This window comes from Xanthomonas cassavae CFBP 4642 (assembly GCF_000454545.1).
In the GTDB taxonomy this organism is placed as follows: Bacteria; Pseudomonadota; Gammaproteobacteria; order Xanthomonadales; family Xanthomonadaceae; genus Xanthomonas; species Xanthomonas cassavae.
This window is the reverse complement of record NZ_CM002139.1, coordinates 3505365-3563035: the sequence shown is the minus strand read 5'-3', so window position 1 is coordinate 3563035 and position 57671 is coordinate 3505365. Positions and strand designations below refer to the sequence as shown.

40 protein-coding genes, 1 other RNA gene and 3 pseudogenes (1 of these 44 only partly in view) are annotated in these 57671 nt (G+C 65.3%); 22 read left to right on the top strand and 22 right to left on the bottom strand.

All coding sequences use genetic code 11. The features are described from left to right. Nucleotides 1-227, top strand: the 3' portion of a protein-coding gene (rsfS, locus tag XCSCFBP4642_RS0115735) for a ribosome silencing factor (protein ID WP_029220642.1). It extends 184 nt beyond the left edge of the window; 227 of the gene's 411 nt are visible here — the last part of the coding sequence; its start codon lies beyond the left edge, outside the window; its stop codon occupies nucleotides 225-227. A 257-nt stretch (nucleotides 228-484) separates the two neighbouring features. Next, nucleotides 485-976: a J domain-containing protein gene (locus tag XCSCFBP4642_RS24995; protein WP_029220641.1), complete on the top strand. Its 492-nt coding sequence runs from the start codon at nucleotides 485-487 to the stop codon at nucleotides 974-976. A gap of 292 nt (nucleotides 977-1268) precedes the next feature. On the opposite strand, the gene XCSCFBP4642_RS0115725 is transcribed toward XCSCFBP4642_RS24995, so the two are convergent. Beyond that, nucleotides 1269-2804, bottom strand: a complete 1536-nt coding sequence (locus XCSCFBP4642_RS0115725) for an alkaline phosphatase PhoX (protein ID WP_029220640.1) — start codon at nucleotides 2802-2804, stop codon at nucleotides 1269-1271. A gap of 120 nt (nucleotides 2805-2924) precedes the next feature. Here XCSCFBP4642_RS0115725 and rlmH point away from each other — a divergent pair, with 120 nt between their 5' ends. After that, nucleotides 2925-3395, top strand: coding sequence for a 23S rRNA (pseudouridine(1915)-N(3))-methyltransferase RlmH (rlmH, locus tag XCSCFBP4642_RS0115720; protein WP_029220639.1), 471 nt, complete (start codon nucleotides 2925-2927; stop codon nucleotides 3393-3395). Between the two features lie 428 nt (nucleotides 3396-3823). Here the strand turns inward: rlmH and XCSCFBP4642_RS24990 are convergent, their stop codons facing one another. From XCSCFBP4642_RS24990 to XCSCFBP4642_RS0115705, 3 genes are all read right to left on the bottom strand, one after another. Next, a complete protein-coding gene (locus tag XCSCFBP4642_RS24990) occupies nucleotides 3824-4441 on the bottom strand; it encodes an energy transducer TonB (protein ID WP_053329579.1) in 618 nt (205 codons plus the stop codon). 447 nt (nucleotides 4442-4888) lie between these two features. Continuing rightward, nucleotides 4889-7996 (bottom strand): TonB-dependent receptor domain-containing protein, encoded by a 3108-nt coding sequence (locus tag XCSCFBP4642_RS0115710; RefSeq protein ID WP_029220638.1) that lies wholly within the window; start codon nucleotides 7994-7996, stop codon nucleotides 4889-4891. Between the two features lie 308 nt (nucleotides 7997-8304). Further along, on the bottom strand, nucleotides 8305-9039 hold the full coding sequence (locus XCSCFBP4642_RS0115705) for an SIMPL domain-containing protein (RefSeq protein ID WP_029220637.1): 735 nt from the start codon (nucleotides 9037-9039) through the stop codon (nucleotides 8305-8307). Nucleotides 9040-9168: 129 nt separating this feature from the next. On the opposite strand from XCSCFBP4642_RS0115705, the gene XCSCFBP4642_RS0115700 reads away from it, so the two are divergent. From XCSCFBP4642_RS0115700 to XCSCFBP4642_RS0115690, 3 genes are all read left to right on the top strand, one after another. After that, complete coding sequence (locus XCSCFBP4642_RS0115700; RefSeq protein ID WP_029220636.1) at nucleotides 9169-9741, top strand: Maf-like protein; 573 nt, start codon at nucleotides 9169-9171, stop codon at nucleotides 9739-9741. Further along, on the top strand, nucleotides 9741-11237 hold the full coding sequence (rng, locus tag XCSCFBP4642_RS0115695) for a ribonuclease G (RefSeq protein WP_029220635.1): 1497 nt from the start codon (nucleotides 9741-9743) through the stop codon (nucleotides 11235-11237). Before XCSCFBP4642_RS0115700 ends, rng begins: the two co-directional genes overlap by 1 nt. 168 nt (nucleotides 11238-11405) lie before the next feature. Further along, entirely contained in the window at nucleotides 11406-15305 is a 3900-nt protein-coding gene (locus XCSCFBP4642_RS0115690; RefSeq protein ID WP_029220634.1) for a YhdP family protein, read from the top strand. A gap of 158 nt (nucleotides 15306-15463) precedes the next feature. Here the strand turns inward: XCSCFBP4642_RS0115690 and XCSCFBP4642_RS0115685 are convergent, their stop codons facing one another. Then, entirely contained in the window at nucleotides 15464-16219 is a 756-nt protein-coding gene (locus XCSCFBP4642_RS0115685) for a DUF6065 family protein (protein WP_029220633.1), read from the bottom strand. 99 nt (nucleotides 16220-16318) lie between these two features. Here XCSCFBP4642_RS0115685 and tldD point away from each other — a divergent pair, with 99 nt between their 5' ends. Further along, complete coding sequence (gene tldD / locus XCSCFBP4642_RS0115680; RefSeq protein ID WP_029220632.1) at nucleotides 16319-17764, top strand: metalloprotease TldD; 1446 nt, start codon at nucleotides 16319-16321, stop codon at nucleotides 17762-17764. A gap of 169 nt (nucleotides 17765-17933) precedes the next feature. Here the strand turns inward: tldD and yjgA are convergent, their stop codons facing one another. Then, nucleotides 17934-18515 carry a ribosome biogenesis factor YjgA gene (gene yjgA, locus XCSCFBP4642_RS0115675; protein ID WP_029220631.1) on the bottom strand — a complete coding sequence of 194 codons (582 nt, stop codon included), beginning with the start codon at nucleotides 18513-18515 and terminating at the stop codon, nucleotides 17934-17936. A gap of 52 nt (nucleotides 18516-18567) precedes the next feature. Here yjgA and pmbA point away from each other — a divergent pair, with 52 nt between their 5' ends. Together pmbA and XCSCFBP4642_RS24985 are read left to right on the top strand one after the other, a co-directional pair. Then, the gene (pmbA, locus tag XCSCFBP4642_RS0115670; RefSeq protein ID WP_029220630.1) at nucleotides 18568-19935 is read left to right on the top strand and encodes a metalloprotease PmbA; all 1368 of its coding nucleotides are present in this window, start codon (nucleotides 18568-18570) and stop codon (nucleotides 19933-19935) included. Between the two features lie 310 nt (nucleotides 19936-20245). Beyond that, complete coding sequence (locus tag XCSCFBP4642_RS24985; protein WP_033898444.1) at nucleotides 20246-20632, top strand: DUF4870 domain-containing protein; 387 nt, start codon at nucleotides 20246-20248, stop codon at nucleotides 20630-20632. 69 nt (nucleotides 20633-20701) lie between these two features. Here XCSCFBP4642_RS24985 and XCSCFBP4642_RS0115660 read toward each other — a convergent pair whose 3' ends face one another. The 5 genes from XCSCFBP4642_RS0115660 to XCSCFBP4642_RS0115640 form a co-directional block, all read right to left on the bottom strand. Then, nucleotides 20702-21799, bottom strand: coding sequence for a M35 family metalloendopeptidase (locus tag XCSCFBP4642_RS0115660; RefSeq protein WP_029220629.1), 1098 nt, complete (start codon nucleotides 21797-21799; stop codon nucleotides 20702-20704). An 873-nt stretch (nucleotides 21800-22672) separates the two neighbouring features. After that, a complete protein-coding gene (locus XCSCFBP4642_RS0115655) occupies nucleotides 22673-23548 on the bottom strand; it encodes a polyprenyl synthetase family protein (protein WP_029220628.1) in 876 nt (291 codons plus the stop codon). A 1-nt stretch (nucleotide 23549) separates the two neighbouring features. Then, nucleotides 23550-23813, bottom strand: a complete 264-nt coding sequence (locus tag XCSCFBP4642_RS0115650; RefSeq protein ID WP_029220627.1) for an exodeoxyribonuclease VII small subunit — start codon at nucleotides 23811-23813, stop codon at nucleotides 23550-23552. Nucleotides 23814-23844: 31 nt separating this feature from the next. Then, on the bottom strand, nucleotides 23845-25146 hold the full coding sequence (gene tilS / locus XCSCFBP4642_RS0115645; protein ID WP_425480123.1) for a tRNA lysidine(34) synthetase TilS: 1302 nt from the start codon (nucleotides 25144-25146) through the stop codon (nucleotides 23845-23847). A 210-nt stretch (nucleotides 25147-25356) separates the two neighbouring features. Then, complete coding sequence (locus XCSCFBP4642_RS0115640) at nucleotides 25357-27090, bottom strand: alkaline phosphatase (RefSeq protein WP_053329577.1); 1734 nt, start codon at nucleotides 27088-27090, stop codon at nucleotides 25357-25359. A 114-nt stretch (nucleotides 27091-27204) separates the two neighbouring features. Here XCSCFBP4642_RS0115640 and XCSCFBP4642_RS0115635 point away from each other — a divergent pair, with 114 nt between their 5' ends. Both XCSCFBP4642_RS0115635 and XCSCFBP4642_RS0115630 read left to right on the top strand, forming a co-directional pair. Further along, nucleotides 27205-28545 carry a dicarboxylate/amino acid:cation symporter gene (locus XCSCFBP4642_RS0115635; protein ID WP_029220624.1) on the top strand — a complete coding sequence of 447 codons (1341 nt, stop codon included), beginning with the start codon at nucleotides 27205-27207 and terminating at the stop codon, nucleotides 28543-28545. 9 nt (nucleotides 28546-28554) lie between these two features. Then, complete coding sequence (locus XCSCFBP4642_RS0115630; protein WP_029220623.1) at nucleotides 28555-29382, top strand: class I SAM-dependent methyltransferase; 828 nt, start codon at nucleotides 28555-28557, stop codon at nucleotides 29380-29382. A gap of 130 nt (nucleotides 29383-29512) precedes the next feature. Here XCSCFBP4642_RS0115630 and XCSCFBP4642_RS0115625 read toward each other — a convergent pair whose 3' ends face one another. Together XCSCFBP4642_RS0115625 and XCSCFBP4642_RS0115620 are read right to left on the bottom strand one after the other, a co-directional pair. Next, complete coding sequence (locus XCSCFBP4642_RS0115625; protein WP_029220622.1) at nucleotides 29513-30262, bottom strand: C40 family peptidase; 750 nt, start codon at nucleotides 30260-30262, stop codon at nucleotides 29513-29515. Nucleotides 30263-30371: 109 nt separating this feature from the next. Next, nucleotides 30372-30914: a C40 family peptidase gene (locus tag XCSCFBP4642_RS0115620; RefSeq protein ID WP_029220621.1), complete on the bottom strand. Its 543-nt coding sequence runs from the start codon at nucleotides 30912-30914 to the stop codon at nucleotides 30372-30374. A 110-nt stretch (nucleotides 30915-31024) separates the two neighbouring features. On the opposite strand from XCSCFBP4642_RS0115620, the gene XCSCFBP4642_RS0115615 reads away from it, so the two are divergent. The 7 genes from XCSCFBP4642_RS0115615 to XCSCFBP4642_RS0115590 all read left to right on the top strand — a co-directional run bounded on the left by XCSCFBP4642_RS0115615 (nucleotide 31025) and on the right by XCSCFBP4642_RS0115590 (nucleotide 37021). Beyond that, entirely contained in the window at nucleotides 31025-31504 is a 480-nt protein-coding gene (locus XCSCFBP4642_RS0115615; protein ID WP_029220620.1) for an FKBP-type peptidyl-prolyl cis-trans isomerase, read from the top strand. A gap of 62 nt (nucleotides 31505-31566) precedes the next feature. Continuing rightward, a non-coding RNA gene (locus XCSCFBP4642_RS27265) (sX9 sRNA) lies at nucleotides 31567-31638 on the top strand. 234 nt (nucleotides 31639-31872) lie between these two features. Beyond that, nucleotides 31873-33117: a DUF418 domain-containing protein gene (locus tag XCSCFBP4642_RS0115610; protein ID WP_029220619.1), complete on the top strand. Its 1245-nt coding sequence runs from the start codon at nucleotides 31873-31875 to the stop codon at nucleotides 33115-33117. A gap of 6 nt (nucleotides 33118-33123) precedes the next feature. Further along, complete coding sequence (locus tag XCSCFBP4642_RS0115605) at nucleotides 33124-34374, top strand: NAD(P)/FAD-dependent oxidoreductase (RefSeq protein WP_029220618.1); 1251 nt, start codon at nucleotides 33124-33126, stop codon at nucleotides 34372-34374. Beyond that, nucleotides 34371-35741: a glutathione-disulfide reductase gene (gene gorA, locus XCSCFBP4642_RS0115600; RefSeq protein ID WP_029220617.1), complete on the top strand. Its 1371-nt coding sequence runs from the start codon at nucleotides 34371-34373 to the stop codon at nucleotides 35739-35741. The genes XCSCFBP4642_RS0115605 and gorA overlap by 4 nt, the downstream gene beginning before the upstream one ends. 142 nt (nucleotides 35742-35883) lie before the next feature. Next, complete coding sequence (locus XCSCFBP4642_RS0115595; protein ID WP_029220616.1) at nucleotides 35884-36291, top strand: MGMT family protein; 408 nt, start codon at nucleotides 35884-35886, stop codon at nucleotides 36289-36291. Nucleotides 36292-36331: 40 nt separating this feature from the next. After that, nucleotides 36332-37021, top strand: a complete 690-nt coding sequence (locus XCSCFBP4642_RS0115590) for a rhomboid family intramembrane serine protease (RefSeq protein ID WP_029220615.1) — start codon at nucleotides 36332-36334, stop codon at nucleotides 37019-37021. 285 nt (nucleotides 37022-37306) lie between these two features. On the opposite strand, the gene XCSCFBP4642_RS0115585 is transcribed toward XCSCFBP4642_RS0115590, so the two are convergent. From XCSCFBP4642_RS0115585 to XCSCFBP4642_RS0115575, 3 genes and pseudogenes are all read right to left on the bottom strand, one after another. Beyond that, on the bottom strand, nucleotides 37307-39319 hold the full coding sequence (locus tag XCSCFBP4642_RS0115585) for a M13 family metallopeptidase (protein WP_029220614.1): 2013 nt from the start codon (nucleotides 39317-39319) through the stop codon (nucleotides 37307-37309). 169 nt (nucleotides 39320-39488) lie between these two features. Further along, a pseudogene (locus XCSCFBP4642_RS24980) lies at nucleotides 39489-41587 on the bottom strand (M13 family metallopeptidase). Between the two features lie 305 nt (nucleotides 41588-41892). Next, complete coding sequence (locus XCSCFBP4642_RS0115575; protein ID WP_029220613.1) at nucleotides 41893-43995, bottom strand: M13 family metallopeptidase; 2103 nt, start codon at nucleotides 43993-43995, stop codon at nucleotides 41893-41895. Nucleotides 43996-44303: 308 nt separating this feature from the next. Between XCSCFBP4642_RS0115575 and XCSCFBP4642_RS0115570 the strand changes: the two genes are divergently transcribed. Further along, nucleotides 44304-45899: a phytoene desaturase family protein gene (locus XCSCFBP4642_RS0115570; RefSeq protein ID WP_029220612.1), complete on the top strand. Its 1596-nt coding sequence runs from the start codon at nucleotides 44304-44306 to the stop codon at nucleotides 45897-45899. 111 nt (nucleotides 45900-46010) lie between these two features. Here XCSCFBP4642_RS0115570 and XCSCFBP4642_RS0115565 read toward each other — a convergent pair whose 3' ends face one another. Both XCSCFBP4642_RS0115565 and XCSCFBP4642_RS24975 read right to left on the bottom strand, forming a co-directional pair. After that, entirely contained in the window at nucleotides 46011-49103 is a 3093-nt protein-coding gene (locus XCSCFBP4642_RS0115565) for a TonB-dependent receptor (protein WP_029220611.1), read from the bottom strand. A gap of 461 nt (nucleotides 49104-49564) precedes the next feature. Beyond that, nucleotides 49565-52557 (bottom strand): annotated as a pseudogene (locus XCSCFBP4642_RS24975) (TonB-dependent receptor plug domain-containing protein). Between the two features lie 324 nt (nucleotides 52558-52881). Here XCSCFBP4642_RS24975 and apbC point away from each other — a divergent pair. Together apbC and dcd are read left to right on the top strand one after the other, a co-directional pair. Beyond that, nucleotides 52882-53733: an iron-sulfur cluster carrier protein ApbC gene (gene apbC / locus XCSCFBP4642_RS0115555; RefSeq protein ID WP_029220610.1), complete on the top strand. Its 852-nt coding sequence runs from the start codon at nucleotides 52882-52884 to the stop codon at nucleotides 53731-53733. A gap of 96 nt (nucleotides 53734-53829) precedes the next feature. Then, complete coding sequence (gene dcd, locus XCSCFBP4642_RS0115550; protein ID WP_029220609.1) at nucleotides 53830-54399, top strand: dCTP deaminase; 570 nt, start codon at nucleotides 53830-53832, stop codon at nucleotides 54397-54399. 23 nt (nucleotides 54400-54422) lie between these two features. Here the strand turns inward: dcd and XCSCFBP4642_RS0115545 are convergent, their stop codons facing one another. The 4 genes and pseudogenes from XCSCFBP4642_RS0115545 to XCSCFBP4642_RS24970 form a co-directional block, all read right to left on the bottom strand. After that, on the bottom strand, nucleotides 54423-54608 hold the full coding sequence (locus tag XCSCFBP4642_RS0115545; RefSeq protein ID WP_029220608.1) for a LiaF transmembrane domain-containing protein: 186 nt from the start codon (nucleotides 54606-54608) through the stop codon (nucleotides 54423-54425). 389 nt (nucleotides 54609-54997) lie between these two features. Beyond that, the gene (locus XCSCFBP4642_RS27260) at nucleotides 54998-55165 is read right to left on the bottom strand and encodes a LiaI-LiaF-like domain-containing protein (RefSeq protein ID WP_003486900.1); all 168 of its coding nucleotides are present in this window, start codon (nucleotides 55163-55165) and stop codon (nucleotides 54998-55000) included. A 28-nt stretch (nucleotides 55166-55193) separates the two neighbouring features. Beyond that, a complete protein-coding gene (locus tag XCSCFBP4642_RS0115535) occupies nucleotides 55194-55622 on the bottom strand; it encodes an HIT domain-containing protein (protein ID WP_029220607.1) in 429 nt (142 codons plus the stop codon). Then, nucleotides 55619-56281 (bottom strand): annotated as a pseudogene (locus XCSCFBP4642_RS24970) (dienelactone hydrolase family protein). The gene XCSCFBP4642_RS0115535 and the pseudogene XCSCFBP4642_RS24970 overlap by 4 nt, the downstream one beginning before the upstream one ends. A 392-nt stretch (nucleotides 56282-56673) precedes the next feature. Between XCSCFBP4642_RS24970 and XCSCFBP4642_RS0115525 the strand changes: the two are divergent. Beyond that, the gene (locus tag XCSCFBP4642_RS0115525) at nucleotides 56674-57396 is read left to right on the top strand and encodes a hypothetical protein (RefSeq protein ID WP_152527282.1); all 723 of its coding nucleotides are present in this window, start codon (nucleotides 56674-56676) and stop codon (nucleotides 57394-57396) included. The last annotated feature ends 275 nt before the right edge of the window (nucleotides 57397-57671 follow it).

Here is a 57671-nt window from a genome sequence, read left to right as displayed (position 1 = left end):
GCCACGTCAAGTCGATCGCCGACGAAGTGGTCAAGTTCGCCAAGCGCCTGGATGTGATGCCGCTGGGCGTGGAAGGCGAGCGCGAAGCCGAATGGGTGCTGGTGGACCTGGGCGACGTGGTGGTGCACGTGATGCTGCCGCGCGTGCGCGAGTTCTACGCGCTGGAGCGCCTGTGGACAGTGGGCGACCAGCGGCCCGAGGGCGATGACGTCGTCGATTCCGAGTAACTCAATCGCATGCCCCGCAAGGCCACGCTGCCCGAAGTGCCCGTCTCCAGTGCGCTACAGCAACTAAGCCGGGCGCCAGGGGCGGCGGGCGGCGCGGGACTGTCGCCCGCACGCATTCGCCCGAGGAGCTCTTCGAGCGGGTCAACGCGCGCCTCGACCAGGCACAGGCAGACGCCGAGAATGCCCGCGAGCAGGCCAGACAGCGGGGCAGCCAGCAAAGGCGTCGCCGCTCGGAAGAAAAAGCCGCCGCGGTACAGGTGCAGCCGCCTCCGTTGCGCGAGCTGTATCGCAAGCTGGCCAGCAGTCTGCACCCGGACCGGGCCAGCGACGCAAGCGATCACGCCACCCGTACCGAACTCATGCAGCGCCTCAATGCCGCCTACAAGGCTAACGATCTGCTAGGCCTGCTCGAACTGCAGGCGGAGATCGGTCTGCTGGATGCGCAGGGAGTGGATGCGATCACCCCTGTTCGGCTGCAGGAATACAACCGCGAGCTTGACCGTCAGTGCAAGGAGCTCAAGCACCAGCTGACTCTGCACGCGATGGATTTTTGCGACGAGTACGGGCTGGACCTGCCGACGCAACCCAAACCCGAGCGGTTGGACAAGCTGCTGACGCAGTACAAGCGGGATGTATCCGACGATGTGGGCGAGCTGCGGCGGGACGTGCGCGCGATGCGTGCGTTGGACGATGCACAGGCGGTCAAGCGCTGGCTCAAGCTGCAACGCAGCCGCTTCGCGTTCAACTGAGCGGGGCCTGCCTCGCGCGTTGGCGTGCAGGTTGACGAGCGCTGTCTTGGGGCGATCATGCATCCTCGCCGCATTGCCCTGATGCAGCGCTGCATTGCGCTGGCCTGCAGTTGCCGCCGGTGGCCGCCGTGGGCTGAGCGCTTGGCGATAGGGACGCTCAAATCGTGGGTATTCCTGCGCGCGATGCGGGGCGGCGGTAGATGGCGCCACCAGCGCTGCACTGCAGGCGATCGCACGTCACCACGGTTGCGGCGCTGTCTGAAGGTGGTGCCCTCAGACAGCGCCAACCGCATTACAACGGTCCGCGTTCCCACGGCCCGGTAATCGCCAGGGTGATGCCCGGGGTCTGGATGTTGACGAACAGGGTGCGCGCCAACGGGTCCCAGCAGGCGCCGCAGAACTCGGTATCGCGGTAGTCGCCCTCGGCAATCGTCTTGCCGGCGTTGGCGATCTGCTGCGAGGTGAGCTGCACGTTGTTCTTGGCCAGATAGAACGACTCGCCCTGGCGGGTCAGGCCCAGCAGGCGTGCGCCCGGGCCGTACTCGTCCGGACTTTCGCCGCCGTCCTCGCACAGCACCACGCCGCCGCGCGCGCTCACGGTGACGTTGTCCGGGTTGTGCGCGGCGAGCTGGTTGCCGCTGACAAACAGCGCGCTCAGGCGCTGGGTGAACAGGTCCAGCACCCACACTGCGCCATTGCCGTAACCGCGCCTGCCCTGCGCGTCCACGCCGGTGCTGGTGTCGACGATGAACAGCTTGCCGTAGCTGTACCAGATGCCTTCGCCGCGGCTCATGCGCAGCGCGCCATCGGCCCAGGCCTGCGCAAACGGGCCGCTCAAGGTGTCGTTGGCGCCGATATCTGCAAAGCCTGCCGGCGCGGCGATGCTGTCCAGATCCGGTTCTTCGATATCCACCCATTCCAGCTGGAATTGCTGGCCGATGCTGGTCACGGTCAGATCGGCATTGCGGCGACCGCGCACGCGCGCGGCCTGCAGCCGGCCGCCGTTCTCCAGCGATCCGTTACGCCCACGCCGGTCGTTGGGAATGAAGCGGTACAGCCCGGCCTTGTTGCGGTCGTCTTCGGTGAGATAGACGATGCCGGTGCGCGGGTCGATCGCCACCGCCTCGTGGCTGAAGCGGCCCAGGCCCACCAGCGGCCGGCCGGTGGTGCGGTGGCTGTCCGGGTCCACTTCGAACACGTAGCCGTGCTTGCGGCCGGTGCTGGACACCGCATTGGTCTTGATCTCTTCGCAACTCAGCCAGGTGCCCCACGAGGTCGGGCCGCCGGCGCAGTTGACCAGGGTGCCGCCCAGGCTGGGTTCCAGGCTGCCCCAGCCACGGCGGCCGTAACTCAGCGTGGTGGTGCCGCCGCCGGCGGACTGGGTGCCGCTGACGATGCCGGTGTCGTACATCGCCGGTGCGCGGAACGGGCTGCCGGCGCCGCGTTCGTGATTGCGGATCAAGACGTATTCCAGGCCGCGCAGCGGGTCGCTGCCCGGGCGCCAGTCGGGCCGGCGCAGGCCGACCACGGCCATGCCGTCGTGACGGTCGGGGCAGGGCTGGCCATCGTCCATGCGGTCGCCGCTCCAGCCGAACGAGCGGTAGCTGAAACCGCGCGGCAGCTGCAGCAGCGGCAATCCGGTGCTCTGGTCGGCCACCGGTGCCAGCGGGCCGTAGCGGCTGGGAACCGGCGCAAGTCGCGCCGACGTAGACGTGGCGGCCCGGGCCTGGCGCGATTGCAAGGCGCTCAAGCTGCCAAGGGCGCCAGCGGCCATCAAGGCGGCGCTTCCCTTGAGAACCTGGCGGCGGGCGGGATCGAAAATCGGCATCGAACGACTCCTGCGGGCTGGGTGGTCGAGCGACACTAATTGCCGGCCATAACCACACCATGACACGCGACGACAAACCGTCGCGGGATGCCCGGGCTGTGACGCGGATATCATGTGCCGATGAAATGCCGATTGATCGCCACTGGCGAACGCGCTCCGTCCTGGGTGGCGCAGGGGTTTGCCGAATATCAGAAACGTCTCTCGCACTGGATGCCGCTGGAGCTGGTCGAGATCGAACCCGGCCTGCGCGGCAAGGGACGCGACGCGCAACGCGCCATCGACGACGAAGGTCGCCGCGTGCTGGCGGCGTTGCCGAAGAGCGCGCATGTAGTGGCGCTGGACGTGCCGGGCCGCCCGCTCAGTTCAGAGCAACTGGCCCAGCGCATGGAGCATTGGCGCAGCCAGGGGCGCGACCTGGCATTCCTGATCGGCGGCCCGGAAGGTCACGCCGCGGATGTACTGAAAAGCGCCAGCGAAAGCTGGTCGATCGGCCCGTTGACCCTGCCGCACATGCTGGTGCGCCTGATCGTGGCCGAGCAGCTGTATCGCGCGGCGGCCATGTTGGCAAACCATCCTTACCATCGCGCCTGAGGCCGCATTGCGGCCTGCGGTGCCGCAGCCCGTGGCGGCCGCCTGGCCGTAAGCCACGCGTCCGATGTTTCATGACCGGATTGCCTGTGCAACGCCACGCAGCCATGAAGGTCGTGAGCGTTCACGAAGTGATGCATGGCCTTGCCCACGGTGCTGGTGTCTCGGCTGGCAGGGGCGACCAGTACGCAGCTTGCTGCGTTAGGCGATCGCAGCAACGCCGGCGCATTTTTGCGTCATTCTTCCAGGGGGAGTCTCGCCACCCTTCCAGCGGGGAATCTCGCCCGAGCACTCGGCGCGCCCTTTTGGAAAGTCGGATCGCGGTGGCCTGGTCGGAGCCACCGCGATCCGCTGTACGTCTATCGTCGAAGCGGTCAGTTCAGCGAAAAGCTCACCGGTACCAGGCCGTAGGCCTGCACTGCCTGGCCATTCTACATCGCCGGCTGGAAGCGCCAGCTGCGCAGCACCTGACTACGCGCGGCCAGATCGAGCGCGCGATGACCGCTGCTGGTCTGCACGCTCACCTCGGCCGGGCGTCCATCGGTACCGACCAACACGCGCAGCATCACTGTGCCTTGCTGGCCTGCGCGCAGTGCAGCCACCGGGTAACTGGGAGCGGGCGAACTCAGATACTGCAACTGGCCTGCCTCGACCGGTCCGCTGCTGGGTGTCGTTGCCACCGGTGCAGTCTCGCCCACCGGGTCGGCTGCGGCAGGGAGTGCCACCGATGCGGTGTCCACCACCGGCGCTTCACTGATCACAGGGGTCTGCACCTGCACAGTCACCGGCGTGGACGGGACATGCGTCTTCGGAGTGAACTCCACCTCGACCGGAAGCACCGGTGGTGGCGCCGGCGGGGTCTCGATGGTGATCGGCATGACCCAGCGCGGTTCCGGCGCGGGCTGCGGAACCGCCCGATACGACAGCGGAATCAACAACAAACCGCCGGCCAGCAAATGCAAGGCCACCGCGGTACTCATTGCCAGAACGCGCGAAGCATCGATGCCTGTGGGACGCAGGGAAACCTGCGATCGTGTGCGAACCATCATCCACCTCCAGAACGGAACTGCGGAAAGGACCAGCGCGGCCCGGACGCACTACACCATCCGGTAGCGTAGGTTTACCGCAGCCGGGGCGGCTGCACAAGCGATTCGCATGGCGTGGGTAGGCGTAACCCTAGCGTCTGGCGGCAGCCCCGTGGGCTGCCTTGTGACGCGTGGCCAGGCGTGCGGAATTTTAGGGTCGAATCCCTCGGGCGTCTCCATTTGGTGCACGGAGGTGGTCACCCCGCGCACTGCGCGCCGATGGCGATCCCGGGGTGCTCCAGTACGTCGACAGCCGACGAATCGGCCCCACTATTCCTGCCGACTCGTAACGCCACCTCGGGTCCATTCCATCTTAGGCATCCTGTGCAGACACGTTGGCGGGGCCGGTGGCGTCCATAAAAAACCCAGCCCATGACAGGGCTGGGCAAACGACGCTGACGGGAGAGGGCATCAGTAGTCGTACGACACCGAGAACATGGCATAGCGCGGTTGGGTGAAGTACCGGCCGATGTCATAGGTGTTGGACAGCGTAAAAGTGTCGTCTTCCCAGGTGGAGTCGACCTGCAACGGCTTGCGCTCGTTGAAGATATTGAACGCCTGAAGGGTCATGGCGAGCTTGTTGTCCGCAAAGGCCGGGCGGTAGGTCAGGCCGAGGTCCACAATCTTGGTCCAGGGCAGGCGCCCTGCATCGCCGGGACGCGATGGTTGGCCGTTGCAGGTGTGGTACGACGAGCCATAGCCCACCGGATCGCCGGCATCGGAATCTTCGCTGATGCCGTTGATGCTGACATAGCCCAGGCAGGACTTCGGCGTACCGGACAGCACGCGGATATTGCCTGCGATCAGCCATTCCGGTGCGATCTGGTAGGAGCCGTAGATCTTGATCTGGTGCCGGCGATCGTTGGCCAGGTAGCCGCCCGAATACCACATCAATGCCGCCGCATCCCAATCCTGTGTCTTGGACACATCGGCCTGGCCAATATCGGACTTGACCTGACCTTCGGTATTGCCGAAGTTGCGCGACCAGGTGTAGTCGATGCGGCCTTCCCATTTGCCATCGAAGGGGTGCTGCAGGAAAAGATCCACTGCCAGATAGGTTCGCTTGGCCTTTTTGTCGAAGCCCCAGTCCGACGGCGACATCGAGACCGAGGTGCGGCCGGAACCGTCCAGGTTGGCCAGGCTGAAAGAGTTTGTTTCGCCTGGATTGAAGATGATGCAGCCGGGCACGTTGACGGTGCTGGGATCCACGCCGATTGCAGTCAACTTGGTGCGCATCCGGTCGGCGTCGCAGACGTCGTCGATGGTGGCGCCCAACGTGCGATAGGTAGCCTTGGCGCCCGTCACCCAGCTTTCGCCCAGCGTCTTGTCGAAGCCAAGCATGAATTCGTCCTGGTACATCGACTTGAGATCGGATGCGGCGATACCGGCCGCATCCGGCGCCTGACCGCACTCCAGGTTGGACGAGACGATATTGCCCGAGCAGGAGAATCCGGCGGAGGGATCGACTGCGACCGGCGTCAGCCCGGTCGGGCTGCCCTGCGCATCGATGCCGGTGTAGGTGAAGTATTCGCGTGTAAACGTGGACGGCGATGCCCCGCGGATCGCCACGCTATTGGGCAGTGCCAGGTAGTAGCGACCGGCGTTGCCATACACCTTGAGTGACGAATCGCCGAAGACGTCCCAGCTCAGTCCCAGGCGCGGCGCCCACTGGTCGCCACTGGTCACGTAAGGCTCACCTGCGTCGTTGAAGTTGGTGAACTTGTCGTTGCGAATACCCAGCGTCAGCAGCAGTTTGTCGTTGACCTGCCACTTGTCTTCGAGGAAGTAGGCTTTCTGTTCGACCGACATGCTGGTTGCCGTATTGAATACCGAGCGATACGCGTAGTAACCGTTGCCACCTGCCGGGCCCACGCCCAGCGCAGCACTGATGGGCGAGGTGGGGCGCGAAGAGCGGCCGTAGACCCAGCCGAAGCCGGGGCCGGTGGTGATGACGCCTTCGTTGTTGGCGTTGAAATACATGTTGTCCACGCCTGCGGCGAGGGTGTGGCTGCCGAGCACGTATTCCAGGTCGATGCGCAGGCCACGCGTGGTGTTTTCGCCATCGCGCGCCTGGCTGGACGTCTGGTTGTTGCGGATCTCGCTGCCACCGGTAATGGCCGGATCCTGCAGATTGGTATTGCTCAGCAGCGGCGCCGTGCTGGGGTTGTTGCGGAAGTCGGTCTGGCGGCTCTTGCCATAGGTGGCGCTCAGGGTCAGGTCATCGGTGATGTAGCTGGTGTACTTGCCGATGTAATAGCGGTCGTTGACCTTGACCGTATCGGCGAATGCGCCGTTGGCGTCGCCGTTGACACCCGCATAGCCGTTGAAGTCGCTATAAACACCGCTATCGCGCGAATTGTTCTTGACGCCGGTCAGTTCGAGGATGTTGCTGTCGTTGATGTTCCAGTCGATCTTGGCGTAGACCTTCGGCTCATCGGTGCGATAGCTGTTGCGGCCGATCACCGGGTCGTCCCGGCGAGCGGTGGACACGCCTTCGCTGCGTTCCTGCTCTGCGGCAACGAACACGAACAGGCGATCTTCGATCAGCGGGCCGCCGCCATAAACGCTGTAGACCGTATTCCAGAAGGTGTCGTCCTTTCGGCTACGGTAAAGAGTGCCGGGCAGGCTTTCATCGCTGTATTCGTAGCCGGAAGGAGGGGCGGTATCGGGATAGAAGACATTTTTATCCTCGCTGGATAGCGACTTCGGACGCCACAAGACCTGCGCACCGAAATGCCATTGGTTGGTGCCGCGCTTGCCGACCTGGCTGAGCACGCCGCCTGCCGAGCGGCCGTAACGCGCGCTGTAGCCGCCGGTGTAGGTTTCCTGCTGATCGATGGCGCCGAATGGAAGGGTCACGCCCCCGATATTGGAGAGCGGGTTGGAGCTGAGGTAGCCGTTGAGGTAATAGGCGTTCTCGGTGACGCCGGCGCCGCCGAACGAAATCGCATTTCCGAAATAGCCGCTGCCTTGCACGGCACCGGGCGACAACAGCGCGATGGCCTCGCCCGAACGCGCCAGCGGCAAGCGCTGCAATTGTTCGGCGGTGATCACGGTACGCGAGGCCGTGGCAGAGACGTCCACCGGCGAAATGTTCTTGCCAGTTACCGTGATGGTGCCCAGGGTGGCGGTATCGCCGGACCCATCGCTGCTGCCGAAGGACACATCGATGCCGGCACCGACGCGCAGGGCGATATTACGTCGCGTCTCTGCAGCCTGGCCTTCGCGTTGCAGGGTGACGGTGTAGGTGCCTACCGGGAGATTGCCGATCGCGTAGCGGCCACTGCCGTCGACGGTTGCGGAACGGGTAAAGCCGGTATCGCTCTGCGCGGTAACGGTGGCACCACTGCCTGCCGGCACACTGCCGTAAATGCCGGCAGTGGTGCTTTGCGCAGCGGCAGTTCCCGTGGCCAGGATGCCCACGGCACCACTCAGTGCAAGCGCCAGCACGCTGATGCGGCACAGGCGTGCATGCGATGGCCGGCGGACAGGGGGGGGCGAAACAAGGCGGGCGGTCATCATCTCTCTCCAGATGAGCGCCATCACGAATGTGACGGTGCGCTGACAACCGATGCTAGAGAGAGGTAGCGCTCGCTTAAAGAATGATTTCCTTGAATTTCATGTTTCTTTAAGCACAAAAGCCGATATTTGCCTATTCACAATTCATATTTGTGACTTACGGCACTTTGCAGGTCGCCTGCTTTTCAGCGCTTAGTCGGATCGGTGGCGCAGGAGGCCGCTTGCCAAGCCATACAAACGAAACTGCCCTCCAAAGAGGGCAGTTCGAGCAAAGTCACACCATGTGTTGGAGCGTGTTGCCAGCAGCTTCAACGCCCCAGTTCGAACGTCACATCCAGGTTGATCGACAGAGTGCTTTCGCCCGGAGACACCGGTGTATCCATCTCGGCCTTGGCCGAGCGCATCGAGGCGGCCATCATCATCGGACGCACACCGCCGCCACTGCGTACTTCGGAGATGCTGACGATGCGGCGCACCTTCAGGCCCAGCGACTTGGCGTAGGTGTCGGCGCGGGTCTGGGCCTTTTTCAGTGCGGCCACGCGTGCTTCGTCGTAGACCGGTTCGGGCTGGTCGATCGAGAAGCTGGGGCCGTTGATGTCGTTGGCGCCATTGGCGACCAGGGCGTCGAGCACCTTGCCCAGCTTGGCGATGTCGCGCACCTTCAGGCTGACGGTGTTGCTGGCCTGGTAGCCGTTGATCTTCGGCGCCTCGTTTTCCTTGTAGGTGTACTGCGGGCTGAGGTTGATGCCGCTGGTCTGCACGTCCTTGTCGGCGATGCCGACGGCCTTCACCGCGCTCATGACCTTGCTCATCTGTTCGGCGTTCTGGCGCATCGCGGCGTTGCCGTCGGTGGCCTGGGTGACCACGCCAGCCGACAACGTGGCGATGTCCGGTACGCGCTTGGCCTCGGCCTCGGCCGAGACGTTGAGCAGGGTGCCGTCATTGGGAAGGGCGTAGCTCGGCGCGGGTTGAGCGTGGGCGGTCATGGCGGTTCCGGCAGCGAGGGACAGGGCCAGCAGCAACGGCTTGAGGGTAGTACGCATGGGATCTCCTTGTTTGTGCTGCGAGCGTGTTGGGAGGTCGATGAACATGTTGTGAGTCGCGCGTGGCGTGGCAGCGATACGCCTGCGCAAAGCAAGCGGGCGAGTGCGGGCAACAGGTATGCTGGGCGGATGCTCTATCTCGCCTCCCGCTCGCCCCGCCGACAAGAATTGCTGCAACGTCTGGACGTGCCGTTCCAGACCCTGGAACTGGACGTGCCCGAGTTGCGCGCGCCGAACGAGTCGCCCGAGCACTATGTGCAGCGCGTGGCGCTGGACAAGGCGCGTGCCGGTCTGGCGCAGGTGCAGGCCGGCGACTCCGATGCGATCGTGCTGGGCTCCGATACCGAAGTGGTGCTAGGCGAGCGGGTGTTCGGCAAGCCGGCCGATGTGGACGATGCGATCGCCATGCTGCGCGTGCTGTCCGGGCGCACCCATCAGGTCCTCACGGCGGTGGTCCTGGTCTGCGCACAGCGCGCCCCGGCGCAGGCGGTGCTGGTGTCGGAGGTGACGTTCGCTACGCTGGACGAGGCACGGATCGCCGCCTACGCGGCCTGTGGCGAACCGATGGGCAAGGCCGGCGCGTATGCGATCCAGGGGCGCGCGGAGCGTTTCATCACCCATCTGTCCGGTAGCTACTCCGGTGTGATGGGGTTGCCGTTGTTTCATACCTCGCAGTTGCTCACAGCCTTCGGAGCGCATTGATGTCGGAAGAGATTTTGGTCAACGTCACCCCGCGCGAGACCCGTGTGGCGGTGATCGAGAACGGCATGCTGCAGGAACTGCATATCGAGCGCGGCTGGCGCCGGGGCGTGGTGGGCAATATCTACAAGGGCAAGGTGCAGCGGGTGATGCCGGGCATGCAGGCGGCCTTCGTCGAAGTGGGGCTGGAGCGCGCGGCGTTCCTGCACGCCAACGACGTGGTGCGCCCGGTGCCGGCACCGGCCAGTGTGGTCGACACCGAAGAAACCCCGCTGCCGCCGCCGGCCACCTCGGTTCCCATCGTCGAGCTGTTGCGCGACGGCCAGGACATCGTGGTGCAGGTGGTCAAGGACCCGATCGGCACCAAGGGCGCGCGCCTGACCACCCAGATCAGCATCCCCTCGCGCTACTTAGTGCTGCTGCCGCAGTCCAGGATCGTCGGGGTGTCGGCGCGGATCGAGGACGAGGCTGAGCGACTGCGCCTGAAGACCATCGTCAGCGAGGTCTCTGCCCAGCATGGCGGCTTCGGCTACATCATCCGCACCAACGCCGAGGGCCAGCCGGCCGAGGCGCTGGCCGAAGACATCGCCTACCTGTCGCGGGTCTGGAACGTGGTCGAGCGGCGCGGCCGCGAAGCGCCGCCGTGCAGCATCATCTATGAAGACCTGAGCCTGCCGCTGCGGGCGGTGCGCGACCTGATCCGAAAGGACGTGGAAAAGGTCAAGGTGGATTCCAATGAAACCTTCGTGCAGTTGCAGGCCTTCGTGGCCAAGTACATGCCGGTGCTGGCCGAGCGGCTGGAGCTGTACACCGGCGATCGGCCGATCTTCGACCTGTACGGGGTGGAAGACGAGATCGGGCGCGCGTTGAACAAGCAGGTGCCGCTCAAGTCCGGTGGCTACCTGGTGATCGACCAGACCGAAGCGATGACCACCATCGACGTCAACACCGGCTCGTTCGTGGGGCAGCGCAACCTGGAAGAAACCGTGTTCCGCACCAACCTGGAAGCGGCGCAGGCGGTGGCGCGGCAGCTGCGGCTGCGCAACCTGGGCGGCATCATCATCATCGACTTCATCGATATGGACGACGCCGAGCACCGCCGCCAGGTGCTGCGCACGCTGGAAAAGGCGCTGGCGCGCGATCACGCCAAGACCACCGTGTACGAGTTCTCGCCGCTGGGCCTGGTGGAGATGACCCGCAAGCGCACCGTCGAAAGCCTGGAGCGCCAGCTCTCGGAAACCTGCGGGCACTGCGGCGGGCGCGGGACCATCAAGACCGCCGAAACGGTGACCTACGAGATCTTCCGCGAGATCACCCGCGCGGTGCGCCAGTTCGACGCCGCCCGGCTGTTGGTGATCGCCTCGTCCAAGGTGGTGTCGCGCATCACCGACGAAGAGTCGGCAGCCGTGGCCGAGCTCGAAGAATTCCTTGGCAAGAGCATCCGCTTCCAGTCCGACGACCAGTACCTGCAGGAACAGTTCGATGTGGTGCTGCTGTGAGGCCGGGATTGGGGAGTCGGAATTCGGGATTTGTAAAAGCCGGCGCCGTCATGATGTACGGCGAGCAGGGACGTTGACGTTGCCGTGCTTGGACAAGCTGTGACCAATCCCCAATCCCCAATCCCCAATCCCCAATGCCAAATCCCCAATGCCAAATCCCCGCCCCTGATGCCGACCCCGCTGCGCCGCCGTCTGCGGTTGTTCCGCCGCTATGCGATCACTGCCGCCGCGCTGGCGGTGGTGGCGATCGCGTTGCTGGTCGGGGCGGCCGGCCAGGCGTTGCCGTTGGCGGAAGAGCACCCACAGCAGATCGCCGACTGGTTGAGCCAGCGCGCCGGGCAGGCGATCGCCTTCGATCGGCTGGACACCGAGTGGACGCGGCGCGGGCCGCTGCTGCGGCTGGATGGCCTGCGCATCGGTCCGCATGGCGAGGTGCAGGTGGGGCAGGCGGAAATCCTGCTGGCGATGTATGCCGGGCTGTTTCCTGGTCATTCGCTGACCGAGGTGCGTCTGCGCGGGCTGGCGCTGACCCTGCAACGCGGCGACGACGGTGTGTGGTCGGTGCAGGGATTGCCGAGCGGCAAGCGTTCCGATCCGCTCGACGCGCTGCGCCGGCTCGGCGAGATCCAGCTGGCCGAGGCGCGGCTACAGGTGCACGCGCCGTCGATCGGCCTGGACACCACGCTGCCGCGGATCGATCTGCGCCTGCGCGTGAGCGGTTCGACGGTCAAGGTAGGCAGCCGCAGCTGGGTCGATCTCAAGCGCGCGCCGCTGACCGCGGTACTGGAATTCGACCGCAACAGGGGCGACGGCAGCGCCTATGCACAGGCCGACCCGGCCGACCTGGCGGCCTGGGCGTCGCTGCTGCAGGTCGGCGGCATGCGCCTGGACGGCGGCGGCGGGCGGCTACAGGCCTGGGCACAGCTGCGCGCGCGCCGGGTGACCGCTGTTACCGTGGATGCCGATCTCACCCAGCTGCAGTTGTCGGGCACCGCGCTGCCGGATGAAACCGCACGCCGCACGCTGCGCTGGGAGCGCCTGCAGGCGCGCGCGCGCTGGCACACCATCGACGGTGGTTGGCGGCTGGATGCGCCGTGGCTGCGGTTGGGTGATGCGGCAAACCTGCAGCGGCTGGATGGGCTAAGCATCGCCGGCGGGCGTCGCTATGCGGTGGCTGCCAAACAAGGCGATGTCTCCGGCCTGATTGCCGCTGCCGCGTTGAGCGATCAACTCTCGCCCGCGCTGCGCCGCTGGTTGACTTTGGCCAAACCGCAGCTGCGCGTGGCCGATCTGCAGATTGCCGGCGAGCAGGGTGGTGCCGTGCGTGCGCAGGGGCGGATCGAAGAACTCGGTTTCCTGCCGGTGGGCAATGCGCCGGGGATCAGCGGTTTGCGCGGACGCATTGACGGCGACGCACAGGGCGGCGAACTGGAAACCGCAGCAGATGCCACGGTGCGCTTCGACTGGCCCACCGGCTTTGGCGTGGTGCATCAGATCCAGCTGGCCGGCAAGATCGTCGGCTGGCGCGAGGGCGCCGGCTGGCAGGTCGCCACCCCGGCCCTGCGCGTGCAGGCCAGCGACTACGGCGCCAATGTGCGCGGCGGGCTGTGGTTCCAGAACGACGGCAGCCGCCCGCGCCTGCAACTGGCCGCGCAGCTGGACGACGTGGCGCTGCCGGTGGCGCGCAAGTTCTGGATCCGCTCCAAGATGAGCAAGGCTGCGATCGATTGGCTGGACATGGCCGTGGCTGGCGGTGTGGTCACCGGTGGCACCGGCCTGGTCAGTGGCGATCTGGACGACTGGCCGTTCGACAACAACGATGGGCGCTTCGAGGCGTTCGGGCACATCCGCGATGGCGTGATCCGCTTCCAGCCGGACTGGCCGGCGATGGAGCAGGTGCAGGCCGATCTGAGCTTCATCGGCAACGGCTTCTCGCTGCAAGGCCAGGGCGATCTTGCCGGCACTCCGATCGCGCAGCTGGACGCGGGGATCCCCAGTTTTGCGACGTCCGAGCTCTACGTGCGCGCCTCAGCCCAGGCCGACGCAGCGCAGCTGCTGGGCATGCTGCGACAGAGTCCACTGGAGCGCCGTTATGGCGACACCTTGCGCAACCTCACCGTGTCCGGCCCGGCGGCGGTGAGTTTCGACCTGCTGCGCCCGTTGCGGACCAAGGGCGTGGGCGGGCATCTGCAGGGCACGGTTGCATTGCAGGGCGCAAAGCTGGCCGATGCGCGCTGGAACCTGGCCTTCGACCAGGTCAGCGGGCAGGCCGAGTACCGCGACAGCGGCTTTGCGGCCGAGCAGTTGAGCGTGCAGCACCAGGGCCGCACCGGCGAGTTGGCGCTGCGTGCCGGCGGCTTCGTGCAGGACCCGGCGCAAGCCTTCGAAGCACGCCTGAATGCCTCCCTGGACGCCAGGGAGTTGTTCGACCGGGCGCCGCAGATGGAATGGTTACGCCCCTACGTGCATGGCAGCGCGCCATGGCAGGTGGGGGTAGACGTGCCGCTGCCCACGCCGGACCAGCCGGAGGCGCAGGCGCTGCTGACGCTGCGCTCGAACCTGGTCGGCACCATGCTGGATCTGCCGGCGCCCCTGGACAAGCCGGCGATCCGTCCGCTGGACATCCAGGTCAAGGTGGCCTTGCCGGTAGGCGATGGCGACATCGATGTGGCCTTCGGCAAGCTGGTGGCATTGAAGGCCAACAGTCACGGCGAGCAGACCGGCGTACGCGTGGTCATGGGCACCGACACGGTGACCGAGCGCCCGCCCGCCAGTGGACTGGTGGTCACCGGCCGCACTGCCTCGCTGGATGCGATCGACTGGATCAGCCTGGCGCGTGGCGGCAGCGATCCGGGCATGCCACCGCTGCCGGGTCAGCCGGCACCGCCGAAGAAAGACGCAGTACCGCTGCAGCAGGTGGACGTGCAGGCCGACAAGCTGCTGATGATCGGCGGCGTGTTCCCGCAGACGCGGCTACGGCTGCGCCCGACTCGCGATGCGGTGGCGGTGACCCTGGACGGCCCCTCGCTGGCTGGGCAGCTCACCGTGCCCAATGCCGAGGGCGGCACGGTGCAAGGCAAGCTCAGCACGGTGCGCTGGCAGCCGGTGGTCGATGCGCCGGAACCCGCCGCGCCCGAGCCGGGCGACCCGCTGGCCGGTGCCTTGCCGGAACCGGCACGCCGCGCGGTGGCCGAGTTCGACCCGGTCTCGATCCCGCCGCTGGCGCTGGACATCGACGACCTGCGGGTCGGCAAGATGACCCTGGGCGCGGCGACCCTGCGCAGCAGCCGGTTGACCGACGGCATGCAGGTGGACCAGTTGCAGCTGCGTTCGGACGATCAGAGCATCGGCCTGACCGGCGCGTGGCGCGGCAAGGGCGAGGCGGCCAGCACGCGGCTGTCGGCGCGCGTGGACAGCCGCAATCTGGGCAACCTGCTGCAGAACCTCACCCTGGGCGGGCAACTGCGCGGTGGCGAAGGCCAACTGGAACTCAATGCCGGCTGGCAGGGCTCGCCGACCGGCTTCGCGCTCGGCTCGCTGGACGGCAACCTGAAGGTGGATGTCCGCAACGGCCAGTTGCTGGAAGTGGAGCCCGGCGCCGGGCGCGTGCTCGGCCTGCTCAGCGTGGCGCAGCTGCCGCGCCGGCTGATGTTCGACTTCCGCGATTTCTTCTCCAAGGGCCTGGCCTTCAACAAGCTGGCCGGCGAGGTGCGCTTTGGCGAGGGCTTCGCGCGCACCGATGCCATCCGCATCGAAGGCCCGGCTGCCGACATCGCCATCCGCGGCCAGACCGACCTGCGCGCGCAGACCTTCGACCAGACCGTGGACGTCAACCCCAAGGCCGGCAACCTGCTGACCGTGGTCGGCGCGGTGGCCGGCGGCCCGGTGGGGGCGGCGGTGGGCGCGGCCGCCAATGCGGTGCTCGGCAAGCCGCTGGGTGCAATCGGTGCCAAGACCTACCACGTCACCGGGCCGTGGAAAGACCCGCAGGTGGATGTGGTCGAACGCGAACGCGAGCCAAGCAAGCCCGCCCCGGCTGCCAGGACGCCAGCTGCGCCAACGCGCTGACGTCGCTTGGCACTGTGGTGCATTGCGCGGCGATGGTCTGACAGGAGCGTTCCTCGGCGATGAGCGGTCTGGCTGCCGAGCCGCCGGCCTGGTTGGCCCCAACGGCCGGCCGGTACGCCACAGGCCGCTTCGCACGCAGCTCGATGCGCGGCTTCTGCTCAGCCGCCTGCCGCGTCCTCGTCGCTGCCGGCGCGCGTGAACATCGGTAGGCGCAGGCGGGCACGGTGGCCCGGTTGCGGCGTCTGGTCTGCTCCGGTGACCCCGCGGAAATAGCCGCGCTGCCACTTTTCGCGCGCCGCCGCCGATTGCGCATCCGGCAGTTCCTCCAGAAAGCGCGTGCGGCTGTGCGTCCAGTCGGCATGCTGCTGCGCCAGCTGCGGCGCTTCGGACAGCGGCTTCCACTGCGGTTGCACCCGCTCGATCAACTGCCGCTGCAGCGGAAACAGATGGCAGAACGGCTCGCCGGCCGCGAAACGCACCCGCCCGGGTCGGGTAAACCGCCAGTTCATGGTGAAGGTGGAGGGGCTCCAGTCGGTTTCCACCAGGCCGCTCAATGCGCCGATGCCATCCTTGGGCTGGTTCAACGGGCCGGTGACGAACAGATCGACCCCGCTGTCGGTGCGGAACAGGCACGGCACATGAAAGGTCAGCACCCCATAGCCGAAGTGGCTGATCGCCGGCGCCGCAGTGCCGGCATCGGCGCGGATGGCAATGGCGTCCAGACCATCGCTGCCATTCCACTGCGCCTCGAAGCCGGACTGGCACAGCAGCTCCCAGCCATGCGCATTGGCGATCGCCAACGGCAGGCAGCGATAGGCGTAGCGCTGGTCGGTGGCATCCATCCAGTCGCGCGCGTGCGGGGCAGGGCGGATGTCCAGCGTGTGGCCATCCAGGACGTGGGCGATGAGCTTCATGCGCAGGCGCGGCAAAGGAAACGATGCAGCCATGATAGCGGCGCGCCCGATTCAGCCGGACGACTTGTCTCCCCGGCGCGCGGGCCCCATCCTGATGGCATGACCGATAACGCTCTCACTCTGGCCGAAACCCGGCTGCTGCTTCCTTCCGGCCTGGACGCCGGCCATCTGGACCGCACCTTCGGCGCCCTGCTGGGCCCCGGTATCGACTTCGGCGATCTGTATTTCCAGCATTCGCGGCGCGAGAGCTGGAGTGTGGAAGATGGCATCGTCAAGGACGGCGCGCATTCCATCGAACAAGGCGTGGGCGTGCGCGCGATCTCCGGCGAAAAAACCGGCTTTGCGTACTCCGACGATATCCAGCGCGAAACCCTGCTGGAAGCGGCGCAATCGGCACGCGCCATTTCGCGCGATGGCGGCGCGCACCCCAGCCGCGCGCTGGTGCGTGGCAATGGCCGCGCGCTGTACCCGGCCACCGATCCGGTCGACGACATGGACAGCGCCACCAAGGTGGACCTGCTGCGCCGCATCGACCAGTTCCTGCGCGCCGCCGACCCGCGCGTCAAGCAGGTGATGGTGAGCCTGTCCGGTGGCGTGGATACCGTGCTGATCGCGCGCAGCGATGGCGTGCTGGCGGCCGACGTGCGCCCGCTGGTGCGTCTGAACGTGCAGGTCATCGTCGAACACAACGGCCGCCGCGAGTCCGGGTATTCCGGCGGCGGCGGCCGTTACGGCTATGCCGAGCTGTTCGCCGATGGCCGTCCGGAAGGTTTTGCGCGCGAGGCGTTGCGCCAGGCGCTGGTCAATCTGGATGCCATCCCCGCACCGGCCGGGGTGATGCCGGTGGTCCTCGGCCCGGGCTGGCCCGGCGTATTGCTGCACGAGGCGGTCGGCCATGGGCTGGAAGGCGATTTCAATCGCAAGGGCACCAGCGTCTACGCCGGGCGCATCGGTGAACGCGTGGCCTCGCCGGGCGTGACCATCGTTGACGACGGCACCCTGGACGGGCGCCGCGGCTCGCTCAACATCGACGACGAAGGTACGCCCAGCCAGTGCACCACCCTGATCGAGGACGGCGTGCTGGTGGGCTATATGCAGGACAGCCACAACGCTCGCCTGATGGGCGTGGCGCCCACCGGCAACGGCCGCCGCGAATCGTTCGCGCACCTGACCATGCCGCGCATGACCAATACCTACATGCGCGCCGGCCGGCACGACCCGGAAGAAATGATCCGCTCGGTCAAGAAGGGCATCTATGCAGTGAACTTCGGCGGCGGCCAGGTCGACATCACCAGCGGCAAATACGTGTTCTCGGCCACCGAGGCCTACCTGATCGAAGACGGCAAGGTCACCGCGCCGGTCAAGGGCGCCACCCTGATCGGCAATGGCCCGGAAACCATGCAGAAGGTACGCATGATCGGCAATGACCTGGCCCTGGACGAAGGCGTAGGCGTCTGCGGCAAGGACGGCCAGAGCGTGCCGGTGGGCGTGGGCCAGCCGTCGCTGTTGATCGACGGCATCACCGTTGGTGGAACGCAGGCCTGAGATGCTGGGATTCGGGAATCGGGATTGGAGATTCGCAACAACAGGATGCGCGGGGCGTGGTGGGTTCCGCCTGGGTGATGGGATGTGTGTGTGGGGATCCGGGAGCCGGGAACCGGGATTCGCAACGGCTGGGACGGCCGGTGCCTCGGCTGATGGATCGGGCGGATGCTTATTCGTCGCCTTCCGACGTCGATTCGCCATCTTCCAATCCCGAATCCCCACTCTCCACTCCCTGCTCCTGAGACAGCTTGCGCAGCACCTGGAACAGTTCGCGATAGGCGCGCGGGGGGGTGTTCTTGGCGCGTTCGTGGATCGCGTTGCGCACCAGCTGGCGCAGTTGCTGGCGGTCGGCGTCCGGGTAGGTGTCCAGCAGCTCGGCCAGTGCGGTGTCGCCTTCGGCGAGCAGGCGTTCGCGCCAGCGCTCGACCCGGTGGATCGCGGCCACTTCGCGGCGCGCGGTGTCGCTGTTGGCATCCAGCGCGTTGCGGATCGCATCCAGGGTTTCGTCGTCCTCGCGGCGCATATGCTTGGCCAGAAACGCCAGTTGCCGCTTGTGGGCAATGTGCGAGGTGATGCGCTTGCTTTCTTCGATATGCGGAATCAGCGATTCGGGCACCGGCAGCTTGGCCAGCTGGGCCGGCGTGAGCGCGACTAGCTTTTCGCCCAGCGCAAAGATTTCCAGCGCTTCGCGCCGCTGCTGGCTGCGGCTGGCGCCGCGGAATTCACCAGTGTCTTCGTCGCGTCCGCGCATTGCCATCCATCCGAAACAAGAAGTTATTCATCATTGAGACTAGGATAAAGCATTGAACGCACTCTCCTCCGAAATCCGTGTCACCGACGACAGCCTGCAGCGCCTGGATGCGCTGACCGACATCTCCCAGCGCCTGCTCGAGCGTGCCCGCGCAGCCGGTGCCACCCAGGCCGAAGTGAGCTGCAGCGAAGAGCGCGGCCTGGATGTGAACGTGCGGCTGGGCGAGGTGGAAACCGTCGAATCCACCCGCGACCGCGGTATTGCGGTGACGGTGTATTTCGGCAAGCGCAAGGGCAGCGCCAGCACCGCCGATCTGCAGGAGTCGAGCCTGGAAGCCACGGTGGCACAGGCCTGTGCGATCGCGCGCTATACCGAAGACGACGCGGCCGCCGGCCTGGCCGACCCGGAGTTGATGGCGCACACGTTTCCCGAGCTCGACAGCTGGCACCCCTGGGCGCTGGACGCCGATACCGCGGTGGATCTGGCGTTGGCCTGCGAGACCGCCGGGCGCGATGCCGATGCGCGCATCAGCAATTCCGACGGCGCCTCGGCCAGCACCGGGCTCAGCCTGTCGGTTTATGCCAACTCGCATGGCTTCGTGGGTTGCGAGCGTGGGACCCATCATTCGATCAGCTGCGCGCTGATCGCCGGGCAGGGCGATGGCATGCAACGCGACGGCTGGTACAGCAGCGCACTGGCGCGTGAAGACCTGGAGGCGCCGGACGCGATCGGCCGGCATGCCGCCGAGCGTACCGTGGCACGCCTGGCGCCGCGTTCGCTGCCCACCGGCCAGTTGCCGGTGTTGTTCGCGCCGGAAGTGGCGCGCTCGCTGGTTGGGCATCTGCTGGGCGCGGTGTCCGGCGGAGCGCTCTATCGCCGCGCCAGCTTCCTGCTCGACAGCGTCGGAACCCGGCTGTTCCCCGAATGGTTCAATATCGAGGAGCTGCCGCACCTGCGCCGCGGCCTGCGCTCGGCCGCGTTCGATGGCGAAGGCGTGGCGACGCAGCGCTCGGCCCTGATCACCGACGGCGTGCTGCAGCGCTACGTGCTGGGCAGTTATTCGGCGCGCAAGCTGGGGCTGCAGACCACCGCCAACGCTGGCGGCGTGCACAACCTGCAAGTCAGCGCCAATGCCGGCGATCTGGCGTCGATGATTGCCGGCATGTCGCGTGGTCTGCTGGTCACCGAGCTGATGGGCAATGGTGTCAACCCGGTGACCGGCGATTACTCGCGCGGCGCCGGCGGCTTCTGGATCGAGAACGGCGCCATCGCCTATCCGGTCGATGGCCTGACTATCGCCGGCAACCTGCGCGAGATGTTCACCGGCATCGAAGCGGTCGGCAGCGACGTGGACCGGCGCTCGCACGTCAAGATCGGTTCGGTGCTGGTCGGCAGGATGACCGTGGCCGGCAACGAATGACCAACGCCATGCGCTCACGTACTTGCGACTGCAGCAGGTGGCGACATTATCGCTACCCGCTACCCGCTACCCGCTACCCGCTACCCGTTGCCCGTTGCCCGTTGCCGACGGCCGCCTCCCCGCCTCCTCATCTCCTTGTCTCCTTGTCTCCTTGTCTCCTTGTCTCTCCGCCATCGTGAGCGTGCGGCCCCGGGGAGTCCGCATCGCCCTGAACGAGGGGAATGAAAGCGGGGACCATGTCTCCCCACACTGGTGGTTGGCTGAATCGTTGCTATAGTCCGCCGCACCACAATCATGTTTGGGGAGACAGATGAGCGAATTCGATACACATGCCGCACCGCCGCCGCCGATCGGCACCAGCACGCCGTCGGAGGAGCGCACTCTGGCATTGGCCGCGCATCTGCTCGGCATCCTGACCTACTTCGTCGGCGCGCTGGTGATCTGGCTGATCAGCAAGGACGCCACCCCGTCCAAGCCGTTTGCCACCGATCAGGCCAAGGAGGCGTTGAATTTCCAGATCACGGTGACCCTCGCCATGATCGTGGCGGTGATCCTGGCCATGGTGTCGTTCGGCATCCTGTTCTTCCTGCCTACCCTGGTATGGATCGGTAGCCTGGTGTTCTGCATCCTGGCCGCGGTCAAGGCCAACAACGGCGAGCATTACCGCTATCCGTTCGCGCTGCGCCTGATCAAGTAATCGGCGCGGTGTAAAAAGCAAAGGCCCGGCGTCGCTGCCGGGCCTTTGTCGTTTCAGACGATGATGCGATCAGTTCTGCGCCGGAGTGTTTTCGGCGAAGTACTCGTGGCTGTCGGCATTGGTGATCGCCTGGGCCGGATTGCTTTGGGCAAGGCTGCGTGCGCCAGACTGACCATAGACGCGGTCCTGCGTGCCCGCCACCACGGTGAAGTGGCTGGTTTCATGCACCAGGGTGCCGGCCTTGGAGTCGGTGCCGGTGGTCGACGCACTCCAGAACGCGTTGCACACGTGGATTTCGTACGGCTGGTTGGGATAGACGTAGGCGAAGGCATCGGCCAGATCCGCCTCGCAGCTGCAGTTGATCGTCAGCTGGCCGTTGTTCTGATCCAGTGCGTTGTCGATGTTGACGAAGTTCGAGCTGACCCGGCTATAGCGCGAGGCGTTGTACGCACCGAACCAGGTGGTGTAGCGCGCGCCGGTGCTGCCGGCGTTGAGGTAGTTGCGCGCGTTCTGCGAGTAGTTGCGCGCGGCAGTGACGGCACTTGCGGCCTGGTTGGTGCGGGTGGTGCTGCAGTTGAGGTAGTTGATGCCGTTGACCACGGCGGTCGGGCCGATCGCCAGCTGGCGCTGGACGCCACGGTTGACGCCATCCAGCCAGACGGTCAGCGGCGTGCTGGTGGCCACGGCCGGCTCACCGTTGGCGGCCTTCATCAGACTGCCGTCGGATAGCGAGGCGTACTGCAGCGTCGGGCGCACCTGGATGGTGTAGTTGCCGCTGGTGGACAGGTCGTACGCGCCGGCCAGATCGACCTCGCCCTTGACGCTCTGGCCTGGTTGCAGAATGGTGAAATCCGCGGCCTTCGGCAGGCCACGCTTGACCAGGCGTCCGGTGTACTTCACCGGCGCGCCATCACGGCTGACCTCCAGGATGCCGTTGTCCAGCGACTTCAGCGGCAATTGATAGGTCGGCACGCGGGCGATCTTGCTGCCGTTGTTGGTGACCGTGACGGCGATCTTGCCCTGATGCCGCCCGGCTTGGTCGGCCACTGGCGACAGGTCGATGGTCAACGGAACCGGCCCGCGCAGTGACTGCGCCTGCGCCGAACCGAGTACGCCAACAACGGCGAGCGTGCCTGCTGCAAACGATGCAAGAAAAACATTCTTCACCAGTGACTCTCCTTGGTCGGGGGATGCCCGCGAACGCGGGCGATCCAAACCTAGGCAGAGCGAGCGGGCGCGACAAGTCGTTCAATTAGCGATATTTCTGGATGTCGTGCATCGGTTATGCCTTATGATACATCACCGATGCAGATAATTCAGCAATAAATCGTGCCAGCCGTCATGAAATGCGACCGGTTATGTGTCGCCGGTTGACACAAACGCTGGCGACCAATGTGGTGTTTTGTGACCAGGTTCGCCTGTTGCCTGAATGGAACCAGATGATGGACTGTGTGGTGGCGCACGGAATGCGCAAAGGTGTCGTGTAACGCGAACTTGGGGGTGCATGCGACACCCGCTGTGCATGCGCTAGCAGTCTGGCACTGCCGTGATGTGGCACGGAACGATGCATTGGATGCCGCCACATGGCATGAGGACCGGGCAACGGCGGACCCAGGTGCGCTCGGGCGCCTGGCGTACTGCGCACGGCGACGCGTTCGGCCTCGGACTCCCGGCAGGCGCAATCGCGGCCGGAATCAGGCGTTCAATCCGCTTTTGATGCAGCGATGGTCGTCATTCCCGACCTGTTTGCATGCGCGCCCGGGCGATAGGCGAATGTGGGAGCGGCTGTCGGTAAGTGTAGGAAGTGCCGGGAAGCGTGACCTACGAATGCACGGCATGAGATCCAGGCACCGGCTGCCCCGCATGGCAGGAACTGGTGTCTCTTCGTCTGTTGCGCATGCAGCCACTCCCAACCCCTCTGCGCGACTAACCGACAACAGAGTGGCGCAGCCGTGACCCGGAATCGGCATGTGTCGCCCGGCACTGCGCCCTTGCACCGTCAAGCGCCTGTCAGCCGCTCACACGCTCGGTCAGCCGCGGCTAGTGCGCGCGGTCCACCGCAAACCGGCCCAGGGTCGCCAGGGTTTCGCCGGGCGGACCGTAGGGCTGCAGCACGTCGTGCATGCGTGCCGCCAGATCGGCCAGCTTGGCCTTGGCACCGTCCATGCCGAGCAAGGCGGGGTAGGTGGATTTGGCTTGCGCGGCGTCCTTGCCGGCGGTCTTGCCCAGCTGCGCCGAGCTCGATTCCACATCCAGGATGTCGTCGCGGACCTGGAACGCCAGCCCCAGCGCCTCGGCAAAGTCGTCCAGGCGCTGCTGGTCGGCCGGCGCAGCTCCACCTCCGAGGGCGCCCATGCGCACTGCCGCGCGGATCAGTGCGCCGGTCTTGAGCGCATGCATGCGCTGCAGCGCGTGCAGCGATTGCACCTGACCGGTGGCGTCGATATCCAGTGCCTGGCCGCCGCACATGCCGGCGGCGCCCGCGGCGGTAGCCAGGCTCTGCAACCAGCCGACCCGCAGCTCGGCGCACACCGGTGCCATGGCCAGCAGTTCGAACGCACGGGCCTGCAGGGCGTCGCCGGCCAGGATCGCGGTGGCTTCGTCGAAGGCGATGTGCACGGTGGGCTGGCCGCGGCGCAAGGCATCGTCGTCCATGGCCGGCAGGTCGTCATGCACCAGCGAATAGGCGTGGATCAGCTCCACCGCCACCGCAGGCGTATCCAGCAGGTCTTCCGCAGCGCCGAACAGTGCGCCGCTGGCGTACACCAGCAGCGGCCGCATGCGTTTGCCGCCGCCCAGCACCGCGTGCCGCATCGCCGCGTGCAAACGCTGCGGCGGTAGCGTTGCGATGGGCAGGCAGGCGTCCAGACTGCGCTCGGTGCGAGCGATCCAGTGGTCGAACACGCTGGAACTCACCTCAGCCGCCGTCCTGTACGGGCGGTTCGAAGGGTTCGGCGAGCTCGGGACGCGCGGGGTCGGTCAGCATGCGCACGCGCAGTTCGGCGTGTTCCAGCGCCTGTTGGCAATCGCGATACAAGCCGATGCCGCGTTCGTAGGCGCTGAGCGACTGCTCCAGGCTCAGGTCGCCGACCTCCATTTTCTGCACCAGTTGCTCGAGTTCTTCCAGCGACTGTTCAAAGCGGGCAACCGGGGATGTTTCGTTCAAGGACTTCTTGGCCATCGTGGAAGTGTGCGGGGCACAGCCGGGGCGGTCAATTCGCCTGGCTGCTCGCCTGCCAGTGCAGGCTGGCGTGATTGGCCTGCAGCCAGGCGTGCAGGGGGGCCGAGACGATGCGATCGCCGGCGGCCAGCACCTGCACCCCGTCCCACAGGACGGGCAGGCGGTCGCGCTCCCATGGCGGCAGGTCCAAGGCCTGCAGCAGGTGCTTGAGCCGATGCGAGTGACTGCGCTGCGGCAGCACGATGCGCTCGCCGCCGTGACGGGCACGCACCAGCAACGGCTGGGCGAAGTGCAGCTGTTGCGGCGCCTGCAGGGCCAGCGTTGCACCATCGGGCAGCTGCAAGGGCCGGGCGCCGTCCCAGAGCGCGGACCATGCCGCCGGCCAGGCTGCCGTGGTGCGGAGCAGGTACAGGCACTGGCGCCAACGTCGCACCTGGACCTGCTGCCAGGCGAAGCAGGCCTGCCGGTCGGACGCGGGCATGTCGATCTCCCGCAGCAACGCTGCCACGCCCTGCGCGGGGAGCGGTGGCGCATGCGCTGCGTTCACCCAGGCGCGCAGCAGGCGCGGCTGTCGTGCGGCGGGCTGCGCCGCGAGCAACTGCAGATCCAGCGCGCCACCTCGGGTGAGCAGGGCGGGCAGCAGCGCCAGATCATCGTGCAGCAGCAGGTCGCCGGCGTCGGCGCTCAGCTGCGCGCTGCGCGCCAGGGCCTCGCTGGCCTGCGGCCACCGGTGCTGCAGCAACGGCAGGATGTGGGTGCGCAGGAAATTGCGGTCGTAACGCGGATCGGCGTTGCTGGGGTCGTCGATCCACTGCAGGCCATGCGCGTATGCGTAGGTCTGCAGCTGGTCGCGTGCGTGCGCCAGCAGCGGGCGCCACAAGGTACCGGCGGCGAATGGCCGCTGCACGCGCATGGCCGCCAGCCCATCCGGGCCGGAGGCACGCAGGGCGCGCAGCAGGAACGTCTCGGCCTGGTCGTCGCGATGATGCGCCAGTGCCAGCCATTGGCCGCTGGCGAGCATGTCGGCGAAGGCGGCGTGGCGCGCCTGGCGGGCGGCCGCTTCCAGCCCCAGGCCGCTGTCGCGTGCGACCTGCACATGCACGGTCTGCAGCGGGACGCCCAATGCTTCGCAGGTCTGCTGGCAGTGCGCCGCCCAGGCATCGGCATCGGCATGCAGGCCATGGTGCACGTGCACCGCGCGCAGGCCGTGGTCGCGATAGGCCTGCGTGGCAGCCAGGGCATGCAGCAGCACCGTCGAGTCCATCCCACCGCTGTAGGCGATCAGCACCGGGCCCGGTGGTGTGGCAGGCAGCAAGGGCAGCGTGGCAGTCATCAAGGCCTCACCGATCCGCAATGATCCAATGGCGCAGTCGGCGCGCTGCGGTCAGGCGATCGAATACTTCCTGCGCGCTGGCGGGCGGTGCGCATCCGCCTTGTCAAGGCGTGCGCCGGTGGCGCGCCGGCAACTGCCCGCAGCCCTGCATCGACGTGCCCATCGTGCTTGGAGCGCGCGCCAGTCCACCGTCGCACCCCAGCCTGCATCTCAGCGCCTGTCCGCCGCCTCGAACGTGGCCGGCTTGGGCAGTTCCACCGGTACGCCGGCGGCATCGCAGGTGCCGGCCTTGCACAGGCGCGCGCGCAGCCGCGGGGTGGCCTGCACGATCACGTGGTAGATGACGTTTTCTTCCAGCGTGCCGCGGAACGCCGCGCTGCCCGGGCCGGTGGCCCAGATGCCGACATCTTCGCCGCCGTGGGTTTCGGACTTGGTCGGCACCAGCGCTTCCTGCATGTAGCCGGGCGCTTCGGTATCGACGTGGGTCAGGTCCGGGCGGCCTGCGGCCGGCTCGCTGCTGCTGGGCTCATGCGGAAATTTCTTGCTGCCGGCCGGCTGGGCGTTGCTGGCACCGGTGTAGCCCGGGCCGTTGGCGTAGCTGAGCGTGGTGTAGGGCTGGCCGGCCATGTCGGTGGCCAGCTGGGTGCGGTCGCCTTCCTCGCCGCCGGTGCCACGCACCTTGCCCAGGATCGGATTGCCGCGCACCGGGTAACCGACGAAGTTGAGCGTGTGCGAATGGTGGGCGGTGACGATGATCAACGTGTCCGGTGGTGCGGTCTGCACGGCAGTGCGTACCGCATCGGAGAGCGACACCGTTTCGTCCAGTGCGCGATACGCATTGCCGGCATGGTTGGCGTGGTCGATACGGCCGCCTTCGACCATCAGCACGAAGCCGTTGGGGTCGCGCGACAGCGACTGGATGGCGGTGCGGGTCATTTCGGTCAGGCTGGGCTCGCCCTGCGGGCTGCGGTTGCGGTCATGGTCGAACTGCATGTGATCGGGCTCGAACAACCCCAGCAATGCCGGTGCACCGGCTGCGGCCTGCAGCTGCTGCGCGTTCCACACATAGGCGCCCTGCGGGTGCGCCTGCTTCCATTCGGCGACCAGATCGCGCCCGTCCAGGCGCAGCCCGACCTTGTCGTCGTACTCGGGGTCGCGCTCCTGCACGGTCTGGAACAGGCTACGGCCACCGCCGAGCACCACCTGCGGGCCGCGGCCGTAGCGGGCGGTGGACAGCAACTGCTGGGCGATGTCCCGACAGCCGGCAGCGCGCGCGGCCTCGGGCAGGTCGGTGTCGTTTTCCCAATTGCGCTCCGGCGAATGCGCGTAGGTGGCCGCCGGGGTGGCGTGGGTGATGCGGGTGGTGGTGACGATACCGGTCGCCATGCCGGCGCTGTCGGCCAGCTGCAGCCAGCTCAGCAGGCCCCTGCCCAGGCTGTCGGCGCAGTCGCTGCGGCTGCCGCTGCTGACGCCGATCGCGCCCATGTGCGACTTCACGCCAGTGGTGATGGAGGTCATGGTGCCGGCCGAATCGGGGGTTTGCGAATCGGTGTTGTAGGTCTTGCTGAAGGCGGTGGCGGGAAACTGTTCCCACGACAGCAGGTTTTCTTCGCCCGCGCCGCCCTTGCGCTGGCCCTCCAGGATGCGCGCGGCGGCCACGGTGGTCAGGCTCATGCCATCGCCCAGGAACAGGATCACGTTGCGCGCCCTGCCGGCCATGGCGCCATTGCCGGCCGCACGCGCCGCGCCGGAGCGGTACCACCACTGCGGGGTCTCGCCGGCCGGATGCGTCACCGGCGGCACGTCCACCTTGACCGCAGCAGGTGCAGAGGCGGTGGTGCCGGAGGTGGAGGCGCAGGCGGCCACGCACAGCGTGGTCAGGGCGGCGAGGGCAGGCAGGCGATAACGCATCGGGTTCGAACTCGTGGCTGAATCAGCGCCCATTATGCCGGCCGGCGTCCGTCGCACAGATGACACGCCGCTGTTCCAGTCGTGGCCTCGCGGGTCACGCGCCCCTGCGCTAAGGTGCATGCACTCTCCCCCGGATGATTCGACGACATGAGACTGGTTGCGGCCTGGTTGCGCATTCCGTTCTGGCAGCGCGTGGTGGCCGGCTTCGTCCTGGGCGCACTGGCCGGCTGGGCCGTGGGGCCGGCCGCCGAAGTGTGGTTCGGTCCGCTGGGCGATCTGTACGTCACCCTGATCAAGATGATCGCCGTGCCGCTGGTGTTCTTCGCGGTGATCAATGCGATCTCCTCGCTGCACGGGCAGAAGTCGGTGGCTGCACTCGGCGGGCGCACCTTCCTGTGGTTCGTGATCACCGCGGCCTTGGCCGTTGGCGTGGGGCTGGCGGTGGGCACGCTGCTGCAACCGGGCGCCGGCCACTTCAATCTGAGCGTGGACGCCAGCTGGACGCCGCGCGATGTGCCCAGCCCGATCAAGGTGCTGCTGGACGTGGTGCCGTCCAACCCGTTCTATGCGCTGACCGGCATCGGCACCAAGACCAATGCGGCCGGCGAAACCGTGCTGGCGGCCGGGCGCGGCTCGATCCTGCCGGTGATCTTCTTTGCCGCCTTGCTCGGCTTTGCGATGGTCAAGCTCGGCGAGCGCGTGGCCGAGGCGCGCAAGCTCACCGCGCAGATGAGCGACATCATGATCCAGGTGACGCGCTTTGTGCTGGAAATGACCCCGCTCGGCACCTTCGGCCTGATCGCCGGCCTGGTCGGCAGCTACGGCTTCCAGAAGCTGCTGCCGTTCGGCAGTTTCGTGCTGGCGCTGTACCTGGCCTGCGCCATCCACATCGTGGTGATCTACAGCAGCCTGTTGCTGGTGCACGGGCTGAACCCGTGGAAGTTTTTCCGCGGCGCCGCGCCGGGCATGCAGGTGGCCTTCGTCAGTTCGTCGAGCTTTGCCGCGATGCCGGTGGCGATGCGTTCGATCACCCATAACCTGGGCGTGAGCAAGGACTACGCGGCCTTTGCAGTGCCGCTGGGCGCCAGCATCAAGATGGATGGCTGCGGTGCGATCTTCCCGGCGCTGTGCGCAGTGTTCATCGCGCAATACACCGGCGTACCGTTGACCGCCAACCAGTATTTCGTGGTGCTGATCGCCTCGGTGCTGGGCAGCTTCGGCACCGCCGGCGTGCCGGGCACGGCGGTGATCATGGCCACGGTGGTGCTGAGCGCGGCCAACCTGCCGCTGGAAGTGATCGGGTATCTGTATGCCATCGATCGCGTGCTCGACATGATGCGCACCATGACCAATGTGACCGGGCAGATGCTGGTGCCGGTGCTGGTGGCCAAGGAAACCGGCCTGCTGGACAAGACGGTGTACGATGCCGCGTCCACCAATGTCGGGTTGGAAGATCCGCCGGCGGACAGCGCCAAGCCGCTTCGCTGAGCGCGGCCGATGACGGTTGGATTTCCTGTGCTGCGCGAGCGCCTGGCGCAATTGACCGCACTGGAGAGCGTCGAGGGCGTGTTCGTGCAGCGCAGCCTGGCCGCCGATCCGTTCGAGGACCGCTACCTGCAGGTGCGGCGCAAGGAAGGCCGGGTCTATACCGATGCCCAGGTCCGCAGCCTGCCGCATCCTGGCGGCAGGTTGGGCGCCAGCCTCGAATGGCAGGTGCGCGCGCTGTCCAGCGCGTTGCTGGTGCAACACCTGCGCACGCGGGCGGGCGAGGGCGCCATTCTGGAACTGGGCTGCGGCAACGGCTGGCTGTCGCACCTGCTGGCACAGGCGCTGCAACGCGATGTCTGCGGCATCGACGTCAACCGCACCGAACTTGCCCAGGCCGCACGCGTGTTCGGCCACGAGCAACGCCTCAGTTTCGTCGCCGCCGATATCCAGACCGTGGCACTGCCGCGCGATGTGTTCGATGTCATCGTGGTGCCGGCCTGCATCCAGTACTTCCACGATCCGGCCGCCTTGGTACGTCACCTGCTGGCCCAACTACGCGATGACGGCGAGCTGCATATTTTCGACAGCCCCCTGTATGCGGACCGGCAACGCGCCGCCGAAAGCGCCGCGCGCAGCCTGCGCTATTTCACCGGGCTGGGCGTGCCGGCGTTGGCCGAGCAGTATCACCAGCACACCTACGCCATCTTCGACCCGTTCCAGGTGCGCTGGTTATTCGATCCGCGTCGGCCCGCGGCGCGACTTGGGCGACTGCTCAGGCGGCGACAGCCGCACTTTCCCTGGCTGTGTCTTCGCAAGCAGGACAATCAGGAACGGTAGCTCGCTGATCGCGGCGGTCGCCTCCTGACCGGACCTGGCTCGGTCGTGTATGCCTGCATTGCGCAACGCATAAAAATAAGGCCGCGGAAATGCCGCGGCCTTTTGTCATCGACGCAGACTACCCGGGACGTTACAGCACCCGGCGCGCCTGGATGAACTTCTCGCTCCAGTAGCCACTGGCGAGCGAATCCACGCGCACGTCCTTGCCGCGGCTTGGCGCATGCAGGAACTTGCCGTCGCCGACCACCAGGCCGACGTGATCGATGCGGCCGCGCTTGCCGAAGAACACCAGATCGCCAGCCTTCAGCGCATTGGGGTCCTTGATCAGTTCGGCCGATTCGTCGCGGGCGATGTCGCGCGAGACACGCGGCAGGTCGATGCCGAGCGCGGTCTTGAACACATACCCCACCAGGCCGCTGCAGTCGAAGCCTTCGGTGGATTCGCCGCCCCAGACGTATGGGGTGCCCAACAGAGCCATGGCGCGCTGCAGGATCACCTGCACGCGGCTGTCGGCTACGGCGTTCTGGGCCGCGTTGGCCGCGCTCTGCGACACGTCGTAATTGGCAAGCAGACGGCTGAGGTCGCCGGCGAACATCGCCGAGCGGTCCATCAGCGGAATGGCGTCATTGGCAGCCAGGTGCGGAAGCAGTGCAGCCAGGGTAGCGGTGGCAGCGGCGTCGGCGCGGCTGCGGGTAGCGGCTTTCTCGGCGGCGACGGCGCTGTCGGGCGTGGTCGGCTGCGGAGCGGATGGGGCGCCATTGGCGGTTTGCGCCAGAGCGGGCAGTGCGGCAATCCACAGAGCGGTAGCGCAAAGCAGGCGGAGCGGTTTCCGGAGCGGAAGCGGGGCGGCGCCAGGGTTGGTCTGTTCGTCGTTCGTCACGCGGGAATCACAATTCTGCTGTCGATGCGGGATGATGCCCTGGTGAACGAATCGTTACGTTCAAAAAAAGTTAACTTTCCGTTTTATGACTTGTGATTGACATCACATTTCAGTGTAAAACCCGCTTCGAGCCTGAATAATGGTCACGCCAGTAAGCCCCGTCGAGAAAATCCAAGCGGACCGTACCGCCCGTAGTCGGGGCATGCACGAAGCGGCCTTCTCCCACATAAATACCGACATGGGTCACGCTACCGCCCGTGCCGAAAAACACCAGGTCGCCTGTCGCCAGTTTTTCTGGTGAAATCCGTGGGCCCTGGATGGCTGCCAGTTCGCGCGAAGTGCGCGGCAGCGACAGCGACAGGACATCTTTGTAGACATACGTGACCAATCCGCTGCAGTCGAAACCGGTGTCGGGCGTGTTGCCGCCGTACCGGTAGGGGGTGCCGACCAGACCAAGGGCACGCATCAGGATGTTGTTGGCGGCGGCCGGGTCGGCTGGTGGCACCTGCGGCCACACGCGCGCCGCAGGTGGCGGGGCGGACGGGCGGCGTACCGGGGGCTTGGTCGAACAGCCGCCCAGCAGGAGCAGGCCCAGCAGCAAACAGGCCGTCGCGCGGTGCGCGCGGACGGCGAAAACTGGCGTGTTATGCATGGAGCCGGGATAATGGGCGGTTCGGAAGGTCGCCATGATGGCGGCGCACCCGGCGGCCGACAAGCCGTCCTCCACCCTCTGCCACCGGGCAGCCTCATTCAGAGCTACGCATGAAGATCGAAAAAGACAGCGTCGTCCGCTTCCACTACACCGTTTCGGAGATCGGCCAGGAGCCGATCGAGAGCTCCAAGGAACGCGATCCGTTGGCGATCCTGATCGGCCATGGCAACATCATTCCCGGCCTGGAAGCGGCCATGATGGACAAGGAAGCCGGCGAAAGCTTCGGCGTCGACGTCAAGGCCACCGAGGCCTACGGCGAATACCGCCAAGGCCTGAGCCAGCGCGTGCCCAAGAAGCACTTCGGTGCCACCAAGCTGGTGCCGGGTACGCAGGTGGTGCTGCAGACCAACTTCGGCCCGCGTGCGGTCACCGTGCAGAAGGTCGGCATGAGCGTGGTCGATGTCGACCTCAATCACCCGATGGCCGGCAAGGACCTGCACTTCGACGTGGAGATCATCGAAGTGCGCGAAGCTTCGCAGGAAGAGCGCGACCACGGGCATGTCCATGGCGACGGCGGGCATCACCACTAACAGCGGCGACCAAGACGGCTGCGCCGCCGCCCGGCGGGCGCGGCCGATGCGCGGAATCGGCAATGCCGTGTCCACGCCGGTTCCTGTGCGCCGCCCACACCCACCTGCCGACCGCTCGCTACGTTTTGTCAGCAACCTCAAACACCGCGAACAGTCCGCTTGCGCAGCCACTCGTGGGACGGCAGCTGATCTGGTGTCGCCTGCACCACGGTTGCACGCAGGCGTCCCGGTGTGGCGGGTGCTTGCCATCCGCTGCGTCATGCCTGGTTGACCGTCGCCGGTCACAGCCATGGTTCCGACGGCCCGCCAACTGGCGGGCCGTTTGCATTGTGCGCGGCGCCACCTTGTGTCCGAATGTCTGAGCTGCGATGACGCCACGCGACCTGCTGTTACCCATCGCCTTGCACGAGCGCATCGCCGTACTGGATGTGCTGCGCGGCTTTGCGCTGCTTGGCATCCTGCTGATGAATATCGAAGCCTTCGTCGGTCCGCTCGATCTTGCCATCAGTGGCGTGGAGCCGCACTGGCATGGCGCCGACCGCATGGCCGATGCGCTGGTCTACATCTTCGTGCAGGGCAAGTTCTACACCTTGTTCTCGCTGTTGTTCGGCATGGGCTTTGCGGTGATGGCGCAGCGTGCCGAACAGGCCGGGCGCGGCTTCTACGCGATGTATCTGCGCCGCACCGCCGGCTTGCTGGTGATCGGCCTTGCCCATGCGCTGCTGCTGTGGTCCGGCGACATCCTGGTGACCTATGCGTTGCTGGCGATTGTGCTGCTGGGCGCGCGCGGTGCGCCGACGGTGGCATTGCCCTGGCTGGCCGCGCTGGTCTACGCCTGCGCGCCCGCGCTGGTCCTGGTGTCCGGTCTCGTCGGTGCGATGGTGCAGACCGACCCAGCATCGGCGGTGGAGTGGAAGGCCGCCATGGCAGATGTGGCGCAGCAGAGCGTGGTCAATGTGCAGGCGCAACGTGCCGCATTCGGCAGCGGCAGTTATCTGCAGGCCACCGCGCAGCGCTGGCACGACCTGCGCCAGGCACTGAGCGGGCTCAGCATCAACGGCCCGGCCATGCTTGGCATGTTTCTGCTGGGCGGCTGGTTCGTGCGCAGTGGTGCGATCGCCGCGCCCGACCGTTTTCCGCGTCTGTTCCGCGCGTTGCGCTACGGCGCCCTGCCGCTTGGATTGGGCGTGATGCTGCTGAGTTACACACTGGCGCCGTGGATGGACCCGGCGGACCTGGGCATGCGCGTGTCTTCGGCATTCGCATTGGCGCTGATTGCGGGGCCGTTGATGAGTCTGGGCTACGCAGCGTGGGTGATCCGTTTTGCATCGCATCTGGCCTGGCTGGCGCCTGCCGGGCGCATGGCCCTGAGCAACTATCTGTTGCAGTCGCTGCTGTGCACCTGGATCTTCTACGGCTACGGGCTGGGCTATTTCGAACAGCTGCCGCGCGTGTGGCAGCTGCCGTTCGCGGTGGGGCTGTTCGCCCTGCAGGTGGTGGCAAGCCAGGCGTGGTTGCATTGGTTCCGCTTCGGGCCGGTGGAATGGGTGTGGCGCAGCGCAACCTATCTGCGGGTTCCGCCGATGCGGCGCGGCAACGCGCGCGGCCACTAGCGCACAATGGCTCGCGGGCGCGAGGACGTTGTGGTGATCGGCGCCGGCGCGATCGGGCTGGCCACGGCGTTGGCGTTGCTCGAGGCGGGCCGGCAGGTGCGTGTTGTCGATGCCGGCGCGTTGGGCGCTGCCACCTCGCATGGCAACTGCGGCACCATCACGCCCAGCCATGCGCCGCCGTTGGCGGCACCGGGCATGATCGCGCAGGCGCTGAAATGGATGCTGACGCCGGATGCGCCGCTGTACATCCCGCCGCGTCTGGACCCGGCGCTGTGGCACTGGCTGCTGCGGTTTGCGCGGCGGTGCAATGCACGCGACTGGCAGTCCAGTGCACAGGCGCGTGCGGCCTTGCTGCACGATGCGCGCCAGCGTCTGGACGACTGGGTGGCGCGCTATGCATTGGAGTGCGAGTTCCGTACCGACGGGCTGGATTATGTGTTCGGCGATGCGCGCCGCTTTGCGACCTACCGCGACGAATGCGCGCTGCTGGCGCAGTGGGGAATCCAGGCGCAGGTGATCGAAGGCGCCGAGTACACGCGGCAGGATCCGGCGTTCCGCGAGGGTGTTGCCGGTGCGATCCACTTTCCTGGCGACGCGCATCTGCGCCCGGAGCGCTATACCGCCGAACTGGCCAGGGTATTGCGCGCGCAAGGTGCGCAACTCGATGAGCACTGTCGCGTGGAGGCGGTGGTTGCCGAGCCCTCGGCGGTCTGCGTGCGGACCGCACATGGCACGCTGCACGCACGCGAGGTGGTGATCGCCACCGGGCCGTGGTCGCCGTTGCTGGCGGCACAGCTCGGCCTGCGTTTGCCGGTGCAGGCCGGCAAGGGCTATTCGATCACCTACAGCGCGCCGCCCCTGATGCCGCGTCGCCCGGTGGTGCTGAAGGATCGCTGGGTGTTCGTGGTGCCCTGGCGCGACCGCTTGCGGATCGGCAGCACGATGGAATTTTCCGGTCGCAACACGCAGCTCAATCCCGCCCGCCTGGCAGCGCTGGAGCGTGCGGCGGCCGAGTATCTGCATGCACCCCGCGGGCCGGCGGTGATCGAGCGTTGGTATGGGTGGCGGCCGATGACCTGGGACGACGTGCCGGTGCTGGGCGCACTACCGGGCCGTCCTCACGTCTGGCTCGCAGCCGGACATGGCATGCTCGGAATCAGCATGAGTACTGCAAGTGGACAATTGATGGCCGACCTGATCACGGGCCGCGCACCTGCGCTGGACCCGCATCCCTACCGGGCGGAGCGCTACGCATGAGTGCACGTTACGACTACGACGTGCTGGTTCTGGGCGGCGGCTCCGGCGGCCTGGCCGCAGGATTTCGCGCTGCCAAGCATGGCGCACGCGTGGCGATCATGGAGCCGGGGGATTTGGGCGGCACCTGCGTCAATCTAGGATGCGTGCCGAAAAAGGCCATGTGGCTGGCGGCAGATCTAGCCGGCAAGATCGAACTGGCCAGCGCACTCGGCTTCGACGTGCCGCGGCCGACACTGGCCTGGCAGGAACTGGTCACGCATCGGCAGGGCTATATCGCCAACATCCACGCCAGTTATCGGCGCCGCCTCGACGAAGACGGCGTGGTGCTGATCCCGCAACGCGGTGTCCTGCAGGACCGCCATACGGTGATGGGCGGCGATGGTATCGCAGTGACTGCCGAGCACATCGTGATTGCAACCGGCGCGCATCCCGTGCGCCCGGACGTGGACGGCGCCGAACACGGCGAAGTGTCGGACGACTTCTTCAATCTCTGCGATGCACCGAGGCAGGTGGCGATCATCGGCGGTGGTTACATCGCGGTGGAAATCGCCGGCCTGCTGCAGGCCCTGGGTAGTCGTGTGCATCTCTACGTGCAGGGCGAGCGCTTGCTGGAGCGCTTCGATGCCGAACTCACCCTGCAACTGGCCGACAATCTGCGCCACCTGGGCGTACGCCTGCACTTCGGGTTCACCACCACCGGCCTGGAACGCGATGCGTACGGCGGCTTGCGTGTGCATGGCCATCCAGTGCACCCCGGCGAGCAGGGCAACGACGTGTTCGACAAGGTGTTCTTCGCCGTGGGCCGTCGCGGCAATACTGCAGGCCTGGGGTTGGAGGCCGTTGGCGTGAGGGTGGGCGGCAAGGGGGAGGTACTGGTGGACGATGCGCAGACCACCAACGTGCCCACTATCCACGCGATCGGCGATGTGGCGGGCAAGGTCGGCCTGACGCCGGTGGCGATCGCGGCAGGGCGCAAGTTGATGGATCGGCTGTTCGGCAAGCAACCCGATGCGCGCATGGATTACGAGAACGTGCCGAGCGTGGTGTTTTCGCATCCGCCGCTCGGCCATGTCGGCCTGACTGAAGAGCAGGCGCGTGCGCGTTACCCCGGTGCGGTGTGCGTGTACCGCAGTAATTTCCGTCCAATGCTGCATGCACTGGCCGACGCGCCGCAGCGCAGCCTGTTCAAGCTGGTCTGCGTGGGCGACGAAGAGCGCGTGGTCGGTATGCACCTGCTGGGCGAAAGCGCCGACGAGATGCTGCAAGGTTTTGCGGTAGCGGTGAAAATGGGTGCCACCAAGCGCGACTTCGACGAGACGGTGGCAATCCATCCCACCTCGTCCGAAGAGATCATGTTGATGCATTGATTTGGTGTAGACGGTAGCCGGAATCAAGTCCCTCTCCCGGGGGAGAGGGGCTCGTAGTTTTCCTTTGCGAGGCTTGTCACTTCCCTTCGCTTGGAAGGCTTTGATGCGCACACCCATGCCCGTCAGCTGGCATGCTTGCGCGATGTCGACATCTCGCCGTTCAATGCCGCTTCCACCTGCCAGCCCTGCCAGGCGGGTCGCCTCCAAGGGGGAGGCACTGTCCGGCGAGCGGGCGCGGCTGCGCATCTTCGAGGTGATCCACGCGATTCCGGCGGGCGAGGTCGCCGGTTACGGGGAAGTCGCCCAGCGCGCCGGCCTGCCGGGCCGTGCGCGGCTGGTGGCGCGTGTGCTCAGCGGCAACGATGACCCGCAGCTGCCGTGGCACCGTGTGCTGCGTAGCGATGGCCGGATCGCCTTTGCGCCTGACTCGTCCGCCTACGACGAGCAATGCCGGCGCCTGCGTGCCGAAGGCGTGCCGGTGGTGCAGGGGCGCGTGCGACGTGCCACGGCCGCGCAGCGGTTGGATGCGGCCGTGTGGGGACCTTCATAAGCCTGCCATTATCATGGGCAGCATTCCGAAGGATGCCGCCATGCCTCAATTGCCGCCCGTCACCAAAGCATTATTGATCGCCAACATCGGCTTGTTCCTGCTGCAATGGGCGGTGGGCGACCTGGGTGCCGGCGTGCTGCCATCCGATAGCGTCCTGTCATGGCTGATGCTGTGGCCGCTGTCCAACGGCTTCGATGCGTTCTCGCCGGGCGCCAGTTTCATGCCATGGCAGTTGCTGACCTACGCCTTTCTGCATGGTGGCTTCAATCATCTGTTCTTCAACATGCTGGCGCTTTTCATGTTCGGTGCGCCGCTGGAGCAGACCTGGGGCCAGAAGCGCTTTCTGACCTATTACCTGGTGAGCGTGGCCGGCGCCGGTGTGTGCCAGTTGCTGATGGCCTGGTTTACCCAGAGCGGTGCGCCGGTGGTCGGCGCATCCGGTGGTGTGTTCGGTCTGCTGCTGGCCTACGGCATGCTATTCCCCAATCAGCGCGTGATGCTGCTGTTCCCTCCTATCCCGATGAAGGCGCGTACGTTCGTCATCGTGTTCGGTGCGATCGAATTGTTCCTGGGCGCAACCGGCTGGCAGCCGGGCGTGGCGCATTTTGCGCATCTGGGCGGCATGCTGTTCGGCTGGTTGATGATCCGCTATTGGCGTGGCCAGCCGCCGTTCGGTGGTGGCAGGGGTGGCCGCAAGGGACGCAAGCCGCCGCTGCGCGTAGTGCGTTGAGCGAAGCGGCATGGCGCCGGAATCCGCAGGAGCGGCCCCGGCCGCGATGGGGCTTTATCGGTATTGGCCATTGCTCCTGCAAGGTGGTTGGCTGGATTGCGCGCGACTTTGAAAGTGCGCGCCAGCGCATGATCCGCATGACCCGTAGCAGCGGCCCAGGCCGCGATGGGCTTTACCGGTAACGCCCGTCGCGGCCGGGGCCGCTCCTACGGGATTTCGCAGGCGGTGGACACAAAAAAAGAGCGCGGATTCCGCGCTCTTTTTTATTTGCCTCCGGCTAGGTGATCAGCGCCAGATCTTGATCTGGTCCGCGTCCACACGCTGCATCGGCTGGCCGGCCTTGCAGCTGAAGGCCGCACCGAATTCCGGCAGGTTGGACAGCAGACCGTTGGTGCGCCACTGGCCGGGCGCGCGGATGTCGGCGCTGGCACGCTGCACCGCTTCGTTCGGCGATAGCTGCTGGGCCCACAAGCCGGCCCAGGCAGTGAAGAACGCCTGCTTGTCGGCCTCGGTGGCCGCTGGCTGTGCCTTGCTGAAGGCCTGCCAGGCCAGTTCGACACCGGCCAGGTCGGCCAGGTTTTCTTCGGCGGTCTGTGCACCGTTGACCTTGACATTGGGCACGCCCGGGTACGGGTAGGCACCAAACTGGCTGGCCACCTTGTCGGTCAGCACGGTCCAGCTGGTCTTCTCGGCCGGCGTCCACCAGCTGCGCAACTCGCCCTTGGCATCCACCAGCGAGCCCTTGGCGTCGATGGCACGGGTCATTTCGTGGGCGACCAGCGCGCCGTAAGCGCCGTACTGCGCGGCCGGTGTGCTGCTGGCGCTCAGCACCGGCGCCTGCAGGACCGCAGCGGTGACGATCAGGCGGTTCTGCGCGATGTCGTAGGCCACGGCGGGCTGCTGCGGCAGCACGTCCCAACGACGGTCGGCGTTGCCCTTGCCGATGCGCTTCATTTCCTCGCGGTGACGCCAGGTCGAGGCGATCAGCATGTTGCCGCCGAAACTGCCGCGGCCCATCGGCTGCACGGTGTAATCCAGATCGCGACGCGGCGCGCCGACCTCGATCTTCATCGCCGCCAGCTTGGCCTTGGCTTCGGCGATCACCTCACCGTTGCCCCAGCCGGTGCGCTCCAGCGCGGCCAGCTGCGCGTCGCGCACCTGGTCGGCGATGGCTTCGGCCTGGCGGCGCGTGTCGCTGCTCAGGTAACGCGCCACGTATTCGCGGCCGAGCATCGGGCCGGCGGCGATATTGATCGCGTCCAGCACCTGCTGCCAGCGCTGCGGCGGCAGCGCATCGCCACGCAGCAGACGGCCGCGGAACTGGTACTCGGCATCGTGGAAGCTCTTGGACAGGTACGGCGCCATCGCATCGCCCACGCGCCAGCGCAGATAGGCCTTCCACTGGTCCGGCCTGATGCTGACGATCATGCTGTCGAGCTGCTTGAACATGGCCGGGTCGGCCATCGACACCAGGTCGTCCTTGACGCCCTGTGCTTCCAGGAAGTCGGCCAGGCGCAGATTCTTGTACTGCTTGGTCAGCTCCTTGGTGGCGATCGGGGCGTAGTTGTTGAACGGGTTGTTGATGCCCTGCACTGACTGCGCGCTGCGTGCCAGCGCGGTCTCGATCTGCAGCACGGAGGCGGCGTCGGCGTCGAGCCTGTCGGCCGGGGTGCCGGTCAGCGCCAGGATCTGCTTGACGTAGGCGCGGTAGCGGCCCATCAGCGCCTGGGTGTCGGCGTCGGTGCGGGTGTAGAACGCCGGGTCGGGCAGGCCCATGCCACCCTGCATGAAATAACCGATATGGCGGTCCAGCGCCTTCAGATCCACGTCCGGGCCGAAGTTGAAGCCGACCGGGATGCCGACCTGATGCAGTGCTGCGATGGAAGCGGGCACATCCTTGGCCTTCTTGATCGCGTCGATGCGCGACAGCAAGGGGGCGATGGGGTTGGAACCGTCCTTTTCGACGGCAGCTTCGTCCAGACCGCTGGCCCAGAAGTCGCCGAGCAGCTTCTGCACATTGCCTTGCGGTGTCTTCATCGATGCGTCGAGCAATTCGCGCTGCTGTTGCAGGGCGCGCTCGGACAACTGCCCCAGCGCGGTGACGGCGCCGGCCTGCGGCACCGGATTGGCCTTGAGCCAGCCGGCATTGGCGTCGTTGTAGAAGTCGGTGCAGGCGGCCGACACGGCCGGGGCCTTGGGGGCGGCCTTCTTCTTGCGAGCGGCGTCGGCGTCGGGGGCGGACAGCAGCGAGATCAGGCTGAAGCCGAGAGCGAGGGCAAGCGGGCGAATGGTGGGCATCGAGAAGAAGAGTGGCCAGAGTAAAGTCGGCGGAGTTTAGCAAGGCCGGGGGCCGTGCAGACAGGCGCCCGCTGCCGTTCGTCATCGGCAACGGCCGTTTGCATGAACGCGACAGGCCCGCGAGTGCGGGCCTGTACGGTGTCATCGGATTGGAAGCGCTTGCAGCCGCTTACCAGATCACCACGCGGTCCTTGTCCGGGCGCACCATCGCATCGCCTGCCGTGCAGGAGAACGCCTGGGCGAATTGCGGCATGTTGGAGGGAGAGGCGATGGCCCGCAGGTTGGAGGGCGAATGGGGGTCGGAAGCCAGATAGACCAACTGCTGCTGCTCGCGGATCTGCTCGCGCCAGCTCCGTGCAAAGCCCAGGAAAAACCGTTGTTCCGGGCGGTAGCCATCGATCGCCTGTGCGCGTTCGGGATGCGTGCGCAATGCGGTTTGCAATGCGTCATAGGCAATGTTGATGCCGCCCAGATCGGCGATGTTTTCGCCCAGGGTGAGCTTGCCGTTGACGTGCAGGGTTGGATGGTTCGGCAGCGGCACATAGGCATCGAATTGCTTGACCAGCAAATCGGTGCGCGCTTCGAAGGCGTTGCGATCCTGCGGGGTCCACCAATTGACATTGTTGCCTGCGCCATCGAATTGACTGCCATGATCGTCGAAACCATGCGAAGCCTCATGGCCGATGACCGCGCCGATCGCACCGTAGTTCAGCGCGTCATCCGCGTTGGGATCGAAGAATGGCGGCTGCAGGATTGCGGCCGGGAAATTGATGGTGTTCGTCTGGGGGCTGTAGTACGCGTTGACCGTCTGCGGCGTCATTGTCCAGCGCTTGCGATCGGTGGGTTTGCCGATCTGCGCAATGTCGTAGTGATGGTTGAACTTTGCCGCGGCCTGCAGGTTGCAGTAATACGCGCCAGGCACGATTTCCAGCCCGGACCAGTCGCGCCACGTGTCCGGTAACCGATTTTGGGCAGGAAGGTTCACCACTTTGCCAAGGCCTTGGCCTTGGTTTGCTCGCTCATCCAGTCGACGTGCTCGATCCGTGTCTTGAGTGCGGCGCGGATGTTGTCCACCAATTCTGCGGCACGTCGCTTGGTGTCGGGCGTGAAGACCTTGGCGACGTACAGTTGGCCCAGGCCTTCGCCCATGGCTCCGCTAACCGCACGAAGGACGCGCTTCCAGCGCGGCTGTTGTTCGGGCTGCCCGGACAGCGTCTTGCCGTAGAAGGCAAAGCGATTGTCGACGAATGCCTTGCTGAGCTGCGCAGCTGCCTCATCAATCGCATGGAAGCGAAGGTAAGCCTGCCACTGTGCAATCGGCGCAGTGGCCAGTTCATGATCGAACGCAGCGAAAAAGCGCGGCTGCGCCAGCGAGAAGCCTTTGCCGACCTCCACACCCTGGGTGGCGAAGAAGTCTTTCCACGGAAAGTGCGGCGTGAGCTTGTCCGCCTCGGCGAGACTGACCAGGCGATACTGGTTTTTCGGCTCACGAGCCTCCACTGGCTCCATCGACGCGGCAGCCAGACGTGTTTCGAGTGCCAGCACATCGTTTGCCTGCGTCTCGGCCACGTCGGCAGAACTGCCGGTGAGTTCGAACGACCTGGCGGTGTAGGCCAGATAGGCGGCGCGGATGGACGCGTGCTCGGCGTCGGTGTAGTAGTCCTTGGTTGGGAGGCCCAGGCCGCCTTCCTGGGTAAACGCGATCTGCATGTCGGCATGGTGGAAGTCTGCGCCCGCACCGAATCCGAACACCTGTCCATCGCCTTCGCCATGACGGCTGACGATGTAACTGGCGACATCCTTGCCTGACTTCAACGCGGCAATGGTGTCCAGTTGTGGCTGGATCGGCTGGGCGCCTGCCGCTTCGATGGCAGCTTCGTCCATGCCGGCGGCATAGAGCGTTCCGATTTTTTGCTCCAGCGAATTTGCAGCTTTGCCCGGCTGTGCGGCCGTTTCAACAATGTTGCGCTGAATGGCCATGCTTTTTTCGGTCAGGATTTCGTCCACGCCCCAACTGGTGCGATCGGGCGGAATCGGATTGGTGTTTGCCCATTTGCCGTTGACGAATTCGTCGAGGTTCTGGCAGGCGCTGGCTGCTGGGCCGAGTTCGCTGATGTCGAACGCAGGCGTTGCCGGAGTAGCAGGGGCAGCCGCAGGTGTCTGGGGTGAGGTGTTTGCCTGCGTGCCGGTGTCCTCGGCGTTGCGTTTGCAGCCTGTCAGGGCCACAACCAGGACAAAGGCCAGCGTGGAAGCCTTGAGCAATGGCATGAACGTCAGCTGCAGTGACGGGCAGGAATCCTGAGCATAAGCGGGCGCGACCTTGCCTGCGCACGCAGTGAGCTTCGTTGAGGCTTGTGTGCCGATACCGTGATGCATGCAGTCCCAGTGGCGTGCAGTGTGCCGCGCGTGCGGCGTTTGATGCCTGCAGCGTTGGTTGAATCGTTGTGAGAGAAAACGAACATGGCCGGCCAGCGTGATTTACCTGTCAAGCATGCAGAAAGATCCAAGGAATCCCGACAAAAACGGGCGACGATCTTTCGATCGCCGCCCGCCTGATCTACTGCAATGCGCAATTACCAGATCACGACCTGCTGATCGCCCTGGCGCACCATCGCATCACCTGCCTTGCACGAGAACGCGGCGGCAAAGGCCGGCATGTTCGACGGCGCGCCGATGGCGCGGAAGTTGGCCGGCGCATGCGGATCGGTCTTCAGGCGCACCACCAGCTCTTCCGGGGTGAAGTTGCGGCGCCACACCGTGGCCCAGTTGAGGAAGAAGCGCTGGTCGCGGGTGATGCCGTCGGTCTTGGGATCGTCCTTGCCGGCGGTGGCGGTCTTCATCGCGTCGTAGGCGGTGTTGAGGCCGCCCAGGTCGGCGATGTTCTCGCCCAGGGTCAGGTCGCCCTTGACCTTGTCGCCGGCCGGGGTACGGTAGCCGTCGAACTGCGCCACCAGCTTGCCGGTGCGCGCCTTGAACGCGTCCAGGTCCTTCTGCGTCCACCAACCCGGATCGGGGATGAAGTTGCCATCGGCACCGAAACGGCTGCCCTGGTCATCGTAGCCGTGCGTCATTTCATGGCCGATCACCGCACCGATGCCGCCATAGTTCATTTCTTCCGGTGCATTCGGGTCGAAGAACGGCGGCTGCAGGATCGCGGCCGGAAACACGATCTCGTTCTGCAGCGGGTTGTAGTACGCGTTGACCGTCTGCGGGCTCATGCCCCATTCGGTCCTGTCCACCGGCTTGCCGATCTTGGACAGGTTCCACTTGTAGTTGAATTCCTGCGCGGCCTGCACGTTGCCCAGGTAGCTGTCGCGGCTGGTGGTCAGGCCGTTCCACTCGCGCCACTTTTCCGGGTAGCCGATCTTGGGCACGAAGCTTTCCCACTTCGCAATGGCCTTGGTCTTGGTCTCCGGGCTCATCCAGTCCAGCTTCTCGATGCGGGCCTTGAGCGCGGTACGCAGGTTAGTGACCAGGGTTTCCATCTTGGCCTTGGAGTCGGCCGGGAAGGCGACCTTGACGTACATCTGGCCCAGCGTCTCGCCGGCCTGCCCGTTGATGGTGGCCAGCACGCGCTTCCAGCGCGGCTTGATCTCCTTCTGCCCGCGCATGGTCTTGTTGTAGAACGCGAAGTTCTCGTCGACGAACGGCTGGCTCAGGAACGGCGAGGCGCCGTCGACGGTGTGGAAGCGCAGGTAGGCGCGCCAGATCGCCGGATCGGTATCGGCGATCATCTTGCTCACTTCCTGGTGGAAGGCGGGGATCGCCAGCGAGAACATCTCCGGCGTGGCCACGCCCTGCGACTTGAAGAACTCGGTCCAGGACCAGTTCGGGGTCAGCTTGTCGGCATCGGCGGGGGAGATCGGGTTGTAGGCCAGCGCGGCGTCGCGCGACAGCTCGGTGCTGGTCTTGGACACCTTGGCCAGGCGGGTTTCGAACGCGACCACTTGCTTGGCCTGCGCTGCGGCGTCGGCGGCGGACACGCCCGACAGCTCCAGCACCTTGGCGATATGCGCCTGGTAGGCCTCGAGCTTGGCCTTGTTGCCGGCGCTGGTGTAGTACTCCGGATCGGGCAGGCCCAGGCCGCCCTGCATGGCATAGGCGATGTTCTGGCTGGACTTCTTGAAGTCCGCCTCCGCACCGAAGCCGAACAGATCGTTGTTGCCCTTGGCGGCGCTGCTGCGCAGGTAATCGACCAGCTTGGCCTGGTCGCTGATCGCATCGATGGCAGCGAGTTCCGGCTTCAGCGGTTCGATGCCCTGGGCATTGATCTTGGCTTCGTCCATGCCGGTCGACCACAGGTCGCCGACGATCTTCTCCACGCCGGTGGCGCCGGTGTCGGCGGCCGCCTGTTCGGCCAGCTGCTGCTGGATCGCATTGGAGCGCTCGTCGAGCATCTCGAATGCCCCCCAGCTGGTGCGGTCGCCCGGCACCGGGTTGGCGGCCAGGAACTTGGCATTGGCGTAGGCGTTCAGGTCGGTACAGGCATTGCCGTTGGCGTCCAGGTCGGCCGCGGTGAAGCGGTTCACCGCCGGCAGCGTGTTCTGGTCCAGGGTCAGCGTCTTGGGGGTCGCCGGGGTGGTCGCCGCGGCGCCGCCCGCCGGGGCGGCAGGCGCCGTGTCGTCGGACTTCTTGCAACCGCTCAGCGCGGCGGCCACGGCCAGGGTCAGCGTCAATAGATGAGGTGTGCGAATCACAAAGGCTCCAGGAGCAACAGTCGATTGGGTGGCGCCGTCACAGCGGAGCCGTGACGGCACTCTACCGTCCCCCTAGGAGGAACGCATGGTGTCGAAGGTCATGGATGCCGCGAGAAGCCATATCTGCGAGGGTGACGCTCCCGGCGCATCCCCATGCAGCAGCGGCTACTGCGCGCCGCGCCCGGGCCGCGGTGGCAGTGCCCTGACCGACCCGTCGGCCCTGCGCAGGTCGGCGAGCCCGGCTCGACGCGTGGCCCGCGGGGAGTCGCGATGCTATATACACGCGTATGTCGACCCGCGACCCATCCTTGGATGCGCTGATCATCGGCGCCGGGCATAACGGCCTGGTATGCGCTGCCTATCTGGCGCGCGCCGGCAAGCGCGTACTGGTGCTGGAGGCGCGTGAGGTGGTCGGCGGTGCGGCGGTCACCGAGGAGTTCCATCCGGGCTTTCGCAATTCCGTTGCGGCGTACACGGTGTCGTTGCTGCAACCCAAGGTCATCGACGAGCTGGCATTGGAACGGCATGGCTTGCGCGTGGTGCCGCGACGCATCAACAACTTCCTGCCGCTCCCCGATGGCCGCTATCTGCTGGCAGGCGCGGGGCGGACGGCGCAGGAAGTCGCCAAGTTTTCCGCGCGTGATGCAGCAGCATTGCCTGCCTATGAAGCGCGGTTGGAACAACTGGCCGATGTCCTGCGTTCCCTGGCCTTGCAGGCACCGCCAGATGTGACCGAGGGCGGCTGGTTGCAGGCATTGCCGCAGCTATGGCGCGCCGGCAAGGTCGGTATGCAGCTGCAGGGGTTGCCGCTGGCGTTACGACGCGAGTTGCTCGACCTGTTCACTATCTCCGCCGCCGAGTATCTGGATCGCTGGTTCGAGAGCGCACCAATCAAGGCGCTATTCGGCTTCGACGGTATTGTCGGCAACTACGCCAGCCCGCATACGCCTGGCACCGCGTACGTGTTGTTGCATCATGTGTTCGGTCAAAGCAATGGCGTCAAGGGCGCCTGGGGGCACGCCATCGGCGGGATGGGCGCGATCACCCAGGCCATGGCGGCCAGCGCCCGTGCAGCCGGTGCGCAGATCCGCACGGCGTGCGCGGTGGACCACGTACTGGTGGAGCGCGGCCGCGCAGTGGGCGTAGTCACCGCCGATGGCCAGAACATCCGCGCAGCGTGCGTGGTTGCCAACGTCAATCCGAAACTGTTGTACCAGCGGCTGATGCGCACCGAAGACGTGCCTGACGACACGCGCGAGCGCATTGCGCATTACCGCTGCGGCTCTGGCACCTTTCGCATGAATGTCGCGCTGGCGCGCTTGCCGGATTTCACCACGCTGCCGGGCGAGGGCGACCATCTCACCGCCGGCATCATCTTGGCACCGAGCCTGGACTACATGGACCGCGCTTGGCACGACGCGCGGACATCGGAATGGTCGCGTGAGCCGGTGGTCGAATTGCTGATCCCCAGCACGCTGGACGACTCGTTGGCACCGCCCGGCCAGCATGTGGCTAGTTTGTTTTGTCAGCACGTAGCACCGGTGCTTCCGGACGGGCGGCACTGGGACGACCATCGCGAGGAAGTGGCGGATTTGATGATCGCAACCGTAGAGCGCTACGCGCCCGGCTTTGCCGCATCGGTATTGGGTCGACAAAGTCTGAGCCCGCTCGATCTGGAACGGACCTTCGGGCTGATCGGCGGCGACATCTTCCACGGCGCCCTCAGCCTCAATCAACTCTTTAGCGCACGCCCGCTGCTGGGGCAGGGCGCTTACCGCGGCGCAATTCCCGGGCTATATCTGTGCGGGTCCGGCGCGCATCCGGGCGGTGGGGTGACCGGCGCGCCTGGACATAATGCGGCGCGGGTGATTTTGGGTGGGTAGCGAATCATCACGATATCCGCCGCAAAAAAAGGCCTCGGAAATTCCGAGGCCTGGCGTAAGCATGCAGCCGACGCCAAAAGCATCAAATCGACGCTTTTGGCTAGTACATCATCAGAAATCGTACGATGCAGTCAGGCGGACGTAGCGCGGCACGTTGTAGTTGTAGGGCTGTAGACCCACTCGGTAGGTGTTCGATACCACAAATGGAGAGTCGCCTTCGTACACCCCGTCGACACGATTGACAGTGCGATCATTGAGGACATTGAACACCTGCACGCCCAGCGCCAGCTTGTGATCGGCGAACGAGGGACGGTACGTCAGACCCAGGTCCAGGTTCTTGATCCAAGGGGTACGCCCGGCATCGCCAGGAGGCGAGGGTTCGCCCCCACAGTAGTGGTAGCCCGAACCGTAGCCAATCGGATCGTAGTCAACCGACGCCGCATCCGGCCCGCCGTAGAAACCCAGGCAGGAAATTGGCGTGCCCGACATGACGCGCAGGGTTGCAGAAGCCATCCACTCCGGATTGATCTGATATGCCCCGAACGCCTTGATCTGATGACGACGATCATTGGCCAGGCTGCCGCCGGCGTAATACATCAACGCGGCTGCATCCCAGTCCTGGGTCTTCGAGACGTCGGCCTGGCCCAGGTCGGACTTCACCTGGCCCTCGGTGTTGCCGTAGCTGTGTGACCACGTGTAGTCGATGCGGCCGTACCACTTCTCGTCGAAGGGATGTTCCAAGAACAAATCGACTGACACATAGCTACGCTTGGCCTTGTCGGTGAAACCCCAATCCGACTGCGACATGGCGACCTGTGTGTAGCCGGAACCATCCGAGTTGGGCAGGTTGTAGGTATTGGTCTTGCCGGGGTTGAACATCACGCACCCGGGAATCTCCACCGAACCGGAATCGCCACCGCTGGCGTCGATCTTGTCGGCCATACGGCCGGTATCGCAGACGTCGTCGATGGCAGCCTGAAGCTTGCGATAGGTGACCTTGGCGCCCGAGTTCCAGCTTTCGCCAAGGGTCTTTTCGAATCCGAGGATGAATTCATCCTGGTATTGGGACTTCAGATCCGTCGGCGCGAAGGCATTCGGGTCCGGTGCCTGACCGTATTCGCCATTGCTCGAGACCGGACCAGGACCGATGGGGCGCAACCCGGTTGGCTCGCCGTTGGCATCGATACCTGTGTAGGCGAAGTATTCGTCGGTATAGGTGGACGCCGACGCACCGCGGATCGCCACCTGGTTGGGCAGTGCGAGATAGTAGCGGCCAAGATTGGCGAAAACCTTCAACGAGGAATCGCCGAAAACATCCCAGCTGGCGCCGATGCGCGGTGCCCATTGGTCGCCGCTGTCGACGTAGGCAACATGGTCGCTGTTGAAGTTGGTGAATTTGTCATTGCGGATGCCAAGCGTCAACAACCAGTTGTCGTTGACCTGCCAGCGATCTTCCAGATAGTACGCCTTCTGCTCCACTGCCATGCTGGTGGTCGTGGTGAAGATGCGCTGCTGCGCATAGTAACCATTGGTACCCGCGCCAGTTGCTCCGACGCCTAGTGATCCACGAACGGGCGTGACCTCGTCGACGGCGCGGTTATAGATCCATTGGTAGCCCGGACCTGTTGTGCGAACGCCCTCGTCGTAAGCATTGAAGTACATGTTGTCCACGCCGGCGGTCAAGTCGTGATCGCCAAGCCGATAATTCAACTCCAGACGCAGGTTGCGAGTCTTGTTGATCGGGTCATCGGCCTTCGAACGGTTCGTGGCTTGATCGTTGGAGACCGGTGTGCCGCCGTTGATTGCGGGATTCTGCAGGTTCAGCCCCGCGATGAACGGAAGCGTGGAGATCAGCGGATTGAATTGCTGATTGTGTTGCGTGCTCCTTCCCCACGTCGCATTCAATGTCAGGTCATCGGTGATGTAACCGGTGTATTTGAAGATATCGTAGGTATCTTTGATCTTGTAGGTGTCCGGATACAGCCCGGATGGGCCGCCATCCGCCATGGTGTCGTAGTTGTAGTTGCTATACGAGCCCGCACGGCGATCGGTGTTCTCGATGCGCGTGTACTCGAGGATGTTGCTGTCGTTGATGTTCCAGTCGATCTTTCCATAGAACTTCGGCGAGCTGTAGTCGTAGTGGTTACGTCCCTGCGCACTGGCGGCTGTTGCTGTGCTGGTGACTGCGCCATCGGTCTTGTCGGTCTCGCCTGCCACGAAGATAAACAGCTTGTCTTCAATCAGAGGGCCGCCTGCATAGGCGCTATACACGGTACGGCTCTGCACGTCGTCTTTGCTGCTGCGGTACATCGTGCCTGGCAGCTCGGGATCTTCATAGCGGTAACGCGGGTTGGCGTTGAGCGTATTGGTCGGATACCAGACATCACCAACTGAACTCGAAAGATTTTTTGGTTCCCATACCGCCTGAGCTCCAAAATGCCATTCGTTGGTGCCACGCTTGCCGAGCTGATTGATCACGCCGCCGGTCGAGCGACCGTACTTGGCGCTGTAGCCACCCGTGTAGGTTTCCTGCTGGTCGATGGCGCCGTAGGGCAGGCTGACGCCGCCCAGGTTGCTGAGCGGATTGCTGACGTTGAAGCCATTGATGTAGTAGGCATTTTCGGTGACGCCCGAGCCACCGAACGACACTACCGAGCGCGAGCCGTTATTGAACGCGCCGCTGCCAGCCACCGCGCCCGGTGCCAGCAACGCAATCGCTTCGGCGCTACGGCCCAGCGGCAGTGTGGCCAACTGCTCGGAGGTGATCACCGAGCGAGAACTGGTGGAGCTGACATCGATCTTGGGTGCGTTGGCAGCGGTGACCGTGATTGCACCAAGCGTGGTCGCATCTGCGTTGCTGCCTGCAGCGCTGGCACCAGCAAACGAGACTTCGGTGCCGGAACCCACGCGCAGCTGCACATTCTTGCGGGTATCGATGACCTGGTCACCGCGCTTCAGGGTGACGGTGTACGCGCCCACTGGCAGCGAGCCAAGGTTGTAACGGCCATTCGCATCAATAGTGATGGTGCGACTGAGGCCTGTGTCGCTTTGCACAACGATGGTGCTACCGGCTTCAGAGGGAGCGCTACCGTAGATGCTGCCGGTGGTGCTCTGTGCATAGACCGCGCCATTGCTGAGGCAGGCGCCGAGTACGGCGGCGAGGGCGGTGCGTTTGAGAACGTTGCGACGAAATTGCTTGCTCATTCCTGACCTTTCACTGGCAGTCGGTTAAGGGGCGGTCACCGGGGAGTCAGATGGCCTTAACCAGAACGTAATGAACCTATGCTCTCCAGTGCAACCGAATACGGCTATTCATTAAAGAATTAAGTCCGACCCGCACCAAAAATGTGGAATTCAGCACAATCTTCCTGTGATGCAACGGCAGAGCGAGCGATCTCGACAATAAGGTTCGCGACATTGGTTACATCTGGTACAGATAATCAGGAAAGAGGATTTACTTGATGGGGGCATCAGGTCCTGCGAGATGCGAGGTTCCCCTGGCTGATGAATCGCAATTGGTTACATTTGGTACAGATAATCAGAAAAGAGGATTTACTTGATGGAGGCATCAGCTCCTGCGAGATGCAAGGTTCCCTTGACTGATGAATCGCACAATCGAACAAGCCCCGACAAGCGGGGCTTCTTCAACTGCGATCCAGCTCAGATCAGAATCTGACCGTGGTTCCCATGTAGAAGAATCGACCGACGTTGTCGTACAACGCCGAAGTGAAGTCCGAGCCGAAGTAGTTGCGCGGCGGGTCCTTGTCGAAGGCGTTGTCGATGCCCAGGTACACATCGATCTTCGAGCCGGGGAACTGATAGCCGAACTGGACGTTGTGGTAGGTGTACGAGCCGTTCTTGATCGGGCTGGCCGAACCCGGGTTGCTATTGTAGCTCTCCGGCGTCACGCGCAGGTTGCCGTCCACGTAGTTCATGTCCCACGAGGCACGCCAGTCGTTCCAGTTGTACTTGGTCTGGAACTGGGCGCGCCAGCGCGGGTCGGTCACGTAGGTCACGTAACTCGTCGTATTCGGCGGGGAAGTCCTGGAATACCCATTCGCGCGACTGGATCAGGCGGGTGCCGACCAGGCGCAGCACGGTGTTGCCTTCGCCGATCTGGAAGCGGTAATCCATTTCCAGATCCACGCCCACGCGGCGCGAGCGGGCCAGGTTTTCGTTGAGCGCCTGCCAGCCGATGATGCTGTGCTCGGGATAGATGCGGCCCTGCGGGTCGGTGAAGCCGCCCAGCGGGGCGCGCTGCACGAAACCGCAGAAGCTGTTGTTGATGCCGCCGGGGTTGTCCACGCAACGCGTGGCATTGGTTTCGGCCGTCACCGTGCCGATCGCGTCCTGCAGATCGATGCGCCAGTAGTCGATCGACATGCCGAAGCCTTCGAAGAACGCCGGCTGCCACACCAGCCCGTAGGACAGGCTGCGCGCGCGCTCCGGCTTCAACTCCGGATTGCCGCCGCTCACACCCGGGCGGGTAGCGGTATAGGTGTCGATCCAGCCCACCGGAATGCCCAGTGCGCTGCAATTGGCCTGGCGCAATGCCACGTCGCCAGCCGTGCCCGGGCGGTTGGTATTGGTGGGCAGGTAGTTGCAGGGATCGTTGATGGTGGCGAAGTTTTCGCTCTGCGAGTCGTACAGCTCGCCGATGCTGGGCGCGCGCACCGACTGAGCCAGTGTGCCGCGCAGGCGCAGCGACGGGAGGACGGTCCAGTCCAGACCGATGTTCCAGGTCTTGGTCGAGCCGATGCTGCTGTAGTCCGAATGGCGCCCTGCAAGATCCAACGCCAGACGATCTACGCCCGGCAGCCCGGCCAGCAGCGGGATGGTGCTCTCGACGAAGACTTCCTTGACGTTGTATTCGCCGCCACTGTTGGGGATGGCGTTGAGGAAGGTCACGCCGGAGGCGGCCAACGGATCGGTGATTTCCTCGCTCTGTTCCTTGCGGTATTCCATGCCACCGGCAACGCCGATATCGCCAGCTGGCAGCGACAACAGGCTGCTGTTGGCCACCGAGGCATTGAACACGGTCTGCTGGATCTTGGCCTTGGAGCGCGCGGTGGTGTTGAACCAGGCGGCCGCTTCAGGGGTGACCGCGCCATTGCCGAAGACGCTGAACGGCACGCAGCCTTCGCGTGCCAGCGCCGAATACACGCGGTTGGTGTTGGGGTTGATCGCGCTCGGGTCCAGCGTGGTGCGGCAGACGATGTTGCCGCTGGCATCGCGTGCGGCATCGATACCGGCTTGCCAGCGCTCGTTGATGCGGTTGTTGAGGTTGAGCCGGTCCACGGTGGTCTTGCCGTAGTTGGCCGACACCTCGTAGGTCCAGTTGTCGGTGAAGTTGCCTTCGGCGCCGAGCACGGCGCGGTAGGTCTTGCGCTCGATGTTTTCGCCGCGACGGCCGGCATCGACGTTGAAGCGGTTCATCAGGATCTGGGTGGCGCCGCGCGAATCCATCAGTGCGCCGAGCTGCGGGCTGACATACGGATTCTGCCGGCGCACGCGTAGTGAGCTATCGAATGCCGGTTGGCCGAAGAATTCCGAATCGGTCTCGCTGTACTTGCCTTCGAAGAACAGGCGATGGTGTTCGCTGAGTTCGAAGTTGACCATGGTGTTGACGCTCTTGCGATCGAAGCCCGGCTGCAGATCGGCCACGGCGTTGAGATCGACGAAATCGCAATCCACGCACGACGTATTGCTGACCACCGTGCCGTTATAGCGGTTGCGGCGGAACGTCCCATCTTCATTGAACAGGTAGCGGTTGCCGTAGCTGGCCGGGTTGCGGAAGTCGAACGTTCCCAGGTTGAAAGTGCCGCCGTAGGACGTCGAATGGTTGCCGCCCGGGCCGCTGAGCACGGTTTGCGGGTTGCTTTCGCTCGGCGGGCGGCTGGGGTCGAAGCTGGGGTTTTGCACATTCACCAGATACTCGCGGCCAATGGCGCGATTGCCGCGGCCGAAGCGGTCCTGCTTGCTGTACTCGGCCGAGATCGCGACGTTGCCGCGACCCTCGGCAAAATCGGTGCCGGCGGAAAAGCTGGCGAACGAGCGGGTGTAGTTGCCCTCGTCGGCCAGGCCGGTCTGCGCGCGGGTTTCGAAGCCGGTGAAGGATTTCTTGAGGGATGAAGTTCACCACGCCGGCCACGGCATCGGCGCCGTACACCGCCGAGGCGCCGCCGGTGATGACCTCCACGCGCTCGACCCATTCCACCGGAATCGTGTTGACGTCCACGGAGGTGGAGCCGGGACTTGAGCCCACGTGGCGGCGGCCATTGACCAGCACCAGGGTACGGTCCACGCCCATGCCGCGCAGGTCGAGCAGGCCCAGGCCGGCGGTGCCGATGAAGCGGGTGGAGTTACCCAGGGTGTAGCTCGGTGCCAGCGCCGGCATGCGCGCCATCAGGTCGCTGATGGTGGTGGCGCCGGTGGCGCGGATTTCCTCGGCGCCGATCGCGGTAACCGGTGAAGGGGTCACGAACCCGGTACGCGCAATGCGCGAGCCGGTGACGGTGACCTTGTCCAGATCGGTGGTGCCGGGCGTGACGCCATTTTCCGACTGCGCGGCAACATGGCCGGACGGGGCAACCAGCGCTGCCAACAAGGCGGCGCTCAAACGATGACGACGGGTGCGTTGCGGGGGACGACTCGACATGACCTTGCGAATTCCTTGCAGAGATTAGGCGAACCAGCCGCGGTCGCTGAGTGGCGGCTGAACTGGATCTCGAACGTAACAAGTCCTTAATCATGTGTCCTTGTTCGTGAAATATGTCAAAGCGTGGCAGTGAGCGTCTTCTGGCCTGCATCGTCGGAGCCGCGGAGGCGGGGCGTGGACGTGAGCCGGTAAACTGGAAGGCCTGGCGGGTGCACCCACGGGCGTCATCCTCGCAACCGCCTACGAAAACACTGGATAAGCGATGGCAACGATGATCGAAAACGAAGCGTGCCCAGGCACCGGCGGCGCGCAGGACGGCGAGGCATGAGCGCGGAACGCAGGATCCCCGCGCATGCGGTGCAGGGCGCACTGGCGCCGCATGCGCGCATTCGCAACGTGATCGCGGTGGGGTCGGGCAAGGGCGGGGTGGGCAAGTCGACCACTGCGGTGAACCTGGCGCTGGCCCTGCAGCGGCAAGGTGCCCGGGTGGGCGTGCTGGACGCCGATATCTATGGTCCTAGCGTGCCGGCGATGCTGGGCCTGAGTGGGCGTCCGGACAGCCCGGACAACAAGTCGATCGAGCCGTTGCGCGCGTTCGGGATCGAGGCGATGTCGATCGGCCTGCTGGTCGATCAGGACACGCCGATGATCTGGCGCGGGCCAATGGCGACTTCGGCGCTGACCCAGTTGTTCAACGACACGCTGTGGGACGACCTGGATTACCTGCTGATCGATCTGCCACCGGGCACCGGCGACATCCAGCTGACGCTGTCGCAGAAGATTCCGGTGGCCGGGGCGGTGATCGTCACCACCCCGCAGGACATCGCCACGCTGGATGCGCGCAAGGCTTTGAAGATGTTCGAGAAGGTGGAGGTGTCGGTGCTGGGCATCGTCGAGAACATGGCGGTGCATACCTGCAGCAACTGCGGGCATCGCGAGCATCTGTTCGGCGAAGGCGGAGGCGAGCGCATGGCGGCGCAGTACGGCGTGCCGTTGCTGGGTTCGCTGCCGCTGGAGATCGGTATCCGCGAACAGGGCGATGCGGGCCGGCCGATCGTGGTGGCGGCGCCGGAGTCGGTGGCGGCGCAGGCCTACCTGGCGGCCGCTGGCCGGCTGGCGCAGGAGTTGGCCAAGCGCCCGCGCGCCAGCATCCCGATCTCGGCCTCCTTGCTCTAGCCGCTCGGCCGGCCGTCACCGGCGGCCGCTGCTAGAATTCGCCGTCTTTCGCGCGGGCCGCCCGGCCTGCCGCCTACCGTCTTCAAGGAACACCGCATGAGCATCAAGAGCGACCGCTGGATCAAGCGCATGGCCGAACAGCACGCGTTGATCGAGCCGTTCGAACCCGGCCAGATCAAGCACGATGCAGCCGGGCAGCGCATCGTCAGTTTCGGAACGTCCAGCTATGGCTACGACGTGCGCTGCTCGCGCGAATTCAAGATCTTCACCAACATCAACTCGACGATTGTCGACCCGAAGCATTTCGATCCGGGCAGCTTTGTCGATATCGAATCGGATGTGTGCATCATCCCGCCGAACAGTTTTGCGCTGGCGCGCACGGTGGAATATTTCCGCATTCCGCGCGACACCTTGGTGGTGTGCCTGGGCAAGAGCACCTACGCACGCTGCGGCATCATCGTCAACGTGACCCCGCTGGAGCCGGAGTGGGAAGGGCATGTGACCCTGGAATTCAGCAATACCACGCCGCTGCCGGCGCGCATCTACGCCAACGAGGGCGTGGCGCAGATGCTGTTCTTCCAGTCCGACGAAGTGTGCGAAACCTCGTACAAGGATCGCGGCGGCAAGTACCAGGGCCAGACCGGCGTGACCTTGCCGCGGACCTGATGGGTGTGGCGCGGCCGTGGCCTTCAACAGGTCGCGGCCGCCTTCTCGCGGTAGCGCAGTACTTGGCGCACACCGGCGGCGCTCAGGAACACCGGCCACCAGGTCGCGATCAGGTTGCCCACATCCATATGCGCCAATCCCAGGTTGTCCAGCAGAAACAACGCGCCCAGGACGATCAGGAGCAGGGCAGGAATCAGACGGTAGTTCATGGCGACATCCTCGGTTGGTGTGAGGACATGCTGCGCTCGATGCGCCCGTCAATCAGGTACCGGAAGTCAACAGTTGCGGATGACAGTCGTCATGTTGCCTCGCCAGTGAGCGCCTCAATTGCGGCGATGCGTGATCAGGGCAGGCGACGCAGGCTGTCAGTGTTTGGTCAGGGGGGAGGGACCGGAAGAGCTGGCTCAGACTGGCCGTCGGTAAATGCACGAGGCTCCGCCCGTACCCGCATCCGCCCCTGCAGGGCACCTTCTCCCCCTTAAGGAGGACAATGTCCCGGCGGGGAAGGGAGCTGCAACGTGCCGAGCGATGAAGAACCTTCAGAGCAAACGCACCGCTTTGACGATTCCCCAATCTCGATTCCCGATTCCCCGCCCACCTACTTCCCGCGCCCGAACAGCATCCCGATGCCGCAGGCGACCAGCGCCGCCGGCCACCAGGTGGCGATCAGCCGGCCCAGGCTGAGGTTGGTCCAGCCCAGGTTGTTGGCCAGGAACAGCAGGCCGACGAGGATCAGGATCAGCGCGGCAACGACATTGGATTTCATGCGAGAGAGGCAGGTGGCGAACGGGCGCCTATCGTAGCCGCTGCGCCCACGCAGCGACACGCTGTTGCAGGACGTCGGGGTCGAAGCGCTGCGCGCTGCCGCTGCCCCACACCGGCCCCGGCCAGGCGGCATCGTCGGGATGACGGCCGACCAGGTGCACGTGCAGCTGGCGCACGATGTTGCCCAGCGCGCCGATATTGAGCTTGCTGACCGCAGGTTCGGCGCGCAGCAACTGCGAGAGCTGGTTGATCTCGGCCAGCAATAAACGCTGCTGGGCGCCATCCAGATCGATCCATTCGCTGGTATCGGCCACCCGCGGCACCAACACCAGCCAGGGGAAGCGGGTGTCGTCCATCAACCGCATCTGCGACAGCGGCCCGTCGGCGACGAACGCGCTATCGGCGGCCAGGCGTGCATCGAGCTCGAAACCGGTGGCCGCCGGTGCCGGCGTGCTCATTCCAGGTGCGCCTCGAAGAAGCCCAGGGTGCGCTCCAGTGCCCGCTCGGCGCTGTCGGCGTCGTAGTGGTTCGGATCGATGCTGCGGTTGAAGGCGTGGCCGGTGGGATACACAAAGGTCTCCATCTGCGGCAATTTTTCGCGGTGCGCCTGGATCGCCTCCGGTGGAATGCTGGAATCGCGCTCGCCGAAGTGGAACATCACCGGCGCCTTGGGGGTTTCGTCCAGCAGCTGGGTGTTGCGGCCGCCGTAATAGCTCACCGAGGGCAGCCCCAGGCGGATGGCCGACAGCAGCGCCACCGAACCGCCCCAGCAGTAGCCCACGGTGCCCACCTTGCCGGCACGGGTCAGCAGGGTGGCGGCGGACTTCACCACCTCCACCGCCCGCTCCAGGCCTACCGCATTGGCCAGTGCCAGGCCGCGCTGCAGGCTTTGTTGGTCGTAGGGCAGCTGCACGTCCTTTTATTCCAGATCGAAGAACGCCGGCGCCAGCACCTCGTAGCCGCGCGCGGCATAGTCGTCGGCCACTGCGCGGATATGCGCGTTGACGCCGAAGATTTCCTGGATGACCACCAGGCCGCCGCGCGGGCTGGAGGCGGGGGTGGCGTGCCAGGCGGCAACCTGGCCGTCGGGGGTGTCGAGCGTGGTCCAGTGACCCATGGAAATTCCTGATGTGCGGCGAGGGAGGCGCGCATTATCGACCGGACCGGCATCGTGAAAAGTGAGGGTTTCGCAAAGCCGGCCGGGCTGGCGGGGGCCTGCGGTTCAGGGCGCTGCCCGCGCGCCGTTATACTTGTCCCGCTCAGGCCCCAGGCCGCTCCATCCCCAGGCTCCTCCACAAGGTCATCAATGCCGCGCTTATCAAAGCCGATGCAGACGAACTGATCGATCTGATCGAGACGGTGCCAGGCACCACGGAGAGGGTGCTTCAAATACGTCCTGATGCCATTGAGCATGCATCGTTCTGGCGGATAGCCCTGGTGGACGCGCCGAAATTGATCAACGCCTTGGACACTAGTCGGGATGGGGCTGCCCGGATCGTAGTGGCACTAATGGAAGCCGGTCGCGACGAATGTTCAGCAGTTACGGTCGGCCGCTTTGGTATCGATCCGGTGGTGACTGCACTGTCAAGTTTGGACATCGCCGGGATCCGCTCTAGGCTAGTCTGGGTTCAAACAATTGCCCGCCGTTTCGACGAACTGGCTGAAGGGATGTCGCATGGGGTCATCTCGCACAGGCCACTGCTGTTCGCTTTGTCAGAGATCCTGAGCCCTGATGCTGTGCCGAACAGCGTCGGAACAGACCCGTGGGTGACGGCGGTCGAGCGAACAAAACCCTCCGACGACGTACGAAGCGAGGACCTGCTCGCCTCCTTCCTTTTCGCTCGCGCAAGAGGATGGTGCTTAAGGTCCGCGGGCAGGCTCTTTTTCCTCTCTGTGCAGCGCCTCCATGATGCGATGGCGTCCGGACGCCTTATGGACAACGCGTGGCGCGTCGCCAAGCCTCGGCTACCAACCGGGTCTATCTGGCGTGAATGGGATCAGTGCGAGAAGCTCCGGCACGCGGTCGTCGACAGCTTCATTGACCGGAGACTGCCCCCAATAGAATTCGGTACCGTCGTCGACAACGGCAAACTCTGGGAGGAACTGGTTGACCTCGCGGCTCACAGCTTGGCGGGACGCCGCTATCTGGATAAGGTGCGTAGTGCGCTGCGTGGAGGCGGTGAAGCTTGGTGGTTCGAGCGGGCGAAGATCACCGACCGTAGGATAGATTAGCGGAGACTACGGATTCCAAACGGAACCGGAGACCAAGCGGCATGTCTGCGCCCGTCCTTTCCTGCCAAAAGAAAAGATCGGGTTGCATGGATTTATGCACATCATCACATGCTTCCGTGTGCTCTGAGCAGAGTTCTCGTTGGACGCTTTTGAGACTAATACAGATCCGTGCTGTTAGGGCAACGCTGATCAAGTCGGTCCCTATCGGAGAAAATATGCCCCTTCCTTCAAATCGGAACGACCGATGAAACAGCAGACATTGGCGATGGCGGCCG

What these genes read in the sequence shown, in the direction of transcription:
- XCSCFBP4642_RS0115525 (WP_152527282.1), top strand. Translation starts at nt 56,674, where the DNA reads ATGGAAGCCGGTCGCGACGAATGTTCAGCAGTTACGGTCGGCCGCTTT.
- XCSCFBP4642_RS27260 (WP_003486900.1), bottom strand. Translation starts at nt 55,165, where the DNA reads ATGAAATCCAATGTCGTTGCCGCGCTGATCCTGATCCTCGTCGGCCTG.
- dcd (WP_029220609.1), top strand. Translation starts at nt 53,830, where the DNA reads ATGAGCATCAAGAGCGACCGCTGGATCAAGCGCATGGCCGAACAGCAC.
- XCSCFBP4642_RS0115595 (WP_029220616.1), top strand. Translation starts at nt 35,884, where the DNA reads ATGTCGACATCTCGCCGTTCAATGCCGCTTCCACCTGCCAGCCCTGCC.
- yjgA (WP_029220631.1), bottom strand. Translation starts at nt 18,515, where the DNA reads ATGCGCGGACGCGACGAAGACACTGGTGAATTCCGCGGCGCCAGCCGC.
- apbC (WP_029220610.1), top strand. Translation starts at nt 52,882, where the DNA reads ATGAGCGCGGAACGCAGGATCCCCGCGCATGCGGTGCAGGGCGCACTG.
- XCSCFBP4642_RS24990 (WP_053329579.1), bottom strand. Translation starts at nt 4,441, where the DNA reads ATGATGGTTCGCACACGATCGCAGGTTTCCCTGCGTCCCACAGGCATC.
- XCSCFBP4642_RS0115650 (WP_029220627.1), bottom strand. Translation starts at nt 23,813, where the DNA reads ATGGCCAAGAAGTCCTTGAACGAAACATCCCCGGTTGCCCGCTTTGAA.
- XCSCFBP4642_RS0115590 (WP_029220615.1), top strand. Translation starts at nt 36,332, where the DNA reads ATGCCTCAATTGCCGCCCGTCACCAAAGCATTATTGATCGCCAACATC.
- XCSCFBP4642_RS0115700 (WP_029220636.1), top strand. Translation starts at nt 9,169, where the DNA reads ATGCTCTATCTCGCCTCCCGCTCGCCCCGCCGACAAGAATTGCTGCAA.
- XCSCFBP4642_RS0115545 (WP_029220608.1), bottom strand. Translation starts at nt 54,608, where the DNA reads ATGAACTACCGTCTGATTCCTGCCCTGCTCCTGATCGTCCTGGGCGCG.
- XCSCFBP4642_RS0115565 (WP_029220611.1), bottom strand. Translation starts at nt 49,103, where the DNA reads ATGAGCAAGCAATTTCGTCGCAACGTTCTCAAACGCACCGCCCTCGCC.
- rng (WP_029220635.1), top strand. Translation starts at nt 9,741, where the DNA reads ATGTCGGAAGAGATTTTGGTCAACGTCACCCCGCGCGAGACCCGTGTG.
- tilS (WP_425480123.1), bottom strand. Translation starts at nt 25,146, where the DNA reads ATGACTGCCACGCTGCCCTTGCTGCCTGCCACACCACCGGGCCCGGTG.
- XCSCFBP4642_RS0115705 (WP_029220637.1), bottom strand. Translation starts at nt 9,039, where the DNA reads ATGCGTACTACCCTCAAGCCGTTGCTGCTGGCCCTGTCCCTCGCTGCC.
- XCSCFBP4642_RS0115620 (WP_029220621.1), bottom strand. Translation starts at nt 30,914, where the DNA reads ATGCATAACACGCCAGTTTTCGCCGTCCGCGCGCACCGCGCGACGGCC.
- XCSCFBP4642_RS0115635 (WP_029220624.1), top strand. Translation starts at nt 27,205, where the DNA reads ATGAGACTGGTTGCGGCCTGGTTGCGCATTCCGTTCTGGCAGCGCGTG.
- XCSCFBP4642_RS0115640 (WP_053329577.1), bottom strand. Translation starts at nt 27,090, where the DNA reads ATGGGCGCTGATTCAGCCACGAGTTCGAACCCGATGCGTTATCGCCTG.
- XCSCFBP4642_RS0115535 (WP_029220607.1), bottom strand. Translation starts at nt 55,622, where the DNA reads ATGAGCACGCCGGCACCGGCGGCCACCGGTTTCGAGCTCGATGCACGC.
- XCSCFBP4642_RS0115615 (WP_029220620.1), top strand. Translation starts at nt 31,025, where the DNA reads ATGAAGATCGAAAAAGACAGCGTCGTCCGCTTCCACTACACCGTTTCG.
- XCSCFBP4642_RS0115685 (WP_029220633.1), bottom strand. Translation starts at nt 16,219, where the DNA reads ATGAAGCTCATCGCCCACGTCCTGGATGGCCACACGCTGGACATCCGC.
- XCSCFBP4642_RS0115630 (WP_029220623.1), top strand. Translation starts at nt 28,555, where the DNA reads ATGACGGTTGGATTTCCTGTGCTGCGCGAGCGCCTGGCGCAATTGACC.
- XCSCFBP4642_RS0115605 (WP_029220618.1), top strand. Translation starts at nt 33,124, where the DNA reads ATGGCTCGCGGGCGCGAGGACGTTGTGGTGATCGGCGCCGGCGCGATC.
- XCSCFBP4642_RS24985 (WP_033898444.1), top strand. Translation starts at nt 20,246, where the DNA reads ATGAGCGAATTCGATACACATGCCGCACCGCCGCCGCCGATCGGCACC.
- XCSCFBP4642_RS0115710 (WP_029220638.1), bottom strand. Translation starts at nt 7,996, where the DNA reads ATGACCGCCCGCCTTGTTTCGCCCCCCCCTGTCCGCCGGCCATCGCAT.
- tldD (WP_029220632.1), top strand. Translation starts at nt 16,319, where the DNA reads ATGACCGATAACGCTCTCACTCTGGCCGAAACCCGGCTGCTGCTTCCT.
- rlmH (WP_029220639.1), top strand. Translation starts at nt 2,925, where the DNA reads ATGAAATGCCGATTGATCGCCACTGGCGAACGCGCTCCGTCCTGGGTG.
- gorA (WP_029220617.1), top strand. Translation starts at nt 34,371, where the DNA reads ATGAGTGCACGTTACGACTACGACGTGCTGGTTCTGGGCGGCGGCTCC.
- XCSCFBP4642_RS0115725 (WP_029220640.1), bottom strand. Translation starts at nt 2,804, where the DNA reads ATGCCGATTTTCGATCCCGCCCGCCGCCAGGTTCTCAAGGGAAGCGCC.
- XCSCFBP4642_RS0115690 (WP_029220634.1), top strand. Translation starts at nt 11,406, where the DNA reads ATGCCGACCCCGCTGCGCCGCCGTCTGCGGTTGTTCCGCCGCTATGCG.
- XCSCFBP4642_RS0115610 (WP_029220619.1), top strand. Translation starts at nt 31,873, where the DNA reads ATGACGCCACGCGACCTGCTGTTACCCATCGCCTTGCACGAGCGCATC.
- XCSCFBP4642_RS0115570 (WP_029220612.1), top strand. Translation starts at nt 44,304, where the DNA reads ATGTCGACCCGCGACCCATCCTTGGATGCGCTGATCATCGGCGCCGGG.
- XCSCFBP4642_RS0115585 (WP_029220614.1), bottom strand. Translation starts at nt 39,319, where the DNA reads ATGCCCACCATTCGCCCGCTTGCCCTCGCTCTCGGCTTCAGCCTGATC.